Source organism: Mahella australiensis 50-1 BON, assembly GCF_000213255.1.
GTDB lineage: Bacteria > Bacillota > Clostridia > Mahellales > Mahellaceae > Mahella > Mahella australiensis.
In genome coordinates, this window is sequence record NC_015520.1 from 978,020 (window position 1) to 1,035,690 (window position 57,671).

The 57,671-nt window shown below is 43.8% G+C and carries 62 protein-coding genes (2 of these 62 running past the window's edge); 55 read left to right on the top strand and 7 right to left on the bottom strand.

Annotated features, from left to right (window positions below):
* The 27 genes from MAHAU_RS04685 to MAHAU_RS04810 form a co-directional block, all read left to right on the top strand.
* On the top strand, positions 1-35 hold the end of the coding sequence (locus MAHAU_RS04685; protein WP_013780568.1) for an AAA family ATPase. 1,300 nt of this gene lie to the left of the window's left edge; 35 of the gene's 1,335 nt are visible here — the last part of the coding sequence; its start codon lies off the left edge, out of view; its stop codon occupies positions 33-35.
* Positions 36-102: 67 nt separating this feature from the next.
* Positions 103-1,047 (top strand): dipicolinate synthase subunit DpsA, encoded by a 945-nt coding sequence (dpsA, locus tag MAHAU_RS04690; protein ID WP_013780569.1) that lies wholly within the window; start codon positions 103-105, stop codon positions 1,045-1,047.
* Complete coding sequence (locus tag MAHAU_RS04695) at positions 989-1,579, top strand: dipicolinate synthase subunit B (RefSeq protein ID WP_013780570.1); 591 nt, start codon at positions 989-991, stop codon at positions 1,577-1,579. Before dpsA ends, MAHAU_RS04695 begins: the two co-directional genes overlap by 59 nt.
* Positions 1,580-1,686: 107 nt before the next feature.
* Complete coding sequence (locus tag MAHAU_RS04700; protein WP_013780571.1) at positions 1,687-2,394, top strand: ClpP family protease; 708 nt, start codon at positions 1,687-1,689, stop codon at positions 2,392-2,394.
* On the top strand, positions 2,391-2,609 hold the full coding sequence (locus MAHAU_RS04705; RefSeq protein ID WP_041643856.1) for a YlzJ-like family protein: 219 nt from the start codon (positions 2,391-2,393) through the stop codon (positions 2,607-2,609). The genes MAHAU_RS04700 and MAHAU_RS04705 overlap by 4 nt, the downstream gene beginning before the upstream one ends.
* A gap of 91 nt (positions 2,610-2,700) precedes the next feature.
* Complete coding sequence (locus MAHAU_RS04710) at positions 2,701-4,881, top strand: FtsK/SpoIIIE family DNA translocase (protein ID WP_013780573.1); 2,181 nt, start codon at positions 2,701-2,703, stop codon at positions 4,879-4,881.
* A gap of 8 nt (positions 4,882-4,889) precedes the next feature.
* Positions 4,890-6,212 carry a 30S ribosomal protein S12 methylthiotransferase RimO gene (rimO, locus tag MAHAU_RS04715; protein ID WP_013780574.1) on the top strand — a complete coding sequence of 441 codons (1,323 nt, stop codon included), beginning with the start codon at positions 4,890-4,892 and terminating at the stop codon, positions 6,210-6,212.
* Complete coding sequence (gene pgsA, locus MAHAU_RS04720) at positions 6,209-6,742, top strand: CDP-diacylglycerol--glycerol-3-phosphate 3-phosphatidyltransferase (protein ID WP_013780575.1); 534 nt, start codon at positions 6,209-6,211, stop codon at positions 6,740-6,742. Before rimO ends, pgsA begins: the two co-directional genes overlap by 4 nt.
* Before the next feature lie 101 nt (positions 6,743-6,843).
* Complete coding sequence (locus MAHAU_RS04725) at positions 6,844-7,602, top strand: DeoR/GlpR family DNA-binding transcription regulator (protein ID WP_013780576.1); 759 nt, start codon at positions 6,844-6,846, stop codon at positions 7,600-7,602.
* A gap of 664 nt (positions 7,603-8,266) precedes the next feature.
* Positions 8,267-9,040, top strand: coding sequence for a 5'/3'-nucleotidase SurE (gene surE / locus MAHAU_RS04730; protein ID WP_013780577.1), 774 nt, complete (start codon positions 8,267-8,269; stop codon positions 9,038-9,040).
* A gap of 24 nt (positions 9,041-9,064) precedes the next feature.
* Positions 9,065-9,937: a MurR/RpiR family transcriptional regulator gene (locus tag MAHAU_RS04735; protein WP_013780578.1), complete on the top strand. Its 873-nt coding sequence runs from the start codon at positions 9,065-9,067 to the stop codon at positions 9,935-9,937.
* Positions 9,930-10,535 (top strand): histidine phosphatase family protein, encoded by a 606-nt coding sequence (locus MAHAU_RS04740; protein ID WP_013780579.1) that lies wholly within the window; start codon positions 9,930-9,932, stop codon positions 10,533-10,535. The genes MAHAU_RS04735 and MAHAU_RS04740 overlap by 8 nt, the downstream gene beginning before the upstream one ends.
* A complete protein-coding gene (locus MAHAU_RS04745; protein WP_049783341.1) occupies positions 10,495-11,757 on the top strand; it encodes a BaiN/RdsA family NAD(P)/FAD-dependent oxidoreductase in 1,263 nt (420 codons plus the stop codon). Before MAHAU_RS04740 ends, MAHAU_RS04745 begins: the two co-directional genes overlap by 41 nt.
* Before the next feature lie 16 nt (positions 11,758-11,773).
* Complete coding sequence (locus MAHAU_RS04750) at positions 11,774-12,241, top strand: hypothetical protein (protein ID WP_041643858.1); 468 nt, start codon at positions 11,774-11,776, stop codon at positions 12,239-12,241.
* A 94-nt stretch (positions 12,242-12,335) separates the two neighbouring features.
* Positions 12,336-15,674, top strand: coding sequence for a ribonucleotide reductase N-terminal alpha domain-containing protein (locus tag MAHAU_RS04755; protein WP_013780582.1), 3,339 nt, complete (start codon positions 12,336-12,338; stop codon positions 15,672-15,674).
* Between the two features lie 106 nt (positions 15,675-15,780).
* The gene (locus tag MAHAU_RS15345; protein WP_013780583.1) at positions 15,781-15,939 is read left to right on the top strand and encodes an aspartyl-phosphate phosphatase Spo0E family protein; all 159 of its coding nucleotides are present in this window, start codon (positions 15,781-15,783) and stop codon (positions 15,937-15,939) included.
* A 106-nt stretch (positions 15,940-16,045) separates the two neighbouring features.
* Positions 16,046-16,798 (top strand): YebC/PmpR family DNA-binding transcriptional regulator, encoded by a 753-nt coding sequence (locus MAHAU_RS04760; RefSeq protein WP_013780584.1) that lies wholly within the window; start codon positions 16,046-16,048, stop codon positions 16,796-16,798.
* Between the two features lie 62 nt (positions 16,799-16,860).
* Positions 16,861-17,436, top strand: coding sequence for a hypothetical protein (locus MAHAU_RS04765; RefSeq protein WP_013780585.1), 576 nt, complete (start codon positions 16,861-16,863; stop codon positions 17,434-17,436).
* 59 nt (positions 17,437-17,495) lie between these two features.
* Positions 17,496-18,638: a D-alanyl-D-alanine carboxypeptidase family protein gene (locus tag MAHAU_RS04770; protein WP_013780586.1), complete on the top strand. Its 1,143-nt coding sequence runs from the start codon at positions 17,496-17,498 to the stop codon at positions 18,636-18,638.
* A complete protein-coding gene (locus MAHAU_RS04775; RefSeq protein ID WP_013780587.1) occupies positions 18,617-19,351 on the top strand; it encodes a pseudouridine synthase in 735 nt (244 codons plus the stop codon). The genes MAHAU_RS04770 and MAHAU_RS04775 overlap by 22 nt, the downstream gene beginning before the upstream one ends.
* Before the next feature lie 69 nt (positions 19,352-19,420).
* Entirely contained in the window at positions 19,421-20,254 is an 834-nt protein-coding gene (gene speE / locus MAHAU_RS04780) for a polyamine aminopropyltransferase (protein WP_013780588.1), read from the top strand.
* A gap of 7 nt (positions 20,255-20,261) precedes the next feature.
* On the top strand, positions 20,262-21,122 hold the full coding sequence (gene speB, locus MAHAU_RS04785) for an agmatinase (protein WP_013780589.1): 861 nt from the start codon (positions 20,262-20,264) through the stop codon (positions 21,120-21,122).
* 11 nt (positions 21,123-21,133) lie between these two features.
* On the top strand, positions 21,134-22,684 hold the full coding sequence (locus tag MAHAU_RS04790; RefSeq protein WP_013780590.1) for an acyl-CoA carboxylase subunit beta: 1,551 nt from the start codon (positions 21,134-21,136) through the stop codon (positions 22,682-22,684).
* Positions 22,685-22,701: 17 nt separating this feature from the next.
* Complete coding sequence (locus MAHAU_RS14950) at positions 22,702-23,070, top strand: OadG family protein (RefSeq protein WP_013780591.1); 369 nt, start codon at positions 22,702-22,704, stop codon at positions 23,068-23,070.
* Positions 23,071-23,091: 21 nt separating this feature from the next.
* Positions 23,092-23,493 carry a biotin/lipoyl-containing protein gene (locus tag MAHAU_RS04800; protein ID WP_013780592.1) on the top strand — a complete coding sequence of 134 codons (402 nt, stop codon included), beginning with the start codon at positions 23,092-23,094 and terminating at the stop codon, positions 23,491-23,493.
* A gap of 15 nt (positions 23,494-23,508) precedes the next feature.
* Complete coding sequence (locus MAHAU_RS04805) at positions 23,509-24,639, top strand: sodium ion-translocating decarboxylase subunit beta (RefSeq protein ID WP_013780593.1); 1,131 nt, start codon at positions 23,509-23,511, stop codon at positions 24,637-24,639.
* 16 nt (positions 24,640-24,655) lie between these two features.
* Positions 24,656-26,053, top strand: coding sequence for an oxaloacetate decarboxylase subunit alpha (locus MAHAU_RS04810; protein ID WP_013780594.1), 1,398 nt, complete (start codon positions 24,656-24,658; stop codon positions 26,051-26,053).
* A 69-nt stretch (positions 26,054-26,122) separates the two neighbouring features.
* On the opposite strand, the gene MAHAU_RS04815 is transcribed toward MAHAU_RS04810, so the two are convergent.
* From MAHAU_RS04815 to MAHAU_RS04830, 4 genes are all read right to left on the bottom strand, one after another.
* Entirely contained in the window at positions 26,123-26,353 is a 231-nt protein-coding gene (locus tag MAHAU_RS04815) for an HPr family phosphocarrier protein (protein WP_013780595.1), read from the bottom strand.
* A gap of 126 nt (positions 26,354-26,479) precedes the next feature.
* Positions 26,480-28,288 carry an ABC transporter ATP-binding protein gene (locus tag MAHAU_RS04820; protein WP_013780596.1) on the bottom strand — a complete coding sequence of 603 codons (1,809 nt, stop codon included), beginning with the start codon at positions 28,286-28,288 and terminating at the stop codon, positions 26,480-26,482.
* Positions 28,281-30,017: an ABC transporter ATP-binding protein gene (locus MAHAU_RS04825; RefSeq protein WP_013780597.1), complete on the bottom strand. Its 1,737-nt coding sequence runs from the start codon at positions 30,015-30,017 to the stop codon at positions 28,281-28,283. The genes MAHAU_RS04820 and MAHAU_RS04825 overlap by 8 nt, the downstream gene beginning before the upstream one ends.
* 36 nt (positions 30,018-30,053) lie before the next feature.
* Positions 30,054-30,506, bottom strand: coding sequence for a MarR family winged helix-turn-helix transcriptional regulator (locus MAHAU_RS04830; RefSeq protein ID WP_013780598.1), 453 nt, complete (start codon positions 30,504-30,506; stop codon positions 30,054-30,056).
* Positions 30,507-30,831: 325 nt separating this feature from the next.
* On the opposite strand from MAHAU_RS04830, the gene MAHAU_RS04835 reads away from it, so the two are divergent.
* Genes MAHAU_RS04835 through MAHAU_RS04850 form a run of 4 tightly spaced genes read left to right on the top strand, consistent with a single transcriptional unit; the run spans position 30,832 to position 34,136 of the window.
* Positions 30,832-31,854 carry an acyl-CoA dehydratase activase-related protein gene (locus MAHAU_RS04835; RefSeq protein ID WP_013780599.1) on the top strand — a complete coding sequence of 341 codons (1,023 nt, stop codon included), beginning with the start codon at positions 30,832-30,834 and terminating at the stop codon, positions 31,852-31,854.
* The gene (locus MAHAU_RS04840) at positions 31,808-32,932 is read left to right on the top strand and encodes a hypothetical protein (protein ID WP_013780600.1); all 1,125 of its coding nucleotides are present in this window, start codon (positions 31,808-31,810) and stop codon (positions 32,930-32,932) included. The genes MAHAU_RS04835 and MAHAU_RS04840 overlap by 47 nt, the downstream gene beginning before the upstream one ends.
* Positions 32,910-33,905, top strand: a complete 996-nt coding sequence (locus MAHAU_RS04845) for an acyl-CoA dehydratase activase (protein ID WP_013780601.1) — start codon at positions 32,910-32,912, stop codon at positions 33,903-33,905. Before MAHAU_RS04840 ends, MAHAU_RS04845 begins: the two co-directional genes overlap by 23 nt.
* 45 nt (positions 33,906-33,950) lie before the next feature.
* The gene (locus tag MAHAU_RS04850) at positions 33,951-34,136 is read left to right on the top strand and encodes a hypothetical protein (RefSeq protein ID WP_013780602.1); all 186 of its coding nucleotides are present in this window, start codon (positions 33,951-33,953) and stop codon (positions 34,134-34,136) included.
* 23 nt (positions 34,137-34,159) lie between these two features.
* Here MAHAU_RS04850 and MAHAU_RS04855 read toward each other — a convergent pair whose 3' ends face one another.
* Positions 34,160-35,110 (bottom strand): hypothetical protein, encoded by a 951-nt coding sequence (locus tag MAHAU_RS04855; protein ID WP_013780603.1) that lies wholly within the window; start codon positions 35,108-35,110, stop codon positions 34,160-34,162.
* A 114-nt stretch (positions 35,111-35,224) separates the two neighbouring features.
* Between MAHAU_RS04855 and MAHAU_RS04860 the strand changes: the two genes are divergently transcribed.
* The 18 genes from MAHAU_RS04860 (at position 35,225) to MAHAU_RS15715 (ending at position 52,155) form a co-directional block, all read left to right on the top strand.
* Complete coding sequence (locus MAHAU_RS04860; RefSeq protein ID WP_013780604.1) at positions 35,225-36,991, top strand: Rqc2 family fibronectin-binding protein; 1,767 nt, start codon at positions 35,225-35,227, stop codon at positions 36,989-36,991.
* 137 nt (positions 36,992-37,128) lie between these two features.
* A complete protein-coding gene (locus MAHAU_RS04865) occupies positions 37,129-38,010 on the top strand; it encodes a YicC/YloC family endoribonuclease (protein WP_013780605.1) in 882 nt (293 codons plus the stop codon).
* 15 nt (positions 38,011-38,025) lie between these two features.
* Positions 38,026-38,310, top strand: a complete 285-nt coding sequence (gene remA / locus MAHAU_RS04870; protein ID WP_013780606.1) for an extracellular matrix/biofilm regulator RemA — start codon at positions 38,026-38,028, stop codon at positions 38,308-38,310.
* Between the two features lie 6 nt (positions 38,311-38,316).
* A complete protein-coding gene (gene gmk, locus MAHAU_RS04875; RefSeq protein WP_013780607.1) occupies positions 38,317-38,931 on the top strand; it encodes a guanylate kinase in 615 nt (204 codons plus the stop codon).
* Positions 38,928-39,125 (top strand): DNA-directed RNA polymerase subunit omega, encoded by a 198-nt coding sequence (gene rpoZ, locus MAHAU_RS04880; RefSeq protein WP_013780608.1) that lies wholly within the window; start codon positions 38,928-38,930, stop codon positions 39,123-39,125. The genes gmk and rpoZ overlap by 4 nt, the downstream gene beginning before the upstream one ends.
* Positions 39,109-40,320 (top strand): bifunctional phosphopantothenoylcysteine decarboxylase/phosphopantothenate--cysteine ligase CoaBC, encoded by a 1,212-nt coding sequence (gene coaBC, locus MAHAU_RS04885; protein ID WP_013780609.1) that lies wholly within the window; start codon positions 39,109-39,111, stop codon positions 40,318-40,320. Before rpoZ ends, coaBC begins: the two co-directional genes overlap by 17 nt.
* Positions 40,317-42,524 carry a primosomal protein N' gene (gene priA / locus MAHAU_RS04890; RefSeq protein WP_013780610.1) on the top strand — a complete coding sequence of 736 codons (2,208 nt, stop codon included), beginning with the start codon at positions 40,317-40,319 and terminating at the stop codon, positions 42,522-42,524. Before coaBC ends, priA begins: the two co-directional genes overlap by 4 nt.
* Before the next feature lie 16 nt (positions 42,525-42,540).
* Entirely contained in the window at positions 42,541-43,038 is a 498-nt protein-coding gene (def, locus tag MAHAU_RS04895; RefSeq protein WP_013780611.1) for a peptide deformylase, read from the top strand.
* Complete coding sequence (fmt, locus tag MAHAU_RS04900) at positions 43,035-43,967, top strand: methionyl-tRNA formyltransferase (protein WP_013780612.1); 933 nt, start codon at positions 43,035-43,037, stop codon at positions 43,965-43,967. The genes def and fmt overlap by 4 nt, the downstream gene beginning before the upstream one ends.
* 11 nt (positions 43,968-43,978) lie before the next feature.
* A complete protein-coding gene (locus MAHAU_RS04905; protein WP_013780613.1) occupies positions 43,979-44,671 on the top strand; it encodes a zinc metallopeptidase in 693 nt (230 codons plus the stop codon).
* Positions 44,672-44,677: 6 nt separating this feature from the next.
* Positions 44,678-46,021, top strand: coding sequence for a 16S rRNA (cytosine(967)-C(5))-methyltransferase RsmB (rsmB, locus tag MAHAU_RS04910; RefSeq protein WP_013780614.1), 1,344 nt, complete (start codon positions 44,678-44,680; stop codon positions 46,019-46,021).
* 4 nt (positions 46,022-46,025) lie between these two features.
* Positions 46,026-47,060 carry a dual-specificity RNA methyltransferase RlmN gene (gene rlmN, locus MAHAU_RS04915; protein ID WP_013780615.1) on the top strand — a complete coding sequence of 345 codons (1,035 nt, stop codon included), beginning with the start codon at positions 46,026-46,028 and terminating at the stop codon, positions 47,058-47,060.
* Positions 47,061-47,072: 12 nt separating this feature from the next.
* Positions 47,073-47,831: a Stp1/IreP family PP2C-type Ser/Thr phosphatase gene (locus MAHAU_RS04920; RefSeq protein WP_013780616.1), complete on the top strand. Its 759-nt coding sequence runs from the start codon at positions 47,073-47,075 to the stop codon at positions 47,829-47,831.
* A complete protein-coding gene (pknB, locus tag MAHAU_RS04925) occupies positions 47,819-49,759 on the top strand; it encodes a Stk1 family PASTA domain-containing Ser/Thr kinase (RefSeq protein ID WP_013780617.1) in 1,941 nt (646 codons plus the stop codon). The genes MAHAU_RS04920 and pknB overlap by 13 nt, the downstream gene beginning before the upstream one ends.
* Entirely contained in the window at positions 49,756-50,640 is an 885-nt protein-coding gene (rsgA, locus tag MAHAU_RS04930) for a ribosome small subunit-dependent GTPase A (protein WP_013780618.1), read from the top strand. Before pknB ends, rsgA begins: the two co-directional genes overlap by 4 nt.
* Positions 50,634-51,302 carry a ribulose-phosphate 3-epimerase gene (gene rpe / locus MAHAU_RS04935; RefSeq protein ID WP_013780619.1) on the top strand — a complete coding sequence of 223 codons (669 nt, stop codon included), beginning with the start codon at positions 50,634-50,636 and terminating at the stop codon, positions 51,300-51,302. The genes rsgA and rpe overlap by 7 nt, the downstream gene beginning before the upstream one ends.
* A complete protein-coding gene (locus MAHAU_RS04940) occupies positions 51,299-51,928 on the top strand; it encodes a thiamine diphosphokinase (protein ID WP_013780620.1) in 630 nt (209 codons plus the stop codon). Before rpe ends, MAHAU_RS04940 begins: the two co-directional genes overlap by 4 nt.
* 68 nt (positions 51,929-51,996) lie before the next feature.
* A complete protein-coding gene (locus MAHAU_RS15715; protein WP_013780621.1) occupies positions 51,997-52,155 on the top strand; it encodes a hypothetical protein in 159 nt (52 codons plus the stop codon).
* A 120-nt stretch (positions 52,156-52,275) separates the two neighbouring features.
* Here MAHAU_RS15715 and rpmB read toward each other — a convergent pair whose 3' ends face one another.
* The gene (gene rpmB / locus MAHAU_RS04945) at positions 52,276-52,467 is read right to left on the bottom strand and encodes a 50S ribosomal protein L28 (protein WP_013780622.1); all 192 of its coding nucleotides are present in this window, start codon (positions 52,465-52,467) and stop codon (positions 52,276-52,278) included.
* 120 nt (positions 52,468-52,587) lie between these two features.
* On the opposite strand from rpmB, the gene MAHAU_RS04950 reads away from it, so the two are divergent.
* The 6 genes from MAHAU_RS04950 (at position 52,588) to MAHAU_RS04975 (ending at position 57,092) form a co-directional block, all read left to right on the top strand.
* Entirely contained in the window at positions 52,588-52,932 is a 345-nt protein-coding gene (locus MAHAU_RS04950; RefSeq protein WP_013780623.1) for an Asp23/Gls24 family envelope stress response protein, read from the top strand.
* On the top strand, positions 52,932-55,004 hold the full coding sequence (gene recG / locus MAHAU_RS04955) for an ATP-dependent DNA helicase RecG (protein WP_041643862.1): 2,073 nt from the start codon (positions 52,932-52,934) through the stop codon (positions 55,002-55,004). Before MAHAU_RS04950 ends, recG begins: the two co-directional genes overlap by 1 nt.
* Positions 55,005-55,085: 81 nt before the next feature.
* A complete protein-coding gene (locus MAHAU_RS04960) occupies positions 55,086-55,316 on the top strand; it encodes an alpha/beta-type small acid-soluble spore protein (protein ID WP_013780625.1) in 231 nt (76 codons plus the stop codon).
* A 269-nt stretch (positions 55,317-55,585) separates the two neighbouring features.
* A complete protein-coding gene (rsmD, locus tag MAHAU_RS04965) occupies positions 55,586-56,143 on the top strand; it encodes a 16S rRNA (guanine(966)-N(2))-methyltransferase RsmD (protein ID WP_013780626.1) in 558 nt (185 codons plus the stop codon).
* A complete protein-coding gene (gene coaD, locus MAHAU_RS04970) occupies positions 56,140-56,628 on the top strand; it encodes a pantetheine-phosphate adenylyltransferase (RefSeq protein ID WP_013780627.1) in 489 nt (162 codons plus the stop codon). Before rsmD ends, coaD begins: the two co-directional genes overlap by 4 nt.
* Before the next feature lie 5 nt (positions 56,629-56,633).
* Positions 56,634-57,092, top strand: a complete 459-nt coding sequence (locus MAHAU_RS04975) for an ATPase (RefSeq protein WP_013780628.1) — start codon at positions 56,634-56,636, stop codon at positions 57,090-57,092.
* Here MAHAU_RS04975 and ylbJ read toward each other — a convergent pair.
* Positions 57,087-57,671, bottom strand: the 3' portion of a protein-coding gene (gene ylbJ, locus MAHAU_RS04980) for a sporulation integral membrane protein YlbJ (RefSeq protein ID WP_013780629.1). It continues 576 nt past the right edge of the window; the window shows 585 of its 1,161 coding nt (coding positions 577-1,161); the start codon falls outside the window, past its right edge — the gene reads right to left on this strand; it ends in the stop codon at positions 57,087-57,089. The genes MAHAU_RS04975 and ylbJ overlap by 6 nt on opposite strands.

Here is a 57,671-nt window from a genome sequence, read left to right on the forward strand (position 1 = left end):
CGCATATCGGGATACGCACGTCTTCTGAAAGCTGACGTTCACCATTACACCTCTTTATTCATAATATGTAATTAGATCTTAAGGATCGGGAGGTGTAATAATATGAATAAGGTAATATCGGTCATAGGTGGCGATGACCGGCAGGTAGCGCTGCTCGATATCATAAATAAAAATGGTTTCGAGGTCCGTGTATACGGTTTTGATAAATTGTTGACCCTTCCATCAGAAGTGAAATCATATGATCGATTAGCGCCCGATCTATTTGATGTTGAGCTTATATTTATGCCTATACCGTGCAGTACTGATGGTGTTCATCTAAATGCTAGATACGGCGGTGAAGATATATATATAGCAGATATATTAAAACATATCAAGCCGGGAACGTTGGTCATAATGGGCAAAGCCGATATTAATATGATTAACGCGGCCATGTATGGCGGCTTTCATATAGCTGATATAATGACACGCGAGGATTTCGCTGTCTTGAATTCCATTCCTTCTGCTGAGGGAGCCTTACAGATAGCGATGGAGAATACCAGTATAACCATATGGAATAGCCGCTGCCTGGTTTTGGGTTTCGGCCGTTTGGGCAGTGTATTAACTAAACTCTTGATAGCGATAGGCGCTAAAGTGACGGCTACGGCCAGAAAGCCGGAGGATTTAGCGTGGATCAGTGCTTATGGCGCTGTTCCGATTCATACCTCTAAAATCGATAATGTTTTACATGAACAGGACATGATATTCAACACTATACCATCTGTGATATTGAAAGACGAGCAATTAGCCAAGATTAAAAATTCATGCCTTATTATAGATCTGGCATCATATCCGGGTGGCGTGGATTTTGCTGCAGCTAAGGAATATGGCGTAAAAACCATGTTTTGCCCAGGGCTGCCGGGTAAGGTAGCTCCCTTGACATCGGCACAGTTTATATGGGATACGGCAATGTCCATATGCAAGGAAAACGGTATTGAGGAGGCGAAATGCGATGAGCTTGACGGGCAAGAGGATAGGCATGGGCATGACGGGTTCATTTTGCACATTTGACAAGGTGCTTCCTCAAATACAGAAAATGGTCGATGTTGGCGCTGATGTGATACCTATTCTATCAAATGTCGTATCTACTGCTGATACAAGGTTTATGACCAGACAACAGTTGTTTGACGCACTGATAAATATAACTGGAAAACAGCCCTTGACGGCTATAACCGACGTAGAACCAATAGGGCCGAAAAAATTGCTGGATGTTATGGTAGTAGCTCCATGTACGGGTAACAGCTTGGCTAAATTGGCCAATGGAATAACCGATACGCCTGTGCTCATGGCAGTTAAATCTCATTTGCGAAACCAGAGACCGGTTGTGATAGCCATATCCTCTAATGATATATTGGGGAACAATGCCAGAAACCTCGGTGCTGTGCTTATAATGAAAAATGTATTTTTGGTGCCATTTCGACAAGACGATCCAGTTAAAAAACAAAATTCTGTCGTAGCCGATATGGACCTCATAATACCAGCAATAGAAGCAGCGCTGGAAAACAGACAATTGGAGCCGCTTATGCTGGCACCGGTCATATAACTCAAAAAGCCCTTTGGATGGTATCATTCAAAGGGCTTTTCGTATAATCCGCATTGTATAAAGGTATACTGATAAAAAGCCTAGCATTTAAGGAGAAAAATACTTGTATGAGTAATAATATAATTAAACAGGAAACGCCGCCACAACCACCCGAATCCATAGATAACAAGTCGGTTGCAGATATGGGCAATAACGGATTAACGGCCACGAGGGACAGCAATATACATTGCTTGACCATTATAGGACAGATCGAGGGACATATAGTTTTACCACCTCAAAATAAGACTACAAAATATGAGCATGTAATACCGCAATTGGTGGCTGTAGAAGAGAGCAGGGAAGTAGAGGGATTATTAGTCGTGCTTAACACCGTGGGTGGAGACGTAGAAGCTGGTCTGGCATTGGCGGAGATGATAGCCACATTGTCTAAACCGACGGTATCATTGGTGTTGGGCGGCGGTCACAGCATAGGCGTTCCTCTGGCGGTAAGCACTGATTACTCATTCATAGTACCGTCAGCCACAATGACCATACACCCCATTCGCATGTCCGGCATGATAATAGGGGTGCCTCAAACCTACGAATACTTTAATAAAATGCAGGACAGGATACTGCAGTTTATATGCGATCATTCTCACATAACAATAGATAAATTGAAGGAATACATGCTTAAAACAGGTGAATTGGCCAACGATATAGGAACGGTCCTGATAGGTGAAGAGGCTACTAGATGCGGCCTAATCGATGAAATAGGAGGGGTATCCAAGGCTATAATAAAGCTTAAACAATTGATAGATGAAAGGAAGCAGGCATGATGCTTTACACTATTATTCCTTTGGAAATAGTGTTCAAGGGTACAGAGGAAGGCGCGAAGATTAAAGAAAGGGAAATCATAAATTATAATGGCGTAGTTATGGAGGCCATACGCCAAAGCGACGGCAGGTACAGGATAGAGAGACTGTTGAGCACCGATCCGATGCTATATCTTGATGAGCATTTCCAGCCGGGCAGCATTATAACGCTCGTATAAAAACAGCAAAAATATAAACTCATACTGGAAATATAAACTGTGCGATGATATAATTAACCAGTAACAAGAATAATAGGTATGGTGGTTTATATTGGCGCAGAAGAAATATACTAAACGGAAAAATACTATAGATAATCGAAACCGCGAATGGATAGGCATAGGCATATTGGCCGTTGCGGCCTTTACCTTTGTAAGCGTATACACGCAAGCTGCGGGCATTATAGGTTCGCAATGGCGGGATCTGTGGTTTGCTGTCATAGGCATAGCGGCTTTCCTTTTGCCAGTAGCTATAGCTGTAATAGGAGTATTATTTCTCATGGATATGGGCAAGAGGGTGAACTATGCCCGCCTGTCCATGTTTACGTCTTTATGCGCCATGATATTAGGTCTGATACAGATTTGGTTTTTGCCCCAAAATACAGCCATAGATGCCTCGTTTTCCACGTATATCAGCAACGGAATAAGCAACGGTTTGATGGCAAAGGGTACAGGCTTTATAGGTTCGATCATCGCTTTTGTTTTAATACGTTTATTTGGTATAGCCGGTAGCTATATAGTAGCAATAGCTGCTGTAATTTTATTGCTTATGGCTTTAACGGGTTGGTCTGTCAGTGCGACGATAGCACATGTGGTTGGTAAATTAGCCGGTTTAAAAAAAACGGTCGTTCGAGAAGAACAACAAAGCGCTGAAGAGTCTGCGACTGTAAAAAATCGCAAAGCAGAAAATGCGCAAATAATGCCGCAAAATATACCTCCCGAGCAATCGGATATAAAAATCGTTGCCTTTCAGCAGAAAGAAGAGATAGGGATAGGTCATCCGAGCAAAATCACACCTAACACGGCCTATAGTTTTCCTTCTTTGGAGCTTCTGTCGGCTGCTAAGGGGCAACGTCAGACCAAGAGCAAGGACGATGTATTGAGCAGTGCCAAGATGCTGGAAGACACATTGGCCAGTTTCGGTATCAGCGCAAAAGTGTTGCAGGTCAGCGTGGGGCCGGCTATAACGCGATATGAGATTCAACCCGGTCCGGGCGTAAAGGTAAGCCGTATAATACACCTGGCTGATGATATAGCCTTGAACCTCGCAGCTCCTGAGGTACGAATAGAAGCGCCTATACCCGGTAAAGCGGCGCTGGGCATAGAGGTACCCAATGAAAATATATCGCCTGTATTGTTGCGCGAGGTATTGGAATCCAAAGAATTTATAAATCACCCTTCTAAGCTGGCGTTCGGCCTGGGCAAGGATATAGCGGGCAGAAACGTAATAGGCGATTTGTCCTCAATGCCACACCTTTTGATAGCAGGCGCTACAGGTTCAGGCAAAAGCGTGTGTATAAATGCGATTATAACCAGTATATTGTATAAAGCATCGCCCGAAGAGGTCAAGATGCTTATGATAGACCCAAAGGTAGTGGAATTAAGCCTGTACAATGGTATACCTCATCTGCTTATACCTGTGGTTACTGACCCTAAAAAAGCCGCCGGCGCATTGAACTGGGCTGTGCAGGAAATGACATCCCGGTATAAATTGTTTGCTGATAAGAGCACGAGAGATATATTCAGATATAATGAAATGGTTGCGCCCAAAGAGGCGCTGCCTCAAATCGTCGTCATAATCGACGAACTGTCCGATCTGATGATGGTGGCCCCAGGCGAGGTTGAGGATGCCATATGCCGATTGGCGCAGATGGCGAGAGCGGCCGGCATACATCTCGTTATAGCCACTCAACGGCCTTCTGTGGATGTTATAACCGGTGTCATAAAGGCCAATATACCTTCGCGTATAGCCTTTGCCGTTTCATCGCAGGTGGATTCGCGCACTATATTAGACGGTGCAGGGGCGGAGAAACTGCTCGGTAAAGGCGATATGCTCTACTACCCAATTGGAGCGGCCAAGCCAATGCGTGTACAAGGAGCGTATGTGTCGGAAAAAGAGGCAGAACGCGTCGTCGATGCCATAAAGGATAAACAGCAGGCCGATTATGACATGGCGATAATGGAGGAGATAAGCTCCTCATCTCAAAATGATCATGGTGATAACGCGGCCTATGAGGATGAATTGTTTAATACAGCATTGGAGATGGTGGTACAATATCAACAGGCATCGGTTTCTTTCCTGCAAAAGCGCCTGCGCATAGGTTATGTGAGGGCAGCGCGCCTGATCGATGAGATGGAGGCGAGGGGCTATATAGGTCCATACGACGGGTCAAAGCCTCGTCAGGTATTGATAACCGAAGAACAGATAAACGACATGAACAAAACGGGAGGTTGAGAATAAATTTGCCTTATAACATAGGAATGATATCTTTAGGATGCCCTAAGAATCTCGTTGATAGCGAGACCATGCTGGCAGAACTTGCCGATAAAGGGTATGTGATTACCAATGATCCTAAAGAGGCAGACGTTATAATAATAAATACATGTTCATTTATAGAATCAGCCAAACAGGAGTCAATAAATACGATATTAGAAATGGCCCGCTATAAGGAAATAGGGCGTTGCAAAGGGCTCATAGCTGTGGGATGCCTTTCCCAACAGTACAAAGAGCAATTGCTAGATGAGATACCCGAATTGAACGCGGTAATCGGTACAGGCGATTACCATAGCATAGGCCTTGTGGTAGATAAAATATTAAACGGCGGCAAGGTAGCTTATTTTGAAGGTGGCGACGTGAGCGTGGAGGGCATCGAAAAGCGCATATTGAGTACTCCTCCGTATATGGCTTATGTTAAGATAGCAGAAGGTTGTGACAACGGATGCAGCTATTGTATAATACCATTCTTGCGCGGACCTTATAGGAGTCGCCCTATGGAGAATATAATAGAAGAATGCAAGGAACTGGTCGATCGCGGTGTGAAAGAGATAATATTGATAGCTCAGGATACGTCCGTATACGGCAGGGATATATATGGTAAACCGCGCTTAGCCGAATTACTGCACGAATTGGATAATATAAATAACATAGAATGGATAAGGGTATTATACTGTTATCCCGATTATGTAAATGATGAATTGATAGAAGCTATTGTGCAAAGCCGGCATGTGTGCCATTATATAGATATACCTATACAGCATATAAACGATAAGATATTAGCGAAAATGGGACGCCGTAGTCGTTCGAACGACATAAAAGGCGTTATAGAAAGGCTCAGAAAATGTATACCGGGTATAGCCATACGTACTTCACTTATAGTAGGGTTCCCAGGAGAAACCGATAGGGATTTTCAAATGCTAAGAGATTTCGTTGAGCAATATAGACTGGACAATGTAGGCGTGTTCACCTATTCCCAGGAGGAAGGCACTATAGCTGCCGCTATGCCAGAACAGGTTGCCGAAGATGTTAAACAGGAACGTTACAAAAGCATTATGAGGGTTCAGCGAAAGATAGTATTAGAGAAAAATAAGGAGCGTATAGGGTTTAGCTATAAAGTGCTGGTGGAAGGGTGCAATAACGGGGTTTATGTGGGGAGAGGCTATATGTATGCCCCCGAAATAGATGGATTGATATATTTTACTTCCGATAAGCCGCTTGATGCAGGTCAAATGGTCTATGTGAAGATAAAAGGGGTAAAGGATTATGATTTGACGGGGGAAGCAATATGAATCTGGCCAATAAGGTAACCTTAGCTAGAATCGTGCTAATACCGGTGTTTATCATATTCTTGATATTGCCCATCAAATACGGCAATTATATATCAGCCGTAATATTTACAATAGCCGCGCTAACCGATGTTCTGGATGGCTATATAGCGCGTAGTATGAAAGAAACATCGGCGCTAGGCAAAGTTCTTGACCCATTGGCTGATAAATTGCTGGTTACAGCGGCCTTGCTCGTATTAGTCGAGCAAGGCATAATATCATCTATTCCCGTTATAATAATACTGAGCCGTGAGTTTCTTATAACAGGTTTTAGAAGTATAGCCGCTGCCAATGGTAAAATAATAGCAGCTAGCTCATGGGGCAAAGTTAAGACAGTGGTGCAGGATATTGCCATAATAATGCTTATATGGGGAGATTATCTTTTTGGTATATATATAGCTTCGTTGGCTATGTGGGTGTTCTGGTCTGCTGTCGCCCTAACTATTATTTCAGGTATAGATTATATTTATAAAAACAAGGGAATGTTCATTTGATAAATGTAAATTTGCTGTTGCATTTATTGTTGTTATGTTATATTATGTTGCTATGATTTTACGGTAAACGGAAAGCGTTTTAAAATAGGAGGAATAGAGCATTGTTAGCGCAAGAAAGGCAGCAGAGGATTACGGAACTTCTCCAGAAGAATGGCTTTGTAAAAGTTTCGGATTTAAGCCGTCAATTTAATGTTTCGATGGAAACCATACGCCGCGATATGGACGCGCTGGAGTCACAAGGAATATTAAAGAAAACCCATGGCGGTGCTATGCTGGATGATGGAGTTAAGTCGGTACCGCCCATTTCGCAGCGTTTAACTATAAATGCTCAAAAAAAAGAAGAAATCGCGCATTTAGCCGTATCGCTAATAAACGAAGATGATTCAGTAATATTTGATAGTGGAACCACTACTATGGCTATAGCTCGAGCTATAACCAATATTAGCATAAAAGTTATAACAAACGATATACATGTAGCCGATGAATTGGCAGCTAAAGATAAAATCGACCTTATGGTAACAGGCGGTACGCTGCTTAAAGGTAGCTATTCTCTGGTCGGCCCTGAATGCACGTCGGCATTCCAACGCATCAATGCCGATAAACTCTTATTAGCGGCAAGCGGCGTAGATATTTTGTCTGGCCTGACAGTATCCAATGCTCTGGAAGCTGAGGCAAAAAGACACATGATAGCGTCGACTAAAGAGATTATATTAGTGGCAGATAGCAGTAAATTCGGTAAGCGCTCGCTCATATCTTATGCGCCGCTTTCAGCTGTAAATATAATAATAACGAACAGCGATATACCACATGATGTGGAAGACGCTATAACAGAAATGGGAATACGATTGTATAAGACATAGTTCCTGATTTCTTGGCGGTAACTAAATAGCATGTCTATTTAAAACATCCGGTTTCTACAGACGTTTCAAGATCTTTGCTTCCAATCTGCGTTGATGCGCTAATTTTTTAATTAAAGAAGCGTGGCATTCATATGCCTTATAACCTATCTTCAATTCGTTTCGTTTAGCGCACAGTGAAACATTCTAAGACCTGCTTCTGGCTTTAGGTCATTTGCTTACGCGGCTGGTCGGACGCCCATGCCCGATCTACGCTTGCTTTACGCTGTGCTCATTAAGCATGCCTACGCAATATTTCAAGGCGTTTTCCAGCTTTATATCACCTATTTGAGTCGCATATTACGAATTGTAGTGTCGGACCTGTAATTCGTAACATAACAAATTCAGCGCATGCAATGATATAAAGCCTAAGCCCGCTACAGGCTTGACATATATACCTCGCTACGGCTGTGAAGCTGGACCACTACGCAATCAAAGATTGCTGTGGTCCTACGCTTCAAAAGCCCGCTCAGCATATATGTCAAGCCTTATGCCACGTAGTGATTGCGTACTTACAATTTGTTTCAGTCACATATTACGAATTACAGGTGTCAGACAATAGTGTTTGCATGAGATAAGTGGATATAATATAATAAGCATATGAGATAGATGATGGAGGTAATTATATTTGAATATATTGGTCAGTAATGATGATGGTATACATGCCAGCGGTCTTCACGCATTAGCTGCTTCACTGGCCGATATAGGGCATGTTACAGTTGCCGCACCAGACAGGGAACGCAGTGCTGCAGGCCACGCTATAACCATGCGTGATCCTTTGCGAGCAGTGCAAGTATCGTTTGATATAGCTGGCGTACGAGCCTATGCCATAGAAGGTACGCCAGCCGACTGTATCAAGCTCGGCATAGATGTACTTATGGATGATAAACCCGATGTAGTATTCTCAGGCATAAACCGTGGCGCTAATCTTGGTACTGATGTAATCTATTCCGGTACTGTATCGGCGGCTATAGAAGGTGCTATATTCAATATACCGGCAGTGGCTATGTCGGTTACATCATATGAATATCTGGACTATAGTGCGGCGGCGGTGTTGGCAGCTGATATATGTCGTACGCTTATAGAACACGATATGCCTTCTAACATATTATTAAATGTTAATATACCGCCTATGCCTATAGACAAGATAAAAGGCATTCATATAACCCATATGGGCGTTAAGCGTTATAAAAATAATTATGAACAGCGTTATGATCCCAGAGGTAGGCCATATTATTGGCTTACCGGGGAGCTTATCGAAGAAGCAAACGATGAGACCAGCGATATAATAGCCGTAGAACAGGGATATGTTTCTATAACGCCTATACACTATGATCTGACAAAATATGATATGATCAAGGAATTAAAGCGATGGCAAATAGGCGAATGGCCATTAAAATAAAAGTATATAATGGGAGAGTATATAATGAGCGACAACGACGATTTACTTGTACGGATAAAAGAACATTATCAATCAATGAGTAAGGGGCAAAAGCTTATAGCTGAATACATAATGGCTCATTATGAAAAAGCTGCCTTTATGACAGCTTCGCGCATAGGAGAGCAGGTGGGGGTCAGCGAATCCACGGTGGTGAGGTTTGCTGATCTATTGGGTTATGATGGTTACCCAGCGTTGCAGAAAGCGTTGAGAGAGCTTATACGCAATAAATTGACCACTGTGCAGCGTATAGAGATGTCGGCGGATTTCAATGATCCCAATGTATTATTCAAAACGGTTTTAAAGTCTGATATAAATAATATACGCTCTACTATAGAAGATATAGATGAGGATACATTTAATTCCGTTATAGACAACATATTTGCCGCTAATACAATATATATTCTAGGAATGCGCAGTTCGGCTCCTCTTGCACAATTTCTGGGATATTACCTAAGCTTTATACTGCCCAATGTACGCGTCGTTACCTCAGGAGTCAGCGACGTATTCGAGCAGATGATTTGGATATCGGATAAAGATTTGCTTATAGGTATAAGCTTTCCACGTTACTCCAGCCGCACGGTAGAGGCTGTTCAATTTGCCAAAGAAAGAAAGGCTAAAGTGGTGGCTATGACCGACAGCCACCTTTCTCCGTTGACAAAGTGGGCCGATTATACATTATTGGCTCGCAGCGATATGGCCTCGTTTGTGGATTCACTGGTAGCACCGCTTAGCCTCATAAATGCGCTCATAGTGGCCGTAGGGCAGCGCAAGCGCGGCGATGTATCGATGTATTTTGGCGAGTTGGAGAAGATATGGAGTCAATACCACGTGTATGTGGGTAAGGAGAAGGATGAGTAGGTGGTATATGGTAAGGCACGGCCAAACGCTGTGGAATTTAGAAGGCAAAACCCAGGGCCAATGCGACATACCGTTGAGCGATAAAGGGAGGCAACAAGCGTGTGCTGTAGCCAAAGCGTTTGAGGGATACGACGTATCCAATATATTTTGCAGTGACCTCGAGCGGGCCCGTGAGACGGCAGAAATAATAGGGGAGAAAATAGATGCGCCTATCGATTTCTTGCCGGAGCTTCGCGAAATGAATCTGGGTTGCTGGCAAGGGCTGACATCGCAGATGCTTAGTGCTCGTTATCCTCAGGATTATAATCTTTGGCGTACTGATCCGAGCAGAGTCATTATAAGCGGCGGCGAATCTTTAGAGTCATTCAGGCGACGTATACGTTATTGTATTGAGATTATAATTTCCAATGAATGTGGAAAAGATATAATCGTAGTAAGTCATGGATTGACGTTAAAGGTACTGACATTGGAATTGCTCGGCATGGATATAAGACATTTTAATTCTATAAGGATGGATAACGCCAGCGTAACCGCTGTAGAGCTTAGAGAGAAGGGAAATGTACTTGTATGGCTTAACGATACCTGTCATTTGCGCTAGCTATGATGTGGTAGTGGTCGGAGGAGGCGCTGCCGGCATGATGGCTGCGGGGACCGCTGCCAGCCGCGGTAAGCGCGTTTTGTTGATTGAACGCAATGAAAAGCCGGGCAAGAAAATATATATAACCGGTAAAGGCCGGTGCAACGTTACAAATGCATCGGATTTAAACGCTTATATGAGGAACATACCTACTAACCCAAGATTTTTATATTCGGCTTTGAGCCGATTTTTTAACAATGATTTGATAGCTCTGCTGGACGATATGGGTGTACCTACTAAAATAGAACGCGGCAATAGGGTCTTTCCGGCATCAGATAAGTCCAGCGATATCATAAAGGGATTATACAGATATGTGGAACAAAACGGCGCGGATGTATGGTTTAATACACGTGTCAAGGATATAATGGCGGAGAATAACGCTGTAAAAGGGGTTGAACTTTATGATGGCAGGTTGGTTGAGGCAACTAGCGTAATCCTGGCCACAGGTGGTCTGTCATATCCTACTACAGGTTCTACGGGTGATGGTTATACTATGGCTGAACGATTGGGCCACACCATCAAGCCGCTTATGCCATCACTGGTACCTCTGGATATAGTCGAGGATTGGGTGAAAAGCCTGCAAGGATTATCCTTAAAAAATGTTAAACTATCTGCTTATGCTGGCGGCAAACGATTTTTTGAAGAACAGGGAGAGATGCTGTTCACGCATTTCGGTATCTCTGGCCCGCTTGTCTTGACACTAAGCCGATACATGCTCGACCACAATGTAACTGATATAGAGATCGTACTAGATTTAAAGCCGGCTTTGACGCTACAACAACTGGATGAACGCATAAGAAGGGATTTTTCAAAGTATAATAATAAGCAATTTAAGAATTCCTTAGGTGATCTTTTGCCCCAAAAACTGATACCTGTTATAGTGGAACTATCCCATATAGAACAAGATAAACCCGTTAATCAGATCACCAAAGAAGAAAGGCGTAACTTGGTGGAAATGTTAAAGGAGTTGAAAATGCACGTATTAGGTCTACGTTCATTCAAAGAGGCTGTTATAACGCACGGAGGCGTGGATGTTAGAGAGATAGACCCTAAGACTATGGAATCAAAGCTGGTAAAAGGGTTATATTTTGCCGGAGAGATCATCGATGTGGACGCTTTGACGGGAGGATATAATCTTCAAATAGCTTTTTCTACCGGTTACCTAGCCGGTGCCAGTTGCTGAAAGGATGTTCGAGCAGTTGTATAAGAGAATAATCAATAATATGGAGAAGTTTGAAAGAAAGCTTAGCGTTGCGCTTATGACGACGCTTATATTAATGGTAGTGTCACAGGCATTTTTATTTTTCTATTCAGACCACATGCCTTTGAACAGAGCGGCAAGATTAGAAGGTCAATCGTTGCATAGCAACAATATAGCATGGCAGCAACAAGCGCACTTGGTGCTTCACATAGAGGCACAAAGTCCATACTCCGGCGGTGTCTATGCTATGATAAATGGAGAGAGACGAGTGCTGCTGCGTAGTGAGGATACTTTGGTAGTTGTATATGACGGGGACATATTGGAGATAGACGGCAGCGATTATCAAGGAACGGTTGTGCTTACCATAAAGGATGCCGATAGGATAATAGAGCAGCCGGAGATCGGACAGAAGCTTGTAGTAACCGGTCGTATAGAAAAATGGGGCAAAATCGAATTTAAAAAATAGTTATTGAAATGGAGAGCATAGTGTTATACAATATATTGTATGAAGAATATGACCGAGCTTCTATATATAGATATAACGAACAGGGGGTTATGACTTGAAACTTACTGATAATGCAATTAAAGTACTTGAAAAACGTTATTTGGCAAAAGACGAGCAAGGAAACATCATTGAAACGCCGGAGCAAATGTTTAGGCGAGTGGCCCATCATGTGGCTCAAGCCGATTCCATATATGATCCCAAAGTTGACGTGTCCAAAACCGAACAAGAATTCTACGATATTATGACCGAGCTGGAATTTTTACCGAATTCTCCTACGCTTATGAATGCGGGCAGGCCATTGGGACAGCTTTCGGCGTGCTTTGTCCTGCCCATAGAAGATTCTATGGAGGGTATCTTTGATTCTGTAAAAAATGCGGCGCTCATTCATAAAAGCGGCGGGGGAACTGGCTTTAGCTTCTCGCGCTTGCGCCCGAAGGGGGCTACCGTGCGCTCTACCGGTGGTGTGGCCAGCGGCCCGGTCAGTTTCATGAAGGTATTCAATGCGGCCACCGAAGCGGTAAAGCAAGGCGGCACCCGTCGAGGCGCAAACATGGGCATACTTCGCGTGGATCATCCCGATATACTGGAGTTTATACAGTGTAAGAAGGATAACAGCGACATAACCAATTTCAATATAAGTGTTGGCATAACCGAAAAATTTATGGAAGCGGTAGAGAAGGATGAAGAATACGATCTCATAGACCCTCATACGGGCAAGATAACGCGGCGTCTCAGAGCCAGACAAGTATTTGATCTTATCGTCGATATGGCTTGGCATAATGGGGAACCGGGCATAGTATTTCTTGACCGCATCAATAAGGATAATGTGGTGCCGGCTCTTGGAGAGATAGAAAGCACCAACCCGTGCATTACTGGAGATACGTGGGTACTTACTGAGAACGGACCTGAACAAGTAGTTAATATATTGGGCAAGCAAATATCCCTTGCATTGAATGGAGATTTTTATTCCTCATCAGAAATAGGATTCTTTAAAACGGGCAGTAAATCCACTATAAGTATACGTACCGATAAAGGATATAAAATAGAAGTTACGCCTGACCATAAAATACGTGTTGCTGTTTCAATTACTAGGGATAATATTCAAGAAGAGTGGAAACCGGCCGGAGAATTAAAGCCAGGCGACCATATTGTTTTATCCGATAATCGCGGTCTTGTGTGGGAAGGCCGGGGGAGTTTTGAAGACGGATATTTACTGGGTCTCCTTTTGGGAGACGGCACCCTGAAGAACGATGGCGGCATCATCTCGGTATGGGGAGATGACTATGGGGCTGATTCTATTATTAAAGCCGCGGAAGAAGCTGCTTTTACGCTGCCCCATAGAGCAGACTTCAATGGATTCAAGAGTATGATCGATGTGAGGAAAGAACATCGAATGCAGATGTCGGCTCTACGGGATCTAGCAGCCGTATATAAAATATTTTCGGGCGATAAGAGAATTACCGAGGAATTGGAGAAGACAAGCTATGATTTTCACCGCGGATTTTTAAGGGGTATTTTCGATGCCGATGGTACCGTAACAGGGAATCAAGAGAAAGGTGTATCTGTTGGCCTTTGGCAAAACGATATTGAGGGATTGAGGATTATTCAACGAATGTTGCTTCGATTGGGTATAGTTTCGACACTGCATATCGATCGTAAAGCGGAAGGAATAAAGCAAATGCCTGATGGTAAAAGGGGAACTAAAGAGTATCATATTCGATCGGGCCACGAATTAGTTATTACCTCCAGCAATTTAGCTATTTTCTTTGAGAAAGTAGGATTCAGCGATGCGAAAAAGCATGATCTGTTGAAACAACGTCTTGCAGAATACAAGAGAGCGATAAACAGAGAAAGGTTCATTGCAACGGTTGATGAAATTGTTCAAGCAGGGGAGAAGGGCGTATATGATGTTCAGATTCCGGGAGTGAACGCTTTTGATGCCAATGGCATATGCGTGCATAATTGTGGTGAGCAGCCCTTGCTTCCATATGAAAGCTGCAACCTCGGTTCGATAAACCTTCTTTCGGTAGTACAGCCCGTAGACGGCGACAAATGGGAGATAAATTACGCTAAATTGGCCAGAATAGTGGATACTGCAGTGCATTTTCTGGATAATGTTATAGATGTGAATCTTTATCCTCTGCCTGAGATAGAAAAAATGACCAAGAGAATGCGAAAGATAGGATTAGGGGTCATGGGCTGGGCCGATATGCTATTTAGGCTGGGCATACCCTATAATTCAGATGAGGCTATAGAACTCGGCACTAAGCTCATGAAATTTATATGCGACAGAGCAAGGCAGCAGTCGGCCGAATTGGCTGAGCAGCGCGGTGCGTTTCCTGCGTATGAGCAGAGCATATGGAAGGATAAGGGGTTGAAGGTGCGCAACGCCACTGTCACCACCATAGCACCTACCGGCAGTATAAGCATTATAGCTGGGGTTTCTAGCGGGATAGAGCCGTTGTTTGCCATATCGTTTGTGCGTAATGTGATGGATAATACCCAGTTGCCGGAAGTACATCCTATATTTGAGGAAGTTGCTAAGCAAAGAGGGTTTTACAGTGCTGAGTTAATGCGTCAAATAGCGCATCAGGGCAGCATACAACATATGGACGGTATACCCGATGATGTAAAAAGAGTATTTGTTACAGCTCACGATATATCGCCGGAATATCATGTCCGCATGCAGGCTGCATTTCAACGCTATACCGATAATGCGGTATCTAAAACCGTGAATTTTCCGAACAGCGCTACTCAAGAGGATGTACGCCAGGTATATATCCTTGCCTATAAGCTGGGATGCAAGGGTGTTACCATATACCGCGATGGCAGCAGGGAGACACAGGTGCTGAATATAGGCGATAAAGATAAGGTTGGTGCTGACGTTATGATTCAGCCCGAGCCGACCATTATACCGAGGCCTAGACCGGAAATTACCCGGGGAATAACTGAGAAGGTGCGAATAGGATGCGGCAATCTCTATATAACGGTGAACTATGATGATCAAGGCATATGTGAGGTATTCACAAATCTCGGTAAAGCAGGAGGATGCCCGTCTCAGTCTGAAGCCACCAGCAGGCTGGTATCGCTGGCACTGCGTTCAGGGATCGACGTGAAGGCGCTGGTGGATCAGCTAAAAGGTATACGCTGTCATACTACCATACGTCAAAGGGGACTGAAGGTATTATCCTGTCCTGATGCCATAGCCCGTACTATCGAAAAGGTCATGAAAATACAGTCAGATGAGCAGCAGAATCACTTTGGCATAGCTGATGATATAGACGAACAAAATGATAAGGAAGGCCGAGCAGTGTGCCCGGAATGTGGTGGAGAGTTGGAGCATGAGAGCGGATGCGTGATGTGTCCGAGCTGCGGCTATTCTAAATGTGGCTGATGCATATAAAAATTTATTTATATTATTGAAAATGATTGGAATCAGTGATAGTATATTGCAGTACGTATTGAAAAAATTATTTTATAAAAGGTGAGTCTATAGAAAGATGAAGGAGTTAAAGGAACAAATATCTATGTTGACGCAAGAGCTCAATGAGCTCATAGTACGCGAGAACTATGAGATGCAAGCGTTCTCTGTATTAGAGCGCAGCAAAGAGTTGGATGAACTTGTGGTAAGGTATCAGAGGCAATTGTTTTATAAGTAGTTTGATAGCAATATGAACGGAATAAGTGACGGGGGTATGTTGCTAAAAGCCCCTCCTTATGTTATATTGTATAGGAAGTTTATAGATAACATATGGAGGGATTATAATGTCGGGCCATTCGAAATGGGCTAATATAAAACGTAAAAAAGAAGCTACCGATGCTCAACGCGGTAAGATATTTACCAAGATTGGCAGGGAATTGGCTATAGCAGTAAGGCACGGGGGAGATAATCCGGAAGCTAATTCCACTTTGAGAGATGCTATAGCCAAGGCAAAGGCCAATAATATGCCAAATGATACGATAGAGCGCATTATCAAAAAGGCCGCTGGTGCATTGGATTCGGTAAATTATGAAGAGCTGGTTTATGAAGGATATGGACCAGGAGGAGTTGCCATAATAGTGGAAGCTACAAGCGACAATCGCAATCGTACCAGCAGCGATATACGGCACCTTTTTGACAAAAGCGGTGGCAGCTTGGGTGAAACCGGGTGCGTCATGTGGATGTTCGATAGAAAAGGCGTATTAGTCGTGGACCGGGATGCTGTAGATATAGATGAGGATGATATGCTGATGATAGCGCTGGAGGCCGGAGCAGAGGACCTTATAACACAGGATGATGCTTATGAGATACGCACTGCTCCGGAAGATTTCGCATCGGTTAGAGATACCCTTGAAAAACAAGGTATCCCATTTATATCTGCTCAATTGGAGCTAATACCTAAGGTTACCGTATCGCCTGATGTAGAAGCAGCTCGAAAGGTATTGAATCTTATAGATAAATTGGACGATCATGATGACGTTCAAAACGTATATCATAATATGGAAATACCGCCTGAGTTAGAAGAGTTAGAGGAATAATATAGAAAATTTCGTCAATAATACTATCCAAAGGCTATTAATAGCGGAGGGTAGTATTTATTATGCGAAAAAGATATATTATAGGTTTAACAGTGAGCGTTGTTGCATTGGCAGTCGGCTTCATGGTAGGGTATTATATAATGCGTAGCCCATCGTATGGACGCGTTGTGCCTCAGCCGCTAATGCCGGTCGAAGCTGAAGAGGACGATAAGTCGGCTGATGCAGAGCGATATCTATCAGATCGAGCTGCTACGGTAAAGCAGGATGCTGTTCTGCAAACTGTGACGGTATATATGTCGTGCGGTCACGAGGCCGTTGGCGAAGGTCCCGTATTGTCTGACATAGTAGGATTAAATGAGAAACAGCTGACGGAAAAATATCCTCAATGGCGAGTAGATGAATTTAAGCCGGATAAAGTGGTCTTGATAAGGGAAATAGGTGGTTACTGCCCAAATCATTTCGTTATAAGAGAAGATAATGGCATGGTGGCAGTGTATGATACCGCCGGCAAGCTGTTGCGCGATACCGGAATACCATTAGACATATTGCCCGGTATAGTCCAAGACCAGATCAAAGAAGGCATAGTTGTCAATAGTCAAGAGGAAGTAAATGCTATACTAGAAAATCTGGATAGTTAGAGTGATGCTGTTCATACTATTCTTGTATTTATAATTACAAGGATGGAGGACGGTATTGCATGAAACGTGCAGTGATTTTTTTACTAATTTTTTGTGTTTTTATGTCACCTTGCTTGATGATATCTAAAGCATTGGCTGTTGAAGATCCACCTCAAATATCGGCATCAGTCGCTGCGGTCATGGAGGTTGAGACAGGTAGGGTGCTGTATGGCAAAGATGCCGATAAGCGCTGTCCCATGGCCAGCACCACAAAAATAATGACGGCAATAACCGCCATAGAATGCGGTGATCTCTCGGATATAGTAGAAGTAAGCGATAATGCCAGTGGCGTGGAAGGTTCATCGATATGGCTGGAGGTAGGAGAAAGATTGACACTGGAAGATCTACTTTATGGTCTTATGCTTAGATCAGGCAACGATGCCGCAGTAGCCATAGCCGAGCATATAGGTGGTTCTGTCGAAAAATTTGTAGATATGATGAATAATAAAGCTAAGGAGATAGGAGCACGAAATACGCATTTTGTCAACCCGCATGGACTGCCGGATGAGGACCATTACACCACTGCGTATGATCTGGCGCTAATAACGGCCTATGCTATGAAGAACCCCGTATTTAAGCAGATCGTATCCACAAAATACAGAAAGATACCGTGGGAAGGCCACGAATGGGATAGAGCTATGCAGAATAAGAATAAGCTTTTATGGAAATATGAAGGTGCTAATGGAGTGAAAACAGGATATACCAAAGAAGCAGGACGCTGTTTGGTAGCCGCGGCTTACAGAAATGGGATGCAATTGGTAGCGGTGGTGTTAAACGATGGCCCTATGTGGGAGGACTCCATGGCCCTGCTTGATTACGGATTCGATAATTTCAGCATGTATGAGGTGCTTCCTAAGGATAAGACGATAATCGATGTACCTGTACTAAGAGGTAAAGAGAATAGGGTGGCATTGAAAACTGCTCGGCCTGTGGTGATTCCAGTCACCGATGAAGAAAGAAACAGATTGCGGGTTGAGTTCCATTATCCCTCTGCAATAGAAGCGCCCATAGCGGCCGGAAAGGATTATGGTACAGTAGAGGTTTTATTAGATGGGCAAACTATTGCCACTGCTAAGCTCATAGCGGTTCAAGATGTAGAGGATAAAAACTATTTCAGAGAATTGAGGGGTCTTATAGAAAGATGGCTAACTCCGGCGATTTGATTAGGTTGCATAAATATATGGCACAATGCGGCGTCGCCTCGCGCCGAAAGAGCGAGGAACTTATAAAATCCGGCGCGGTATCGGTCAATGGCCATGTCGTGAAAGATATGGGTATTTTGATTGATCCTCAAAAGGACGAAGTCAGGGTATATGGTCGCATCATAAGGCTTAAAAGTGATATGATATATATAGCCGTTAATAAGCCCAGAGGCTATGTCAGCACTGTCAAAGATCAATTTGGGCGACCTACCGTTCTTGATCTCGTGCCTGTTGCAGATGAATATCGATTATATCCCGTGGGACGTCTGGATTATGACACTACGGGATTAATTTTATTGACCAATGATGGAGATTTGACTTACAGGCTGACGCATCCGAAACATGAGATAGAAAAGATATATGTAGCCGGATTGCGTGGCATACCTGATAACCAAGATATCTTCCGATTTGAACATGGGCTCGTATTGGAAGGCAGGCTTACGGCGCCTGCTGGTTTTGAATTGATAAAGGCCGATCAAAGGCTAAGCGTGGTTAAAATAACGCTGCGCGAGGGCAGAAATCGCCAGATACGTAAAATGTGCGATATGATAGGCCATCCTGTGATATGGCTGAGGCGCGAAGCCATTGGCGAAGTAGAATTGTGTGGTCTGCAACCAGGGCAGTGGCGCTATCTTACTCCAAAAGAGATAGAATATTTAAAATATTTACGATAAAGGTCTTTATTTATTCTTTATATTTTGATATAATGGCAAGGAAAAAGGTCGAAAAAAGGATGATAAAATATGGAATTATGGTTTACAGAAAAACAAACGCCTGAGTTGGGTATAACCTGCAAGGTTAAAGATGTATTGCATACAGAAAAGAGCCAGTATCAGCAGATAGCGGTGCTGGATACATATCAATTCGGCAGATTGCTGGCTTTAGATGGTATTATACAGACCACTATATGCGATGAGTTCGTATATCACGAGATGATAGCGCACGTGCCTTTATTTACGCATCCGAACCCTAAAAGAGTATTGGTTATAGGAGGGGGCGACGGTGGGGCTATAAGGGAAGTGCTCAAACATAAAAGCGTGGAGGCCGCTTATTTGGCCGAAATAGATGGAAGGGTCGTTGAGGTAAGCAAACAGTATCTCCCGGAGATAAGTTGTGCATTGGATGATCCTAGATGCCATGTGGAAATTGGTGACGGTATAAAATTCGTTCAAGAACATAAAGGCGAATTCGATGTCATCATAGTCGACTCTACTGACCCTATAGGACCGGCTGTAGGTTTGTTCCATCAAGAATTCTATAGAAGCTTGTATGATGCGCTGAGCGATAATGGCCTATTTGTGGCGCAGACAGAATCGCCTTTTTATAATGCCGGACTGATATCGGACATATACCGTTCGATATCAGAAGTATTTCCGATAACGCGCCTATATCTGGCCCATGTGCCTACGTATCCCGGCGGCATGTGGAGCTTTACCATAGGTTCAAAGAGCTATGATCCTATAGACGTACGAATAGACGTAAAAGGGATGGATATGTGCTACTATACGCCCGAATTGCACAAAGCGGCTTTTGTGCTGCCGGAGTTTGTAAAAAATATTATAAAAGGTGGATTATGAGGCGGATATGTTAAATCAGACAAAATGGGGCAATAGGTTTTTAGGCAGCATTGAAGATTATGATGGTGCCGATATCGTCATGGTCGGCGCACCCATGGATTATACCGTAAGTTACAGGCCGGGCACGCGTTTCGGCCCACAGAGCATAAGAGAGGTTTCGTATTCCATAGAGGAGTACAGCCCTTATTTGGACAGGAGTTTGGATAGCATAAAGTTCTTTGATTATGGAGATCTAGAACTGCCTTTCGGTAGTGCTGAACAAAGCCTCGATATAATAGGGTGTGCTGCGTCTGATATATTAAATGATAATAAAAAGCCGCTGTTTATAGGTGGCGAACACCTTATAAGCGTTCCCATTGTGCGCAGTGTTTACGAGAAATACAGTAGCGATATATATTTGGTGCATTTCGATGCCCATGCCGATTTAAGGGATGAATTTTTTGGTCAAAAGAATTCCCATGCCTCGGCCATACGCAGAATAATAGACTTTTTACCGCCTGAGCATGTATACCAATTCGGCATACGCTCGGGCATCAAAGAGGAATTTGATTATGCCAAGCAGTATATGCATATGTTCAAATTCGAAGTGCTGGAGCCGCTTAAACGGTGCCTGCACGATTTAAAAGGCCATCCGGTTTATATAACCCTTGATATAGATGTTGTAGATCCGGCATATGCCAACGGTACTGGCACACCGGAACCGGCGGGGTGCACATCAGGTGAGATCCTAGAAGCCATTCATATTATGCAAGGTTTGGATATCGTAGGTTTTGACCTGGTAGAGGTGTCACCCGATTATGATTTATCCAATAGGACAGCTATTTTAGCTGCTAAAATAATACGCGAGGCCTTATTGGCTTTGTTTTAAGGAGGAGTAGCATGAGCAACGAGGACAAATTGCAAGAACTAGAGAGTAAAAAGCTCAAACTAAAGGAAGGCGGTGGTCAAGCCCGCATAGATAAGCAACATGCCAGCGGCAAGTTGACTGCCCGTGAGCGCATCGATCTGCTGCTGGACCAAGGCAGCTTTATAGAGATAGATGCCTTTGTGCAGCACCGCAGTGTGGAATTTGGCATGGACAAAACCGAAGCGCCGGCTGACGGCGTGGTGACCGGTTATGGTACGGTGGATGGCCGCCCTATCTATGTATTTGCACAAGACTTCACCGTAGTAGGTGGATCGCTGGGTGAGATGCATGCCATGAAGATAGCCAAAGTACTGGACATGGCCATGAAGAACGGCGTACCTGTCATAGGTATAAACGATTCGGGCGGTGCCAGGATACAAGAGGGCGTAGATGCCTTAAAAGGTTACGGTGATATCTTCTTCAGGAACACCATGGCATCGGGCGTTATACCGCAGATAGCAGTTATAATGGGTCCTTGTGCCGGCGGCGCTGTATATTCGCCCGCACTTATGGATTTTGTATTCATGGTCGATAAGACCAGTCAGATGTTTATCACCGGTCCTCAGGTGGTACAGGCTGTGACAGGCGAGGCAGTGACTGCCGAACAATTGGGCGGTGCCATGACGCATAACAGCATCAGCGGGGTGGCGCATTTCATGTACAGCGATGAGAAAAGCTGCATAGAAGGTATTCGAAAGCTGTTGAGCTTCTTGCCTTCAAATAATTTAGAAGATGTGCCATGGCAGGAATGCGATGATGACCTTAACCGTTTGGCGCCTGATTTGAACTACATAGTGCCGGATAACCCAAATAAGCCCTATGATGTCAAGGATATAATAACAGCAGTTATAGACAACGGCGATTTCTTCGAGGTACAACCCTATTACGCGCAGAATGTGGTGGTAGGATTTGCCCGTATGAATGGCAAGACGGTGGGTATAGTGGCCAATCAGCCCAAAGTCATGGCAGGATCGCTGGATATAAACGCTTCCGATAAAGCCGCGCGATTTGTGCGCTTTTGTGATGCTTTCAACATACCCCTCATCACATTCACCGATGTGCCCGGATATTTGCCTGGAGTAGGGCAGGAGCACGGTGGCGTCATAAGGCATGGTGCCAAGCTGCTTTATGCCTATTCAGAGGCTACGGTACCCAAGATAAACGTTATATTGAGGAAGGCATACGGCGGGGCTTATATAGCCATGAGCAGCCGACATCTGGGCGCCGATATGGTGTTCGCGTGGCCTACGGCAGAGATAGCGGTCATGGGTCCGGATGGAGCAGCCAATATAATATTCCGCAAGGATATAGAGGCGTCGGATAACCCCATGGAAACCAGAGAACAGAAGATCGAGGAATACAGGAGCCAGTTCGCCAACCCATATAGGGCAGCGGCCCGAGGTTATGTAGATGATATAATAGTTCCCGAGGAAACCAGGCCGCGTCTTGTAGCCGCTCTGGAGATGCTGGCCGGTAAACGCGAGGAGCGACCGGCTAAAAAGCATGGGAATTTCCCGGTATAACGGGGGGGTGAACGAATTTGTGGGAAGATATACTTATAGCCATACTAGGTATAGTAGTAGTCTTTGCTATATTGATATTGCTTCAATACATCATAGAGGCAATACATGCATTTGCAGGTAAGGATGATAAGAAACAACAAAAAGAAACGATTGTGGTAGCATCCGTGCAACATGATGCCGAGGGTGTCATGCAAGAGGATACCGTACAAAAGGTCAAAGTTGAAGATGATGAAGAAGAGCTGGTGGCTGTTATAGCGGCTGCCGTAGCGGCTAGCCTTAATGTATCAGCTTATGACCTCAATATAAAATCGATAAGACGTGTGCCACCTTATACACCAGTTTGGAATAAAATGGGTCGGCAACAACAACTGATGAATAGATTATAGAAAAAATGGAGGACGATAATTATGCGCAAATTTATGATAAATGTAAATGGCAAGTCATATGAGGTAGAAGTCGAGGAGATAAGAGAAGGTACAACTGTTAAACCTGCAGCGGCTCCTGCTTCGCCCGCTGCACCCAAGGCAGAGGCACCAGCTCAGGCAGCTCCTAAAGCGGAAGAGCCAAAGGCTAAACCGATAGCAGCACCGGCAGGTGCCACTACCGTATCGGCTCCCATGCCTGGAACCATATTGGATGTGAAGGTAAAAGAGGGAGACGAGGTTAAGAAGGGCGATGTGCTTATTATACTGGAAGCCATGAAGATGGAAAATGAGATTATGGCGCCGCAAGACGGCAAAGTGGTAAGCGTTGCTGTCAGCAAAGGAGCATCGGTAAATTCGAATGATCCCATGATCGTGTTGCAATAAGGTAGGGAAAGTGACATGGGAGATATATTTACAAACCTTCTTCAACAGACGGGTATACTGCAACTGACATGGCAGCAGGGGCTGATGATGGCCATAGCAGGCGTGCTCCTATACCTCGCCATAGAGAAAAAATACGAGCCTCTGTTATTGCTGCCTATATCGTTTGGCATGCTGCTGGCCAATCTGCCGGCGGCCGGGCTCATGAATCCACCCGGCGGCGGCCATATAGGCGGCCTGTTGTGGTATCTTTACCAAGGCGTCGAGCTCGATATATATCCGCCGCTTATATTCCTCGGCGTGGGGGCTATGACTGACTTCGGGCCACTAATAGCCAACCCTAAAAGCATATTACTTGGGGCGGCGGCTCAATTCGGCGTGTTCTTAACGTTTATAGTGGCTTTGCTTATGGGGTTTACGGCACCGCAATCAGCAGCTACCAGTATTATAGGCGGTGCGGATGGGCCTACGGCTATATACTTGGCATCCAAGCTGGCACCTGAACTTTTAGGGGCTATAGCAATAGCGGCATATTCGTATATGGCGCTGGTACCCATAATACAGCCGCCTATTATGAAGGCGCTTACTACAAAGAAAGAACGCAGCGTGGTCATGGAGCAATTGAGGCCGGTGACCAAGGCCGAGCGTATATTATTCCCTATAGTTGTTACTATAGTCGGTTCACTTTTGCTGCCGTCCGCCGCACCTCTTCTGGGCATGCTCATGTTGGGCAATCTGTTCAGGGAGTCGTTAGTGGTGGATCGTTTGAGCAAGACTGCCCAGAATGAGCTCAACAATATAGTAGTTATATTCTTGGGCGTGACGGTAGGGGCTACGGCTAGCGCCGATAAATTCCTGACGCCACAGACGCTGTTTATCATAGCACTAGGGCTGGTGGCGTTTGCGGTCAGCACAGCCGGCGGTGTGCTGCTCGGTAAGATTATGTATAAATTGAGCGGTGGTAAGGTTAATCCGCTCATAGGCTCTGCCGGCGTATCAGCGGTGCCTATGGCAGCGCGCGTTACACAGGTAGTGGGCCAGCAGGAGAATCCCGGCAACTTCCTGCTCATGCACGCTATGGGACCCAATGTGGCGGGCGTTATAGGCACGGCGGTGGCTGCCGGTGTGTTTTTAGCGATATTCGGATAGAGAAAGGTGATATTTTATGGCTAAAGTAGGTATAACAGAAACGGTTTTAAGGGATGCCCATCAGTCGCTCATAGCCACGCGCATGAGCACTGATGAAATGCTTCCCATAATAGATGTAATAGATCAGGTGGGGTATCATTCGATAGAAATGTGGGGCGGCGCTACTTTCGATTCGGCTCTGCGCTTTTTGCACGAGGACCCATGGGAGCGCCTGCGCAAGATACGCAAAAGGGCTAAAAATACCAAGCTTCAAATGCTGCTGCGTGGTCAGAATTTATTGGGCTATAAGCATTATCCCGACGATGTGGTGACCGAGTTCGTAAAGCGTTCGGTTGGAAACGGTATGGATATAATACGCATATTCGACGCCCTAAACGATGTGCGCAATCTTGAAACGGCCGTTCGTGCTACTAAGGATGCGGGAGGCCATGCGCAAGGCACCATAGTGTACACTATTAGTCCGGTTCATACGTTAGATGCATATGTGGATATAGCTAAGCAACTTGTGGAACTGGGCGTTGATTCTATATGCATAAAGGATATGGCGGGTTTGTTGACACCTTATGCGACATACGATCTGGTCAAACGCTTAAAAGAGGTGGTGGATCTTCCTATACAAGTCCATACGCATTATACCAGCGGTTTGGCATCTATGAGCTACCTCAAGGCTATAGAGGCCGGGGCTGATGTGGTTGATACAGCTATATCGCCATTTTCCCTGGGTACATCGCAGCCGCCCACAGAGACGCTGGTGGCGGCGCTTAAAGATACCCCCTATGATACAGGTCTGGACTTAGATGTGTTAAATAAGATAGCTGAATACTTCAGGCCCATAAAAGAAAAATATATGGCTATGGGCACATTGGATCCAAAAGTGTTGAGCGTAGATGTAAATGCGCTCATATACCAGGTACCGGGCGGTATGTTGTCCAATCTCGTATCACAGCTCAAACAACAAAATCAGCTCGATAAATACGATGAGGTGCTTAAGGAAGTGCCACGCGTCAGAGCTGATCTCGGCTACCCGCCGCTGGTGACACCGATGAGCCAGATGGTAGGCACACAGGCTGTGCTCAACGTTATAACCGGTGAGCGCTATAAGATGATACCTAATGAAGTAAAAGCCTATGTGCGCGGCGAATACGGGCGACCGCCTGTGCCTATATCGGAGGAAATAAAGAAGAAGATAATAGGCGATGAACCTGTTATAGATTGCCGGCCGGCGGATTTATTAGAACCGCAGTTGGATAAATTCCGCAATGAGATTAAGGAATATATGGAGCAGGAGGAGGATGTATTGAGTTATGCCTCATTCCCGCAAGTAGCCATGGATTTCTTCAAATACCGCAGAGCGCAGAAGTATAAAATAGATAGTACATTGCTCGATGAGGAAAATGAAGTCCATCCAGTATAAAGCAGCGCTATGATAAAAAGGAATAGCCGCATGATATCATGCGGCTATTCCTTTTTGGTATGTAGTGGATTATTCCACTATGAATTCCTTCAGCTCGTTCAAAAGATCTTCACAGTCATCGCTGTATATTTCCATTACTATTGGTTTATTCAAATCTAAGCTGAATATGCCCAGTATAGATTTGGCGTCCACCACATGTCTGCCTGAACGCAAATCGATCTCATACGGATATTTGCTCACTATACCTACAAATTTCTTAACATTCTCAGCCATCTGCAGCCTTATATTTACTGTCTTCATCGCAAAGTCCCCCTTCGTATTTGTTATTTACAATTATAGGGTATCATAATATTGAGATATGTTCAATATACATTATGTATAAAAGCCCGTCTATAAAATTGTGCTATTTTGCCTCAGTAAATTTTATCAAATAGCATTAGTCAGGTTTCGTATATTGGTAAACTGGCTCATATAAAGATTATGATAGAATCCCCTCTGCTTCAATAGGTGAGCATGGTTGCCGCGTTCGATTATTTGCCCATCATTTATTACTAGTATTACATCCGCTTTGCGTATGGTGCTGAGCCTATGGGCGATTACAAAGCTGGTACGGCCCTCCATCAGTTTGAGCATAGCCTCCTGTATATGCTGCTCGGTACGCGTATCTACATTGCTCGTAGCTTCATCTAATATCAATATCGCAGGATCAGCCAGGATAGCCCTGGCGATGGCCAACAACTGGCGTTGACCCTGGCTTAGGTCACCGCCGTCTTCTGATAATACAGTATCGTAACCATCCGGAAGGCTTAATATAAATTGTTCTGCATTGGCTAATCGGGCAGCAGCCTTGACCTCATCATCTGAAGCATCCAAACGGCCGTACCGTATATTATCCATTATAGATTCTGAGAAGAGATAAGTATCCTGTAATACTATCCCAAGGGACGAGCGTAGGCTGCTTCTGGTGATCTGTTTTATATCATATCCATCTATGAATATATTTCCGCTATCTATATCATAGAAACGCATAAGCAAATTGACTATAGTGGTTTTGCCTGCACCGGTAGGGCCGACCAGCGCTATAGTTTGGCCTGAATAAGCATGGAAGCTTATATTCTTAAGTATTGGTTCGCCAGGTTTATATGAAAATGATACATTTTGGAATTCTACATCGCCTTTAACATCTGTAAGCTCTATAGCATCTAAATTATCAGCCGGGTCTGTCATTTCATCCATTATTTCAAACAACCTTTCAGCGCCCGCTATAGCTGATTGGATTGTATTTATCTGGTTGGCCAGCTCGTTTAACGGGCGTGTAAATTGTCGGGTGTAGTTTATAAATACAGCTATTGTACCAACTGTTATTATATGCTGTACAGCCAGCCATCCGCCGACCCCGGCTACGATGGCAAATCCCATATTGTTTAATACATTCATTAAAGGTCCTATTATGCCGGAATAGATCTGCGCCTTAATGCCGATATTCTTTAATTCCGCATTAGTATTTTCAAATCGCTCTATTTCTTCAGTTTCGCGGACGAACGCTTTAACTACCTTTTGTCCTGATATATTTTCCTCAATAAAACCATCAAGGGTACCTAAGGCTTTCTGTTGTTCTGAAAAATATCGTCTGGTGTGTTTTGTTATTATGCTTGTGGTAATAAACATTATAGGTACCGTTACCATACTTACTAAGGTCAGCAGAGGGCTTAGCCATAGCATCAGGCTTATTGTTCCCAGCAACGTGATAATACTGGAAAATATTTGTGTCAGGCTGGTGCTCAATGCATTGTTTATAAGGTCTATGTCATTGGTAAGCCTGCTGATTACGTCACCGTGAGGTTTTGTGTCAAAAAAGCCGACGGGCAATACTTGAAGCTTATCAAATGCATCTTTTCTTAAATTGCGCACGGTAGTTTGCGATATATTTATCATGGTATAGCTTTGAAGCCATGTAAATAAGGATGTAAGAGCATAAACAACTGCCATAACCAATAAAAGATGAAATAAACCAGTGAGATCATGCGGCGTGATATAGTCATCGATTGCCTTACCTATAAGGTATGGCCCTACCAACGTTAATGCTGACGTTGCAGCTACTAATATCAATACAGTAAACAGTCTGATTTTATGTTCTGATAAATAGTGCCATAGCCTTTTCAATGTATTTTTTGTATCTCTCGGTTTTACTACTGTATAAACTCTATTATGATGTCCTCTTCCCGGTTCAGGCATCTATAAGGGCCCCCTCTCCTAATTGTGAATTATATATATCTTGATAAATAGAACTATATTTTAATAGCTCATAATGTGTACCCTGAGCTGCTATGCGACCATCGCTGAGTATGAGTATCTTGTCAGCATCCATCACCGAGCTTATGCGTTGAGCTATGATAAATGTAGTACACTCTTTTATGAATTGTTTTAATCCTTGTTGTATACGCTGTTCAGTAACCATGTCCACGGCGCTGGTGCTGTCATCCAATATAAGGATGCGGGGTTTCTTTATTATCGCTCGGGCTATAGCAATCCTCTGCTTTTGTCCACCGGACAGGTTGACGCCACGTTGGCCGAGCTGTGTTTCATAGCCGTCAGGGAAACTCGTTATAAAGTCATGAGCCTGGGCTATTTTAGCTGCCTCTATTATCTCTTCATCTGTTGCATTTTTTTTGCCCCAGCGTATATTATCCTTTATACTTCCTGAGAATAATATGGTATCCTGTGGCACTATGCCTATGCTGCTTCTTAAAGTAGCCAGATCTACTGAGCGCACATCTCTATTATCTACCTTTATGCTGCCATCGGTAACATCGTAAAATCGTGGTATTAGGCTTACCAGTGTAGATTTACCAGCACCAGTTGCACCTAGGATGGCTATGGTTTGGCCAGATTGCACATGAAAATTTATTCCTTTAAGCACCAGGTGCTCTTTGTTTTCGCTATATCCGAACAATACGTTCTCGAAAGACACATGTCCTGAGGATATTGGTGTGAATTCTGCGTCGGGATTATTTCGAATATCTACAGGTGTGTCCAGCACCTCATTTACACGCTGGATTGAAGCGGATGCGCGCGTGATGAACAGCAGCATATTTCCGATCATCATAAGAGAAAACAATATTTGAGTTATGTAATTTATATAGGCCATTACCTGTCCCACTTCCATATCTCCAGCGGTTACATTTATCCCGCCCAGCCACAATACTGCTACTATACTTAAATTCATTATAAGCATTACTATGGGCATCATTATTATGATGAGACCGAAAGCCCTTAATGATATCTGCATGAGATCATCGTTTGCGGTTGCAAAGCGATTCTTTTCATGTTCGGCTCTCACAAAAGCTTTGATAACACGTACTCCTGAAAGATTCTCCCTTATAACGGCATTGACTCTGTCCAGTTTCTGTTGCATCATAGAAAATAACGGTGTACTCTTTTTCATCGTCCTATACAGGACCAAGATTAGTAATGGTATGGATACTACTAATATAAGAGATAATTTAGCATTTAAGGATATAGCCATGATTATACCACCTATAAACAATAAGGGTGCGCGGATCATCATCCTCAAAGACATTAATACCATCATTTGGAGCTGGGTTATATCATTTGTAAGGCGTGTTATGAGCGATGATGTCTTAAATCTGTCTATGTTAGAAAATGAAAAAGATTGGATTTTTTTGAATACCGCAGAGCGAAGATCCGCTCCGAAATGTTGGCTGGATATGCTGGACGCCACCGTACAGCCCATACCTCCGACCATGCCTATTAGGGCTATGCATAGCATTAATCCTCCTGTCCTTATTATATAGGAAAGATTGCCTTTAGCTACGCCGTTATCCACTATACTGGCCAGCAGAGTTGGTTGCAGAAGATCACATGTGACTTCTATAAACATAAGAATTGGGGCTAGTAATGTCGATTTCCAATATGGCTTCAAGTATGATAATAACTTTCTCATTTATACTCCTCCAACAAATCATTTGACGTCTAACTATTATAAGCGCATACCGCTGCCGTTTACCTTGCATAAATTATCGCGTATTTGTATAAAGAAGCGTCTTAATAAGATCCTTTCTTCCATTGTAAAGCCATCAAAGCATTCATTTTCCAGTTGTTGAAATACATTTTCTACTTCTGCTCGTGCATTTCTGCCTTTATCAGTGAGATATACGCGCGAAAGGCGCATATCCTTGCTGTCAGGTCGACGTTCTAAGAAACCGGCATTTTCCATCCTTTTAAGCATTACTGTAACAGTTGGTGGTTTTAGGTTTAGAGCCTTTCCGATTTCTTTTTGAGTAAGCCCATCGTGTTCCCACAACATAAACAACACGGGCGGTTGTCCCTGATAGAGGCCTATCTTTGCTAAAAGGTCATGCAGTCTTATAAAATGATAACGTATTATTTGGTGTAATAGGAAATGCAACGAGCTTTCATCTGGAGAACCCAATATAACTCCTCCTTTATTATTTAGACGTCTAATTAATATTATAACAAAATATTTTTGTTGTCAATTGATTTTTTGTGACTCTTCGATTCGTAATATGGCAAATTCATCGTATGTGCTGATTCGTGTCGATGCTTGTAGAAATAATTTTATTCAATATGCAATATGTATAAAAGCCACTCCATAAAATTGTGCTATTTTGCTCCAATAAACTTGAATTTTGTAGATTATGGTACTATAATTATCTTGTATAATTTATAATTAGGATATAAATTTTGCGGATATTGTTTATAATATTCCTATGTTTATATTTTTGGAGGACAAGCTTATGAAGATTGGTATAGCTAAAGGGCTGCTGTATTATATATATTATTCATTGTGGCGAACATTCTTTGAGAAGTTAGGTTGCGAAGTTATTGTTTCTGATGATACTAATAAAACCATATTGGATCGCGGTATCAAGGATTTTGCCGATGATGCTTGCCTGCCTTTAAAGCTATTTCGAGGTCATATTCTAGAGTTAGCAAGTAAATCAGACGCCATATTCGTACCGCGGCTGGTTAGTGTGGCCAGGCACGAATACATCTGCCCTAAATTCTGCGGCTTGCCGGAAATGATAAAAAACTCCATAGCGCACCTACCGCCGATAATAGATGAGACCTTGAATATGCATAAAAACGGTAGTGAGGAGGAGATGCGCAGATTTTTTATGTCTGTAGGGCATCATATCACGAGCGATAAATCCGCTATAAGCGAAGCCTATTCTGAAGCTGTGAAGGCACAGAGGAATTACGATGCGTTGCTCAGGTCGGGCTTTCTCCCGGTAGATCTATTAGGCGATAGACGAGATAAAGCATTTCGCGAAATAAAAAGCGCACGCGATTATAGCCAGGCTATAGGTATAATAGGGCATCCCTATGTTATATATGATAATTACTTGAGCATGGGCCTAATCGATAAAGTGAGGCAGGCTGGCTATGGTGTTATAACGCCGGAAAATGTGGCGGATGATGTCATAGATGAAGAGGCCGATAAACTACCCAAACGCATGTTTTACACGTTTGGTAAGGCTATTTACGCATCAGCTATGCACATGATTCGTTCTAAAAGCGTAAGGGGCGTCGTATATATGTCGGCTTTCGGATGCGGTGTCGATGCATTTATAACTGAGCTCGTGCAACGCCGAGGCAGGCGTTTGGACAATGTACCTATTATGATATTGAACATAGATGAACATACCGGCCAAGCCGGCGTGGATACGCGCATAGAGGCTTTCTTAGATATGATAAAATGGAGGGATCAACATGAAGGTGACGTTCCCGCATATAGGCAATACCTACATAGGGGTTAAGGCTGTATTCGACGCGTTGGGTGTAGAAGTAGTAGTTCCGCCTTTATGCACCAGTCGTACATTGGAACTTGGTACTAGGTACGCGCCGGAGATGGCATGTTTGCCTTTAAAAGTAACGCTAGGCAATTATATTGAGAGCATAGAGCGGGGAGCGGATACAATAGCTATCACAGGCAGTTGTGGACCATGCCGTTTTGGTTATTATGGGGTGGTTCAGCAGGAGATACTGAATGATTTGGGCTATGATGCCGAGATATTAATACTAGATCCGCCTCAGGATGGTGATTTTAAGCCATTATTCGGCAAACTAGCTAAACTGGGGGGTTCTAATGCTACAGTGGGAAAGGCTATAAAGGCCGGCTATTTAGGATTTAAGATTATAAAAGAAGCCGATGAATTGGATAGAATGATACTGAAAGTTCGCCCGAGAGAGATAGATAAAGGTCAAACCGATGCTATATGGGCGAGGTATCATGCTGATGTGGTAAAAGCCTTCGGTCCGTATGAAATATTGAAGGTGATACGTCGAGCAAAGGATGAGATCAGAGCGATTAAGGTTGATAAAACCTTTCAACCGGTTAAAATCGGGTTAGTAGGGGAAATATATACGCTTATAGAACCGTTTGTCAATCTCAATGTCGAGCAAAAACTGGGTAATTTAGGCGTAGAAGTAAACCGCTCGATGGATATAAGCGGCTGGGTAATAGATAATGTATTTCTGGGCTTGCTGGGCTTGAGCAGCGAGAAGAGGGTCAGAAAGGCGGCTAAGCCTTATTTGGATCTATGTGTCGGCGGGCATGGCAGGGAATGTATAGGCAATACGATTCTTTACAGCCGTAAGGGGTACGATGGAGTTATACAGCTCATGCCTTTCGGTTGTATGCCGGAAATAGTGGCCGAAACCATATTGCCGCAGGTCAGCAAAGATGAAAATATACCAGTGATGACGCTCATACTTGATGAAATGACTGGCGAAGCGGGTTACCAGACCCGCTTGGAAGCTTTTGTAGACCTTCTGAAACGTAAAAGGGAAAAAGAAAGGGCGGAAAAACATTATGGATTATTACTTGGGCGTTGACATAGGATCGGTAAGCAGCGATTTCGTACTTATCGATGAAGAGCATAATGTTATAAGCAAATTGTATTTGAAGACGCAAGGCCAACCTATAAAAGCTATAAAGGACGGATTGAGTCTGCTGCAGGACGAAATGCCTGATGAGGCCGATATAACTGGCGTAGGTTCTACAGGCAGCGGGCGTGATTTAGCTGGCGTGATGGTGGGCGCTGATATAGTTAAAAATGAAATAACCGCTCATGCGGTGGCAACCTTAGAAAAAGTCCCCGATGTTTCCACTATATTGGAAATAGGAGGGCAGGATTCTAAGATTATTATCATACGCGATGGCATAGTGACGGATTTTGCCATGAATACCGTATGCGCGGCTGGTACCGGTTCGTTTTTGGACAGGCAAGCTGCCCGTCTTGGTGTGCCAATAGAACAGTTTGGCGAGATGGCGCTGAGGTCTACTACTAAAGTGCGTATAGCCGGTCGGTGCGCTGTGTTCGCTGAGTCGGATATGATACACAAGCAGCAGATGGGCTATGAGCCTGAGGATATAATAAATGGCTTATGCGAGGCGTTGGTCAGAAATTATTTGAATAATGTGGGCAAAGGTAAGGAGATACTACCTAGAGTCGTTTTTCAAGGTGGAGTGGCCGCTAATATAGGTATAAAACGCGCATTTGAAGAGGCTTTAAAATGCGATGTATATGTACCTGAACACCATGAGGTCATGGGAGCCATCGGGGCCGCCATACTTGCTCAGGAAGAAGTCGAACGTAAAGGATATACTGATTTTCGAGGATTTGATCTAGTTGATATGGATTTTAAAACCAAAAGCTTTGATTGTGATGGTTGCGCCAACCAATGTGAGGTAGTACAGATTATGGCCGATAAACAGGTGGTGGCCAGATGGGGTGATAGGTGCGGCAAATGGCACAACGCTTTGTTGAAGAGGCAACGCAGGGATAAAGATAAGGCTATGGCATAAACTGAATTGAAGAGGTAAATACTAATAAAAAAGGAGGCGCTGTTTATGGAGTCCCCCAGTATTCAGCAGAGAAGGTACGTAGCCTCGATATGCGAAGAGTATCGCTCCATCAATTCGGCTATGACTGATGTTGTTAATCAGGATGAGGTAAGTTGCAGCAATTGTGTGCATTGGCATGATGGGAGCTGTAAGATATTCGACAAAGAATTGGCTGGTACCGATCAGACATAGAAGGTGCGGGATAATCCTGCACCTTATTTGTCGAGATTAAGTGTAAGTAGCAATTCTTCCTTATTTTTCTCTAGCCGCTTTATGTCGCTTTCAATTTTTTCCTTATTTCGTTTCAGTTGTGAGATTACAGATTGAATCTTGCCGGAAATATTGCTAATGTATTCCTGATTGTTGCGGATCATCGACCGCACGTTGAGATCGGTGAATATGTTATCTAACCAATAATCAACAGCTCTTGTTGTGCGGCTGATTGTAGTGAATCCTGCTGATAGATTCAGATTTACGTCGGCCAGTTCCTTTCGCAAATCTTGCAATTGAGAATCGAGCCTATTTAACAATGATTGTGCTTGATCGATATTATTATATTTTGCCATATGGCTGAATATACCATTATCTGTCCAAACATCGTATGTAGCCCATTTTTCGGCGCTTCTAAGGCTTTGGAGGGCTTCCTGAGCCGTTGCGGCTGCTCTTGAGGCAGCCCTGATAGCCTCATCAGTTTCCACAAGCTGCTTGGCGAGAGCATTGATCTGCTTATCTAAATCATTATATAATTTGAACGAATCGCTATCAGCATTATCAATAAGCCATTTCTTGCGTTTTTCCAGTTCAGCCTCATACGTCCTTTGCTGATTTTTCAAAGATTCTATCCGCTTGGCCAACTCATCGCGTTCCGCTTTAAGCTGATTGACATTATCTAAGGCTTTGTCGTATTCGTTTTTAGCCTGAAGCTGCTCCTGCATCTCTTTTGTAAGTTTGCCTTCATATTTGCCGATAAGGCGCAGTAGAGCTGCAGAAAACGACTCATCGGTCAAACGCTCTATATCCCGCGATTCCTGTTCATACTTCTCTTTGAGCTGCACCACATTATCTTCGGCTTCGCCTATTTGTCGTTCCAACCTTTCTAAGCGGTTTTTTAATGTAGGCAGTGCTCTGATAGCATAGCGTATGTCGCTTAAATTTTGACTGTCCATGAATTCTCCTCCTTCACTAGGAGAATTATACTATATCGCTTTATCTGATACAAGGTATAAATACTATGTTATAATAAAATATAAAGAACATAGATAATAGGAGAAAATTTTGATATGGCTTTAGATGCAATAGCTGTGCGGTGTGTAGTAGATGAATTGAATAGCCGTATTCTAGATTGCCGCATAGATAAAATATATCAACCCGAAAGGGATGAAATAGTACTTCATGCCAAAGGCAAGGCTGGAGGAGGTACACTCCTGATCTCGGCCAATGCTGCCAATGCCCGGGTTAATTTAACCGAGCGCTCTATGGTAAACCCTATGAATGCCCCTATGTTTTGTATGGTATTGCGCAAGCATTTGCAGGGGGGACGTATAGTTTCGGTGGACCAGCCCGATACCGAGCGCATTATAGAAATAGGGGTTGAGAGTTATGATGAGCTGGGTGACAAGACTTCAAAGCGGCTGACGATAGAGATTATGGGACGCCACAGCAATATAATACTGATCAACAAAGATGGCGTTATCATAGACAGCATAAAGCATATAACTCATGAGATGAGCCGCGTGCGCCAGGTATTGCCAGGGCTGCTTTATGCCTACCCTCCGAAACAGGATAAGATCGATCCATTTTCAATCAGTAAGAGTGGGATGGCCTCGCAATTGGCTGGCCAACCTGCGTCGATGAGTTTGGAACAAGCCCTATCTAGCATCATAAATGGGATATCGCGTTCTACTGCAACTGAAATTGCGGCCATCGCTGGTATAAACGGCGATCTGAAGCTGGAACAGATTACCTTAGAAGTCCTCGATGTTTTATGGGATGCATTTGAGCACTTTAGGAGCGATGTGGTCGACAAAAGATGGCAGCCTGCTATAATATATGACGAGCAAGGCAATCCTGTAGATTTTTTCCCACTGCCCGTACACCGTCGTGTAAACGGTCAAGTAGTTTATATGCAGTCCATAAGCCAGGTACTGGAGCGATACTATGCTCAGAAGGATGCCATAGACCATATAAAACAGAAATCATCGGACTTGCGTAAGCTGCTCAATACTCATTTGGAAAGGGCAAAAAGGAAACTGGAGATACAACAGCGAGAGTTGGCACAGACTAAAGATATGGATCGCTATAAGCTGTACGGTCAGCTCATAACATCCAATCTGTATCAGTTACAACCCGGACAGAGTGAGGCGAAACTAGTCAATTTCTATAGTCAAACAATGGATGAATTGACCATCTCATTGGATCCGTCACTTACGCCGGCTGAAAATGCACAGCGCTATTTTAAGCTGTATAATAAGGCCAAGAATGCAGCAGCTGCTTTAATACCCCAGATAGAACAGACTAGGGACGAAATAGAATATCTGGAAAGCCAATTGGATAATCTTGAGCGATGCACTGAAGAAACCGATATAGATGAGATACGCCAAGAGTTATCGGAGCAGGGTTATATAAAGCACAGACGCAAAAATAGCGATAAAAGTAAGGCAAAGCCATCGCAGCCCCATCACTTTGTATCATCGACGGGCATGGACATATATGTTGGCAAGAACAACGTTCAAAATGATATGTTGACATTGAGATGGGCCGCTAAGAGCGATTACTGGCTTCATGTCAAAGATTTGCCTGGCTCACATGTTATAATAAGGAGCCAGGGTAAACTGCCGGATCAGCAAACACTGCTTGAAGCGGCTATGTTGGCGGCGCATTACAGCAAAGGCCGCGATTCCAGCAATGTTGCTGTGGATTATACCCAATGCAAATACGTAAATAAGCCGGCTGGTGCCAGACCCGGCAAGGTGATATATACAAATTATAAAACGATTTATGTGACTCCGGATACTGATTTGTTAAAAAAGCTAAATCGGATTGTGTGATGGTCATATTTGAATAAAAAACCTTAAAAAATGGTTTAATTATCGATTAGCATATGTTATAATGATGTAGCGAGCTTTAACGCGGTAATGCTTTATAAAGCGTCGGTTTTCAATTTGGAAGGTGTGGGATTTCTATTATGATAAAAAGTATGACCGGATATGGCAGAGGCCAATGCAGCGCTGGTGAATGGGACGTATCCGCTGAGATAAAGGCAGTGAATCATCGCTATACCGACATAAATATAAGGGCATCCAGGCAGCTTATGTTTATGGAAAACGATATTAAAAAGCTCATACAGAAAAGGGTGAGCAGAGGCAAAATCGATGTATCGATATCGTGCGAAAGGCGTGGTGAAGCCAATATAACAGCCGGATTCGATGAAGCTGCATTTAAGGCATATATAGAGTTATCCAGGAGATTGGCCGATGATTATAAGTTGTATAGCGGATTAAATGTGGCAGATATATTAGGTTTGCCTGGTGTATTGAATACAGGACGGGATGGCATGGCTGATGATTCTGCACTGTCCGAGGCCGTTTTCCAGTGCGTGGACAAGGCGTTAGAAGAGCTTATAACCATGCGTAGCAATGAAGGGCGAAACCTATATGCTAATATATACGAATGCTTAGAAGGATTGCGTGCTATCGTAGGCAGTATAAAATCGAAAGCCGATGGGGTCGTGGATGCGTACAAGGATAAACTGACTGCTCGGATACAGGAAATGATAGATGATACGCTGTTGGATATGGATCGGCTTATGCTTGAAATAGCGATTTATGCTGATAAAAGCGATATAAGCGAAGAGATAACCAGGCTATACAGCCATATAGATCAATTCAGCCGGGCCATAAACGATGATATACCGGTGGGCAGAAAACTCGACTTCATAACGCAGGAAATATATAGGGAATTTAATACCATTGCTTCCAAAGCAACTGATGTGGATATAATAAATAGTGTTATAGAGGCAAAGGCTATCACCGAAAAGATAAGGGAGCAGATACAGAATATTGAATGATTTGGAGGCATTTTTGTGAATATACGGTTGATAAATATAGGTTTTGGCAATATAGTATCAGCCAATAGACTTGTAGCTATAGTTAGTCCGGAATCAGCTCCTATAAAGCGCATAGTACAGGATGCGAGGGATAGAGGCATGCTTATAGATGCGACCTATGGCCGAAGAACCAGAGCGGTCATAATAACCGATAGCGATCATGTTATATTATCGGCTATTCTGCCTGAGACGGTGGCTCATAGGCTGAATGTTCAGGAAGGCATAAAATACGAAGAAGATTATAATGAAGAGGATGAGTAAAGGAAGATGCAACAGGGGCTGCTTATCGTTATTTCCGGTCCATCTGGGGCTGGAAAAGGAACCATATGCCGTGCTTTACGCAGATTTAATCATAATGTAGAGCTATCCATATCGGCTACCACAAGAGCGCCTAGGCGCGGTGAGAGAGAGGGCGTGAATTACTTTTTTAAGACAGTCGATGAATTCAAGCGAATGATAGAAGACGGTGAGTTTTTAGAATACGCTGAAGTATATGGCAATTATTATGGAACGCCCAAATCGTATGTGCGCGAGCGTTTGATGGAAGGCAAGGACGTAATACTGGAGATAGATATACAGGGTGCGCTCAGCATAAAAGAAAAATTCGACGATGCCGTATTCATATTCATATTACCGCCGTCTATGGAAGAGTTAAAACGGCGCATAGTAAAAAGGGGCACTGAGAGCGAGGAAGAGCTGTTAAAGCGTTTTAACAGCTCTTATAAAGAGCTTAATTTTATAAACCGATATAACTACGTTGTTATAAACGATGTAGTAGAAGCGGCTGCTCGGAAAATCGACGCGATAATAACCGCTGAAAAATGCAGGGTAGAGCGCAATAAGGACCTTTACATAAATTATTTGGAGGGATTAGAAAAATGATTTATCCACCTCTTAAGGATCTGTTGAGCAGGGTTGATAGCAAATATGCATTGGTAGTAATGGTAGCAAAAAGGGCCAGACAATTGGCGGAGGGAGAACCTAGTCTGGTATCCAATATTCCGTCCAACAATCCTGTTACCATAGCTGCATGCGAGATAGCCCAGGGTAAGATCACATATGAACGGATTAAATAATAAAACGGTCGTTCTAGGGGTAACCGGTGGTATAGCTGCTTATAAGGCTGTGGATATAGTCAGCCGCTTAAAAAAAGCCGGCGTTGACGTTTATGTTATAATGACGCGACATGCGGCGCAATTTGTCACCCCATTGACATTTCAGTCCATATCGGAGCATCCGGTGGCGGTGGATATGTTTCAGCCGTTTATGGCCGATGAGATAGAGCATATAGCACTGGCTAAGAGGGCCAACTTATTCCTCATAGCGCCGGCTACTGCTAATATAATAGGCAAAATAGCCAATGGTATAGCCGATGATATGCTGTCCACTACCGTTATGGCCACGCAGGCCAAAGTTGTGTTGGCCCCTGCTATGAATACCAATATGTACTTGAATCCTATAGTCCAACATAATATAAGCATTCTCAAAGACAAAGGCTATGAGGTGATAGAACCCGAGAGCGGGCGTTTGGCATGCGGTGATTACGGTACGGGACGACTATCATCTCCGGAGATCATAGTTCAGGCTGTCATGAGGATGCTAAACATCAAGAACGACCTTGACGGCAAAACTATTATGGTTACGGCAGGACCTACGCGCGAAGCCATAGACCCTGTAAGGTATATAAGCAATCATTCCAGCGGCAAAATGGGGTATGCAATAGCTCGGGCAGCATTGGATAGAGGGGCAAAGGTTTTGCTCATATCGGGACCGGTAGCCCTTACGCCACCGGTAGGGGCAGAGATTATACCTGTGATATCGACTCAGGATATGTATGAGGCGGCGGTGAGCCGCTTTGAAGAGGTAGATGCTGTAATAGGTGCTGCAGCGCCTGCGGATTACAAGCCGGCTGAAGTGAGTCCTGTCAAAATAAAAAAGACAGAAGATGCCATGACGATAACTCTTATCAGGACTCCTGATATAATAAAAACGCTGGGACGAACTAAAACCAGGCAGAAGGTGGTAGGTTTTGCGGCTGAGACTCAAGATGTCGAGCAGTACGCGCGCCAGAAGCTGGTAGATAAGAGTATGGATATGATAGTGGCCAACGACGTAAGCGCCAATGGAGTAGGTTTTGGCAGTGACTATAATGCCGTCAAGATAATACGTCATGACGGCAATTTGAAAGAAGTGCCCAGAATGCCAAAAGAGCAGGTGGCTCATATTATACTGGATGAATTAGCGAGCCTTTTTGAGGACAGTGTCCTATGAAACCGCGTTTTGCCAGTGTGGCGCTGAATGTGCCGGCAGGCAGCGATACGTATTCATATAAAATAGTCGATGATATAAGCGACGATATGCTGATAGGCCGTCGTGCCGTAGTAATGCTAGGTAACCGTCTTATGGAAGGTTATATCGTCGATATAACCGATCATGCTGACATAGAAGAAGATAAAATAAAGCCTGTAGAGGCGCTGTTGGATAAAGAGCCTATTTTCACTAAGGCTATGTTGGAGTTGGCGTTTTGGATGAAAGAGCAATATCTGTGCCCGTTAGGGGCGGCATTGGCATGCATGCTCCCTCCAGGCGTCAAAGCCAGGATCCAAAAAATGATAGTACTGCTAAACGAGGCCGATGTTATCGATAATACCAAATCCTTAATTATCAACGCATTAAGGGATAATAAAGGACGCATGGCTTTGAATGCTTTGAAAAAAGTCGTGCCCGTAAAAAATATAAGCAGCGTGTTGGCTGAATTAGAGCGGGATGGCGTAATAGCATATGAGTATACTGTAAAAGAGAGCGTGCGCATAAAAGATAGCTATAATGAGGCTGCAGTGTCCGGCTCTATCAGCACAGTCCGGCCGGTACAACAACAGCTTCAAGCCATAACGGCTATAAATAAAGCCGTGGACGAAGGAGAAGGTGCTTTTTTGCTGCATGGCGTGACAGGCAGCGGCAAGACAGAGGTATATCTGCAAGCTATACAACATGCCATGGATATAGGCAAGGATGCGATAGTGCTGGTACCAGAGATATCGCTTACACCACAGATGGTAGCGCTTTTTACGGCAAGATTCGGTTCCAGCGTAGCGGTATGGCACAGTCGCCTCTCCATGGGCGAGAAATACGCGCAGTGGTGGCGTATAAAAAACGGACAAGCACAGGTGGTAGTAGGTGCGCGCTCGGCAGTATTCGCACCTGTCCAACGGTTAGGACTCATAGTGCTCGATGAGGAGCAGGAGAGTAGTTATAAATCCGATATGACGCCTAAATATGATGCCAGGGAAGTGGCCAAGCGGCGCTGCGATATAGAAGCAGGCGTACTAGTGCTTGGCAGCGCTACGCCGTCTCTGGAAACATATTATGCTGCCGGCAAGGGCGATATGCGTTTGCTGGTTATGCCTGACAGGATAAATGGTAAGCCGTTACCTCATGTAGATATAGTGGATATGCGCCAGGAAATAGCATACGGCAATAAGAGTATTTTCAGCAGAAAACTGCTCAAGGCCGTGGCATACAATTTGAAAGCCGGCCAGCAGAGTATACTATTCATGAACAGGCGAGGATTTTCTACATTTGTATCATGCCGAAACTGTGGGCTTGTGATGAAATGCCCCCACTGCGATATATCGCTTGTATATCACTCGGATAAGGGGCAACTACAATGCCATTACTGTGGTTATAAGATAGCGGTACCTAAAGTATGTCCCAAATGCAAGAGTCCTTATATACGATACTTCGGAGCCGGTACACAGCGAATAGAGCATGATGTAAAACAGATTTTCCCACATGCGCGCGTTGTGCGCATGGATACCGATACTGTCACTAAGAAGAATGCTCATAGAGATATATTGCGCTTGGTATGGCGCCATGAGGTGGATATATTGGTAGGCACGCAAATGATAGCCAAAGGGTTGGACTTTCCAGAAGTGACGCTGGTGGGCGTGGTGGCTGCAGATACGGCGCTTAACATACCGGATTTTCGCAGCGCTGAGGATACATTTCAATTGGTTACACAAGTTGCAGGTAGGGCTGGTAGGGCAGCGAAACCGGGTATGGTTATAGTACAAACATATCAACCCGAACATTATAGCCTGCAGGCTGCTGTAAAGCATGATTATGAGAGCTTTTACCGCCAAGAGATCGAGATAAGGGAAAGGCTTAAATATCCACCATTTTCCAATATAGTGAAAATATCTTTATCGGGTAAGCATCTGCCCGATATCATAAAAGCCGCCGAGGACATGGCTGGCGAGCTGCATTGCTATCTGAATAATATGTGCTATAATAATGATGTGGAGATATTAGGCCCATCGCCAGCTCCTATGGAAAAAATAAAGGATGAGTATCGTTGGCAGATAATATTAAAGGTAGATGTTCATATAATGGATGATATCAAATATGATATAAAGCGCATGGTGGACAGATATTCATGTGCCAGCATGGATATAAATCCGTATAGTATGCTGTGAGGAGGTGCATTATAAAATGGCATTAAGAGAGATACGAAAGTTTAAGGATCCGATACTGCGTAAAAAAGCGCGGCCGGTCGTAAAAATAGATAAGAGGCTGTTGACGCTGTTGGATGATATGGTCGAGACCATGAAAAAAGCTGAGGGCGTAGGCCTGGCTGCCCCACAAGTGGGCATATTAAAGCGCGTTGTGGTTATAGCCGATATGGATGAGGATAAGATAATCGAGCTTATAAATCCTGAGATCATCGCGCAATCAGGCGAACAGGTGGGTCCTGAAGGATGTCTCAGCTTCCCCGGTATGAGCGGTACCGTAAAAAGGCCGGAGCAGGTTACTGTGCGTGCAATGGACAGAAAAGGTGAGATCCGTGAAGTAACGGGTACGGGAATTATAGCCAGGGCATTTTGCCACGAGATAGACCATTTGGATGGCATAGTCTTTCTGGATAAAGTTATACCTGAGCCGGAATCTGATCAGGAATCGGATGAACAGCAGGAGGAAACGGCGCTGTGAAGATAGTATTTATGGGTACGCCTGAGTTTGCGGTAGCGTCGTTGGAGGCTATCCTGGAACAAGGGCATGAAGTGGTATGCGTTGTGACGCAACCTGATAAACCAAAAGGGAGGGGAGGTCGTTTGGCCTCCCCTCCCGTCAAAGAGGTGGCTGTGCAACGGGGCATACAAGTTTATCAACCGCCGCGTATCAGAGAAACGAATTTTGTAGAACGGTTGAGGAACATCAAACCAGATATTATCGTTGTTACGGCCTTTGGTCAAATACTGCCTAAATCAGTGCTGGATATCCCACCTAAAGGCTGCATAAATGTCCATGCATCGCTGCTGCCCAAATACAGAGGCGCTGCACCGATACAGTTTGCTATAATAAACGGCGAGAGCCAAACCGGCATAACCACAATGTATATGGATGAGGGCATGGATACGGGTGATATGATATTGCAGCGAGCTATAGATATACACCCCGATGAAACAGCAGGCCAGCTTCATGATAGATTGGCGGTATTGAGCAAAGATGTTCTAAAGGATACACTGGTGCTTATAGAGCAAGGCCGAGCACCGCGTATAAAGCAAAACGATAACGAGGCCACCTATTGCAGCAAGCTTACAAAAGAAATGGGCCACATAAACTGGAATGCGGATGTTAAAACCGTATATAACCTCATACGAGGCGTTACACCATGGCCTGGGGCATATGCGTTCTATGAAGATACCATGATCAAGATATGGCATGCCCGCATTGTATCGGATTATAAGGATGCGTTGCCTGGCCAAATAGTTGATATACATCGAGAATATGGTATAATAATAAAGTGCGAAAATGGATGCGTGGCTGTAGATGAGGTACAGCAACAGAATAAAAAACGCATGAATATTGAAGAATATTTAAGAGGACATAAGATAGAAATAGGAACGATGTTAAGATAGGGGGAGTTTATATGCCATATTTGTATGGATTTGATACAGGGTTTTTGCTATTTTTTATACCGGCTATGATATTGGCGATGTATGCTCAGTTTAAGGTGCAAAATACATTTGCCAAATATCTTAAGGTACCTAACAGGAAGGGATATACCGGTGTTGAAGTAGCGCGTTATATATTGGATGCCAACGGTTTGAACGATGTGCGCATAGAACGCATACCAGGGGCTTTAACCGATCACTATGATCCATCAAAGCGTGTGTTGCGTTTATCAGAGCCGGTTTATTCTCAGCCGTCTATAGCATCTATAAGCGTTGCCGCGCATGAGAGCGGTCATGCCGTACAGCATCAGCATGGCTATTTTCCACTTATAGCGCGCAATGCGTTGGTGCCGATAGTGAATTTCAGCGCGCAGTTTACATGGATACTCATTATATTAGGCCTTATAATGAGTTCGGGGAGTTTGATAAATGCGGGTATAATATTATTTTCCGCAGCGGTATTGTTCCAGATAATAACGCTGCCCGTGGAATTTAATGCCAGCCATAGAGCGTTAGCGATGTTGAGCCAGAGCGGCATTATAAGCGATGATGAGCGGCCAAAGGCTCGAGCGGTACTAAGTGCAGCCGCTTTGACATATGTAGCTGCAGCCGCGGTATCTATAGCTCAACTATTAAGGCTGCTCCTTATAAGAGGCGACAGAGACTGATATTGCATGGTAGATAAAGCAAGAAACGCAGCGCTAAAGCTGTTGCGCGATATAGATATTAAGAAGGCTTATATAAATTTAGAGATTAAACCAGCGCTGAAAGATAATAGCCTTTCAACGCTGGACAGAGCTTTTATAACCGACATGGTATATGGTGTTACGCGCTACCGCCTGACTCTGGATTGGCTTATAAAGCGCTATTCCAGAGGAGGTAAAGCATCGCCTTGGATTAGAAATATATTGCGCATGGGCATGTATCAGATACTGTATATGGACAGAGTTCCTGACTTTGCCGCATGCGACAGCAGCGTGGAATTGGCAAAAAAATACGCTGGCCAAAGAGAAGCCGGATATGTTAACGCCGTATTGAGACGCCTTATACAAGAAAAAGACCATCTTGTTTCTCTTTTTCCTCAGGATACTGTTTCTAGAATAGCGCTTAAATATTCCTTTCCCGAATGGATGGTACGGTTATGGCTTAATACTATGAGTGAAACGTCGGTGGAGGAGCTTTGTGCAGCACAAAATATCAGGCCGTCTTTGACTATAAGGGCTAATGAGCTCAAGATATCGCAGGATGACTTGATAAAGCTGCTGGAACAGCGTAGTATAATGTATAGCTGCGGGGTATACCTGCCCGAAGCGCTTAATATAGAACAAAATGTCGACGTAGAAAGCCTGCCGGGTTATGACGACGGGCTTTTTGCTGTTCAGGATGAGGCGTCTATGATGGTAGCTCATGTGGTGGATCCAAGACCAGGGCAAATCATAATCGATGCCTGCAGCGCGCCTGGCGGTAAAGCTGTCCATATGGCGCAATTTATGAAAGACCAAGGACGCATACTGTCAGTCGACGTGTATCCTCATAGGATAGAGCTTATAAAGGCACAGTGCGCTAGGCTTGGTGTAAATTGTGTAGAACCTGTATGCTATGACAGCACCATATATAATGAGGATTGGTATGGCGTGGCCGATGCGGTGCTGATAGATGCTCCATGCTCAGCATTGGGCATTATACGGCATAAGCCGGACATAAAATGGAGAAGGATTGAAAAAGATATAGGAGAGCTTTTGCAAATACAAAGGCAAATATTGGATACATGTAGCCTTTATGTTAAGCCACGAGGCGCGCTCATATACAGCACATGTACCATAAATCCCGATGAAAATCAAAATATGGTAAACAGCTTTTTGAACGATCACAGCGACTTTATATTGGATGACGTCTATCAAAAATTGCCACATGCGTTGAGCGCTTCTCGTGATAGCAGGGATAAATGGGTGCAATTTTATCCGAATGAGGATAAAATAGATGGCTTTTTCGTGGCCAGAATGCTTAAAGTGAGGTAAAGGTATGGAGCAACCAATAGCTCTTAAGGACATGAGCATGGATGACATGAGTAAGCTGGTTCAACAGCTCGGACAGCCGGCATACCGCGCCCAGCAAATATTTAGCTGGGTTTATAAAGGTGTGGATGACATAGATGAGATGAGCGATTTGCCAGCGGATTTCCGCAAGAGGCTGAAGGAACGTTGCTATACCGACTCATGCCGCATATATAAGCGCCAGCAGTCTGAGGATGGCAGCGCTATAAAATATTTGTTTTTATTAAAAGATGGTAATATAATAGAAAGCGTATTGATGCTATATGAGTACGGCAACAGTGTATGCGTGTCCAGCCAGGTAGGCTGTCGCATGGGATGCGCATTTTGTGCCTCTACTATAAAAGGTATAAAAAGGAACCTTACCAAAGGTGAGATGGTTGATCAGATACTGCGTATACAGCAGGATGTCGGCCGGAAGATTTCGCATGTGGTGCTAATGGGCAGCGGCGAGCCATTGGATAACTATGAGCAAAGCATAGCTTTTATGCGTTTGCTGCACGAGCCTAAAGGGCTTAATATAAGCTATAGGAATATGACGTTGTCCACGTGCGGCTTGGTGCCGCGCATATATGACCTGGCAAAAGAAGGTATGCCTATTACGTTAGCGGTATCATTGCATGCTCCTAACGACGATATACGCAGGCAGCTTATACCTATGTCCAAGGTTTATTCGATAGATGATATAATAAAAGCTTGCAATTATTATATTGAAAAAACCGGCAGGAGGGTTACGTTTGAGTATATAATGCTTAAAGATATAAATGACAGAGTGGAGCATGCGTACATGCTGGCCGATGTACTTAAGGGCATGATATGCCATGTCAATCTTATACCGTTTAACAATGTGGAAGGCTGTGAATTTCAACCGTCTTCACAGAAGCAAATAGAACATTTTTATGGTATACTGAATAAAAAAGGTATACCTGTGAGCATACGAAGGCGTTTGGGTACCGATATAGATGCGGCATGCGGACAATTGCGCCGCCGCTTTGTCGATGAGTGATGGAGGAATGATATGGGGATTGCAGCTTTAAGCGATAGGGGCAAGATGCGCAGCCATAATGAAGATTATTATTTCATACCCGATGGCAAAAGGTTATGCGATAATGTGTTATTGGTCGCTGACGGTATGGGCGGGCACAATGCGGGCGACGTGGCGAGTTATATAGCTGTTAATGCTATGGTGGACTATATAAAACAGCATAAAACGGATCGTGTTCATCTAGCTGATTTAATGGCGAATGCCATGCAATACGCTAACAGACGGCTGGTCGAATTATCTGAGCAGTATGAGCAATACGAGGGCATGGGCACCACAATGACGGCAGCATGGATAACCGATAAAAGGATCTATATAACGCATATCGGCGACAGCAGGGCTTATTTGATAAATGAAAGCTGTATCAGGCAGCTTACTGAAGATCATTCACTGGTACAAGAGATGGTCAATCAGGGAACTATTACCAAAGACCAGGCGGTTAATCATCCGCAGCGCAATGTGATAACCAGGGCGTTGGGCAGCGAGGATGATATAGAAATAGACCGCGTGGAAATTCCCTATAATGCCGGAGACATATTATTGCTGTGCACTGATGGTCTCACATGTCAATTGAGCGATCAGGAGATATGGGAGATATGCGCTGCTGATAATGAATTGAGCTGTAAGGCCGATGCTATGGTTAGGCTTGCTAATGATAGAGGAGGTTTAGACAATATTACCGTTATCCTCTTTCAACAATCTGGAATAGGAGAAAAAGAGGGATGGATGCATTAATCGGTAAAATATTGGGTGGGCGCTATGAAATAGTGGAGAAGATAGGCGAAGGTGGCATGGCGGTGGTGTATAGAGCACACTGTCATCTGCTTAGCCGCGATGTGGCGGTGAAAATCCTAAGGCCGGAGTATGCCAACAATGAGGAATTCATAAGGCGTTTTAGAAAAGAGGCACAGGCTGCTGCTTCGCTTTCTCATCATAATATAGTCAATATATACGATATAGGCAATGATAATAACCTAAGATATATAGTTATGGAATATATAGACGGCCCTACACTTAAGGATATTATAAAACGAGACGCTCCTTTAGCATATGAGAGGGCTGTAAACATAGCCATACAGATATGCGCGGCATTGGATCATGCCCATAAGCACGGGATAATACACAGGGATATAAAACCTCAGAATATAATGCTTACCGCTGATGGTGTGGTCAAGGTAGCCGATTTCGGCATCGCTAAAGCCGTGGCTGATGTTTCTACTACCTTGTACGACACCGATACCATGGGATCGGTGCATTATCTATCGCCGGAGCAGGCTCGTGGCGGGTATGTCGATGCCAAGTCGGATATATATTCGCTGGGTGTGGTACTCTATGAGATGGTGACGGGCCAGGTGCCGTTCACAGGTGATACCGCTGTAGCGGTAGCGCTTAAGCATTTACATGATGATATAAGATCGGTTAGAGAGCTTAATCCAGATGTACCGCCGGCGTTGGATCAAGTTATAACAAAAGCTTTGCAAAAGGACAGGGATCAACGCTACGACAGTGCTATGGAGATGATGGTGGATTTGCGGCGTGTACTGCGCGAGCCATATGGTACCTTCGTTAGCATTAGCGACTCCATGGTCGATGAACCTACGCGAGTAGTGCCTGCTATACATGAGCGCGATCATGATAAACCACAGCCTTCTGCTGAAGAACGTCCCGCTAAGAAAGTGTGGAAGGTTGTTATCATAGCGGTTGCTATTATTGCCATTATGGCGGCCGGCGCAGCGACGGCTATGAGGATATATAACGATTATTTTGCCGTACCTGATGTAAATGTGCCATCTATAGTGCGTCAGGAAGAAAATGCTGCTAGACAGCAATTAGAATCTCTTGGATTAGTTATGAATGTTGTTGATCGCCAGTATAATGATGAAGTGCCGGAGGGATATATAATTTCACAAGACCCCCAGCCAAATACAACGGTAAAAAAGGGGGCTTCGGTAAATGTTATTGTAAGTCAGGGAACTAAGAATATAGAGGTGCCATCTATAGTAAACAAAACCGAAACCGAAGCGAAATTAATATTAGAAGAAGCAGGGTTAGAGCCGGGTGAAGTAAGGCATAGCTACAGCGATGAATACCCTGCCGGGTATGTTATGGACCAGAATCCAAAAGCAGGTATACACGTAACTGGAGACAATATAAAGGTGGATTACGTTGTGAGCGATGGCCCAGAGACAACCACTATAACGCTGCCGGATTTTGAGGGACAGCTTTTGGATGATGCTCAAAAAGTGCTGGAATCATACGGCCTTAAAATCGGGCGTATCGTCAGGGAAGACAGCTCATATGACAAAGATGTTATATTAAGGCAAAAGCCGGAACCACAAACTCAAGTGACCGAAGGCAGTACGGTAGACTTCTGGGTGAGCAGTGGGAAGCCGAAGATATACTCGCCCAAGCAGATAACAATACCTCTGCCTCAGGACTGGCTGGACCCAGAAGACCCGGAAAAGCCTGCTGAACAACTTACTATAAAGGTGCTTAAAAAGGAAGGCGATGTAACAGAGGTTGTCTATCAAGGGGTTCATAAGCCTTCCGAAAAGGAAATAAAAATAAATGTGGAGGGTAAGAGCAAAGCTGTAGTGGAGGTATATATATTCGATCAACTTTATAAAAGCATAGAAATAGATTTTACCAAGGAGGCTTCATGATCCTAGAAGGTATTATAATCAAGGGTGTGGGCGGTTTATATAAAGTAGCAGCGACTGGTAATATATACGACTGTAAAGCGCGAGGCAAGTTTAGGAAACTCCATATAATACCTATGGTAGGGGATAGAGTGCGTATAAGAGTTTTGGATGATGGTACAGGGATAATAGATGAAATAATGCCGAGACGCAATGCACTGACCAGGCCTCCGGTGGCCAATGTCGATCAGATGATCGCGGTGATAGCTGTTGCGCAACCGGAGCCAAATCTATTGCAATTGGATAAGCTTATATTGGCTGCCGAAAAACAGCAATTGGATATTGTAATATGTATAAATAAAATAGATTTAGATGATGGGATGGTTCAATGTAAGGCTATCAGTAAGGCCTATGAGATGGCGGGCTATAACGTTGTTTATACCAGCGTAGCCGAACCCTTGTGTGGCATAGAGGATGTGAAACGCTTTTTGCGTGGCAGGATAACGGTTATAGCAGGTCAATCGGGTGTAGGTAAATCAAGCATTATAAATGCTATATGCGGTCAAAATCGTATGGCAGTAGGAGAAATAAGCGCTAAAGCTGGATTGGGCAAACATACTACGCGGCATGTTGAGCTGCTAGCCGTGGACGGCGGTATGATAGCCGATACGCCAGGATTTAGCGCATTCGAACTTCGATTGACAAAGTATGAAGTGGCGGCCTTCTATAGAGAATTTTCATTATATGCTGCAGAATGTTATTTCAGCGATTGCCTGCACTTAAAAGAGCCTAATTGCGCTGTGAGACAGGCTGTAGAACAAGGATTGATAGATAGAGGCAGATATGAACGCTATGTCTATATTCAGGATGAACTAGAGCAAGAGAAAGGATTTGTACGATGGTAAAACTAATTCCATCTATACTTTCGGCGGATTTCTTCGATCTGGGCCACGCAATTAATGAGTTGCAAAAAGGTGGCGCCGACGGTATACATGTAGACGTAATGGATGGCCATTTTGTGCCTAATATAAGTATGGGCCCTATGATGGTGAAGTCGATAAAATCTCATATAAATATGTTCATGGACGTTCACCTCATGATAGATAACCCCGATGAATATATAGATGCATTTTCTAAAGCAGGGGCCGACTCCATAACGGTACATGCGGAGGTGCTGCGCCATCCGCTCAGAACCATAGATATTATAAAAAGAAACGGTTTAAAAGCAGCTATAGCATTGAATCCAGCCACCCCATTGTCGGTGCTGGACTATATTATGGATGCAGCGGACATGATATTATTGATGACAGTTAATCCAGGTTTTGGAGGCCAGCAATTTATACCATCCATGTTGGATAAAATAGCTGATTTAAAGAGAATAAAGGATAATCGTGGATTTAACTTCGATATACAGATAGACGGCGGCATAACGATGGATAATGTGCATGCTGTGATGGCTGCCGGAGCCAATGTTATAGTTACTGGGTCGGCTATATTAAATCAACCTGATATAGCCGAAGCTGCTGCTGACTTCAAATATAACATGCTGCGCGGTGCTATGGCATGAAAGGCATTGTTATATGCAATGGGATAGTAGAAGATTATAATACTATAAAATGTGTCGGTGCGGATCTCATAGTATGTGCGGATGGTGGCGCCGATCATGCCTATAAGGCAGGAGTCGTGCCTCACTGCATAATAGGCGATCTGGATTCGATAAGCGACGAGGCAAGGACTTGTTTTGAATCAAAAGGAGTGGAGTTTTCAAAACACCCCAGAGATAAAGATGAAACCGATACCCATTTGGCCATAAACTATTGCATTGCACATGGGTGCGACGATATAACACTTTATGCTGCGTTGGGCGGGCGGTTTGATCATGCCTTTGCAAACGTTTCACTGCTTGCCATGCTTAAACAGAGAGGCATATCGTCTTGTATAGTAGATGGAGACAGCGTTTTATACGTGAGCGACGATGTATTGAAAATAAGCGGTAAGCAGGGCGATTTGCTTTCTTTGCTCCCTCTAGGCGACGGGGTTACCATTTTATTTACCGATGGACTTTATTATGCCATAAAGGATAGAAAATTTCCTTTCGGGTATCCATTCGGTGTGAGCAATGTTTTTACTGATTCAAAGGCATCGGTCAGGCTGAGCGGGGGCTGGTTGCTGGCCGTGCATACGGTGTTATAAAATTGTGTCACTTTTCGGTAAGCTGCATAATATGAAATATGGAAAATTTTTTGAGAGGAGAGTTATCGGTGAGATGGAACTCTCTTAACACAAAACGTGTCATCGGTATAGCATTGATGGTTGGAGGCATTGTTATAATAGGCATCATAGTGCCGACAGAAGTATGGTTGTTCATATTAGGCGGTTTACTTATATGGTATGGTTATGTTACAGCTAAATCCATATAGCGGAGGTGTAGGCTGTTATGAAGATCTATGTGTTTAAAGCGCCGAGGGGGTTACGGGGTTTGCTGAAAACGATATTTGGCATAAAATAAATAAACGGGAAGAAATCATCTTCCCGTTTATTTATATGGCGCGCTGTACCTTTCCTGAACGGAGGCAGCGCGTGCATACATATGCTCGCTTAGGGGCGCCGTTTACAACTATACGCACCCTTCTCAAATTGGGCTCCCAGCGCCTGTTGCTGCGCCTATGCGAATGACTTATAGCATTACCGTAAGCAACGCTCTTATGGCATATCGCGCATTCCTTTGACATATCCATACCCTCCCTCTATACAAAAACATTCTTATTGTATCATTATTTTGGCCATTTGACAATAGTATATTTAAAGAGTACAATATTATGGAAATCTATTATATAGGGGAGGAAAGGGTAATGGATATAGTGAATGAATTGGGAAAAATAAGAATAGCTGATGAGGTTATAGCGCGAATAGCAGGTATAAGCGCTAGTCAATGTAACGGTATAGTAGGAATGGCATCCAAACGGGCGACAGATGGTATAGTAGAGCTGTTAGGTATGGAGAACGTAACCAAGGGTATACGTGTAAATAACAAGGAAGATCAATTGACTATAGATCTTTATGTTGTAATAAAATTCGGCATGTCTATAGAACAGACCGCTCAAGCGGTGATGGATAAAGTAAGGCATGATATGAAAGAACTGACAGGTCTAGAACCTACTACAGTTAATGTAATAGTGGAGGGAATAGAGTTTTGATGGATATTGCTCCGGATATGCCGGTCCAATATATTAAAGGAGTGGGTCCCAGGCGTGCTCGACTATTGAATAAGCTGGATATTTATACGCTGGCGGATGTTATATACCATTTTCCGCGCGACTACGAAGATCGCACTGAAATAATGCCTATAAGCCGCTGGCAAAGCGGGCAAGTAGTGAATATCGTGTGCAAGATAGCAGGGCCGCCACGCCGCGTCAAACCAAGGGCGAGGCTTATCATAAGCAAGATACCCATTCAAGATGGCACATCCTCCGCGTATGCGGTATGGTATAATCAAAAATTCATCGAGGATAGATTTGTGCCAGGCAAATGGTATTTTATGCGTGGTAAAGTCAATATAGGATATGGAGAGATACAACTGCTAAACCCTCAGTGGGAGGAGATCTCTTCTCCCGATGAAAGGGGCAACGAAGGGCTTGTGCCTATATATCCGTCTACGGCTGATATGTCGCAGAAGATTCTGAGAAATATAGTTAAAAATGTTCTGGAACTCGTAAAGGGTCAATGGGAAGAATACCTTCCTATAGAATTGAGAAAAAGATACGATCTTGCCGAAATAAACTTTGCTATAAACAATATACATTTTCCGGTAAATGCTCGGTCGCTGAATATAGCGCGTAGAAGGTTGGCTTTCGATGAGCTTTTCTGTATGCAATTGGGCTTTTACAGTATAAAGGGAAAAAACGATGTGCAAAAGGTAGGTGCGCCATTTAGAATACATGATATAGGACTGGAAGCCTTCATAAGAAGGCTTCCTTTTGCATTAACCGGTGCTCAGCAACGCGTGCTGGATGAGATATTGGCTGATATGTCGAATACCAGGCCTATGAATAGGTTGGTACAGGGCGATGTTGGCTGCGGCAAAACCATCTTAGCCGTGCTGGCCTTATATGTGGCGGCGTCTAACTGCTATCAAGGTGCTATGATGGCACCGACCGAGGTGCTGGCCCAACAGCATTTTCAGACACTGCAGAAATTTTTTGACGGATACGATATAAGTATCGCATTATTAAGCGGCAATATGGGGGAGAATAAGAAAAATGAAGTGTTGGAAGCTATAAAGGATGGACGTATAGATGTAGTGGTAGGTACTCATGCCGTTATACAGGATAATGTAGAATTTCATCGTCTTGGTCTGGTTATAACCGATGAGCAACATCGGTTTGGGGTCAGGCAGAGGGCCGTGCTGGAAAAAAAAGGTGGTAATCCGCATGTGCTGGTGATGTCGGCCACACCCATACCGCGCAGCATGGCGCTTATTTTTTATGGTGACCTCGATGTGTCTATAGTAGATGAGATGCCACCCGGACGACAGCAGGTGGAAACCTTCTTTATACCGCCTTCTATGCGCGATAGACTCTATAGTTTTATAAATCAGGAGATAAGTAATGGCCACCAGGCATATATTATATGTCCATTGGTGGAACAGTCGGATGCTATCGACGCTCTGTCGGCACAAGAACTATACGATCAATTAAAAGAGAAAGGCATTTTTGGAGATAGTATTGGCCTGATACATGGACAAATGTCTGCAAATGATAAAAATGAAGTCATGGAGGCTTTTAAAAACGGCCAAATAAGTGTTTTAATCGGTACAACAGTAATAGAAGTAGGGGTAGATGTGCCGAATGCCACCGTTATGGTGGTAGAAAATGCCGAGCGTTTTGGATTGGCACAACTTCATCAGTTGCGCGGCAGGGTAGGCCGTGGTCAACATAAATCATATTGTTTTTTAATCTCAAATGCTGGTAATTCCGATGCGGGACGTCGCTTGAAAATAATGACTAAACTTCATGACGGCTTCAAGATAGCTGAGCAAGATATGCAGATACGCGGACCGGGACAGCTTTTAGGATTACAGCAGCATGGCATATCTGAGCTAAAATTGGCCGATATATTCAGCGATATAGCGTTGCTCAAACAAAGCAAAGAGGCGGTACAGATGCTAGCTGATGGGATTATGATTCTGGATCAGCGCAGCAAGCTCCTGTTGGAACAGCGTATAAAGCGCCAATTTTTAAATAATATCGACGAAATAACATTCAATTAATGTTGACATAAATTACTAGAGTAAAACTTAAGGACTTTGGATAAATTAATAGCACAACAAAAACAGGAGGTGAAGAAACGTATGGCACAAGGACAGTATAATGACAGCAATCAGAAGGTTGTTCCTCAAGCTAAACAAGCTTTGGAGCAATTCAAGTATGAAGTGGCAAACGAACTGGGGATTCAGACTCCTGCAGATGGTTATTGGGGAACCTTAACGTCTAGGGACTGTGGTGCAGTAGGTGGCCACATGGTTAAAAAAATGATACAGCAAGCCGAGCAGACCCTTATGAATAAAGGCGGTAAGCTGTAATAACGGTTTATTACTGTTGAAAACAAACCGGAGCGGCTATATCTATGCCGCTCTTTTTTTACATAAAAAAATTGGTGACATGATCATGTCACCAATATCGGGAGAGGAGAAATTGAAGGAAGAGCTCTATGGGGAATCCGTGTTAAACGATCCTCCATGCTTAACACGATAATATTATTGACGTTAAAACTGGTGTTTATACATAAATTTTCAAATACGGTGTTATTTCTTGAGGATATATGTTAAAATAAGAACATAGGTGATGTATTATGAGAATAACCGGAGGAATGGCTAAAGGTCATAAACTGAGCGGGCCCAAAAGTGCAGGGGTAAGGCCTACGGCCGACATAGTAAAAGAGGCGCTCTTTAATATTTTAGCGCCATATATAGATGAAACCGTATTTTTAGATTTATTTGCCGGGACCGGCAGCGTTGGCTTGGAGGCTATGAGCCGCGGTGCCCGCGAGGTTTATTTCGTAGATAATAAAAGGCAGTGTGTACAACTGATAAAAAGCAATGTTTCTTTATTGAGGATGTCCGATAAGGCTAAAATAATATTGGCTGATGCTATCGCTGCTGTAGATTTATTAAGTCGCAAGCAAGTTCGTTTTGACATAATATTTATGGATCCGCCGTATGAAATGGGATATATATCTAAAGTACTCAAAGCCATTGTGTCGGCTGATATATTAAATAGGAGCGGCATACTGGTAGTACAGCGCAGCAAAAGAGAGGCTTTAGGGCTTGCCGATGTCGGATGGAGCACCTATAAAGAAAGGGCGTATGGTGATACTATATTGGATTTTATAAGGAGAGAAGACAATTGAAGATATGTGTTTATCCGGGAAGTTTTGATCCTGTTACAAATGGGCATATAGATATAATACAAAGGGCAGCCCGTATGTTCGATAAGGTTATAGTAGCTGTAGTGGCTAATCCGAACAAACAGCCCGCTTTTACGTTGGAGGATAGAGCGGCATTTTTAAAAAGGGTTTTATCCGACATGGACAACGTTGAAGTGGATAGTTTTTCTGGCTTGCTCATCGACTACATGCATGTGAAAAAGGCGTCGGTTATAATAAGAGGTTTAAGGGCGGTATCGGATTTTGAGCATGAATTTCAAATGGCTTTGATGAACAAAAAGCTGGATGATAATATAGAAACCATATTTATGATGACTAGCGGTCAGTACTCGTATTTGAGTTCGAGCATGGTCAAAGAGGTAGCTGGCTTAGGCGGCTGTATAAAAGGGCTGGTGCCGGACGAGATACTTCCGGAAGTGGTACGTGCTCTTAGAAAGAAGGGAGAATAGTACAGATGGATGATGTAATGGCATTGCTGGAGCGGCTTGAGGATGAGCTCGAAAGTGGCAACAATCTACCGTTTACGTCAAAAACTATGATAAACAGAGAGCAATGTCTCGAGCTTATAAAGGAGATACGCATACGCCTTCCCGATGATTTCAAGCAGGCCCAAGTCGTTGTAGCTGAAAAGAACAGCATAATAGCCGATGCTCAAAGACAGGCTGAAGCTATTTTGCAGGATGCTGAAAGTCAATTTAAGCTTATGGTCGATCAACACGAGATAACCAAAAAAGCCTACGAGCAGGCCCGTGAGATAATAAGCAATGCTCAAAAGAACGCCAGAGAGATAAGGCTTGGGGCTAATGATTATGCCGATGAGGTGTTAGGTAGATTGGATGCTTACGTTTCCCGATTATTGGATGATATCCGAAAGGACCGCGCTGAATTAAAAAAGGGACACCACCAATCATAGCTTTATCACCTTTATGTGATTTATTAATGCTATTGCGATCGATATGGTTAATACCGCTATAACGCTGATTATAAAAAGCCTGCCGGAACGCACTGCGATCGCAAGCCACGACTGGGCATCAGAAAAGGCGGGCTGATATGCGGGGCGGATTATATTTGTAAATATCGAAGCGTACAATGCAGCGGTTATTGCCTGTATAATTTTGGCGAAAATATAAGGGGTGAGGCTCAGATCTGATATAGATGTGACAGCCGCCACCTGTGCATGCACTGACAGTCCTCCCCATGCTATTATGAATGATATCAGCGGCAATTTGTCCCATAATGGTAGCTGAAGCTGGCTGAGCATCCTTGATCCTATGGTCATTTCTATCAGCCCGGCTAAAAACGGTTTAGCCACAGCGGGATCGTCTATCACTGCAGCGGCTATATCCAATATACCGCTTAAGTCGAGTATATGTATAATCACTGAAAACAATACTATAAAGCCGCATATATTGAGCAGCGCAAGCACCGAGCTGCTTACGGCGCCACTTAGCATATGGCCTAACGGTTCTTTGTTTTGTATGTACGTATTATA

Excerpts from the sequence above, each read along its gene's own strand:
- MAHAU_RS04865 (WP_013780605.1), top strand. The coding sequence starts at position 37,129 with ATGATAAAAAGTATGACCGGATATGGCAGAGGCCAATGCAGCGCTGGT.
- gmk (WP_013780607.1), top strand. The coding sequence starts at position 38,317 with ATGCAACAGGGGCTGCTTATCGTTATTTCCGGTCCATCTGGGGCTGGA.
- pknB (WP_013780617.1), top strand. The coding sequence starts at position 47,819 with ATGGATGCATTAATCGGTAAAATATTGGGTGGGCGCTATGAAATAGTG.
- MAHAU_RS04835 (WP_013780599.1), top strand. The coding sequence starts at position 30,832 with ATGAAGATTGGTATAGCTAAAGGGCTGCTGTATTATATATATTATTCA.
- MAHAU_RS04975 (WP_013780628.1), top strand. The coding sequence starts at position 56,634 with ATGGATGATGTAATGGCATTGCTGGAGCGGCTTGAGGATGAGCTCGAA.
- MAHAU_RS04850 (WP_013780602.1), top strand. The coding sequence starts at position 33,951 with ATGGAGTCCCCCAGTATTCAGCAGAGAAGGTACGTAGCCTCGATATGC.
- MAHAU_RS04740 (WP_013780579.1), top strand. The coding sequence starts at position 9,930 with ATGAGTAGGTGGTATATGGTAAGGCACGGCCAAACGCTGTGGAATTTA.
- MAHAU_RS04855 (WP_013780603.1), bottom strand. The coding sequence starts at position 35,110 with ATGGACAGTCAAAATTTAAGCGACATACGCTATGCTATCAGAGCACTG.
- rsgA (WP_013780618.1), top strand. The coding sequence starts at position 49,756 with ATGATCCTAGAAGGTATTATAATCAAGGGTGTGGGCGGTTTATATAAA.
- rpoZ (WP_013780608.1), top strand. The coding sequence starts at position 38,928 with ATGATTTATCCACCTCTTAAGGATCTGTTGAGCAGGGTTGATAGCAAA.
- rlmN (WP_013780615.1), top strand. The coding sequence starts at position 46,026 with ATGGAGCAACCAATAGCTCTTAAGGACATGAGCATGGATGACATGAGT.
- MAHAU_RS04760 (WP_013780584.1), top strand. The coding sequence starts at position 16,046 with ATGTCGGGCCATTCGAAATGGGCTAATATAAAACGTAAAAAAGAAGCT.
- MAHAU_RS04860 (WP_013780604.1), top strand. The coding sequence starts at position 35,225 with ATGGCTTTAGATGCAATAGCTGTGCGGTGTGTAGTAGATGAATTGAAT.
- MAHAU_RS04700 (WP_013780571.1), top strand. The coding sequence starts at position 1,687 with ATGAGTAATAATATAATTAAACAGGAAACGCCGCCACAACCACCCGAA.
- MAHAU_RS04950 (WP_013780623.1), top strand. The coding sequence starts at position 52,588 with ATGGATATAGTGAATGAATTGGGAAAAATAAGAATAGCTGATGAGGTT.
- rsmD (WP_013780626.1), top strand. The coding sequence starts at position 55,586 with ATGAGAATAACCGGAGGAATGGCTAAAGGTCATAAACTGAGCGGGCCC.
- priA (WP_013780610.1), top strand. The coding sequence starts at position 40,317 with ATGAAACCGCGTTTTGCCAGTGTGGCGCTGAATGTGCCGGCAGGCAGC.
- MAHAU_RS04810 (WP_013780594.1), top strand. The coding sequence starts at position 24,656 with ATGGCTAAAGTAGGTATAACAGAAACGGTTTTAAGGGATGCCCATCAG.
- MAHAU_RS04840 (WP_013780600.1), top strand. The coding sequence starts at position 31,808 with ATGAAGGTGACGTTCCCGCATATAGGCAATACCTACATAGGGGTTAAG.
- MAHAU_RS04800 (WP_013780592.1), top strand. The coding sequence starts at position 23,092 with ATGCGCAAATTTATGATAAATGTAAATGGCAAGTCATATGAGGTAGAA.
- MAHAU_RS04960 (WP_013780625.1), top strand. The coding sequence starts at position 55,086 with ATGGCACAAGGACAGTATAATGACAGCAATCAGAAGGTTGTTCCTCAA.
- MAHAU_RS04735 (WP_013780578.1), top strand. The coding sequence starts at position 9,065 with ATGAGCGACAACGACGATTTACTTGTACGGATAAAAGAACATTATCAA.
- rsmB (WP_013780614.1), top strand. The coding sequence starts at position 44,678 with ATGGTAGATAAAGCAAGAAACGCAGCGCTAAAGCTGTTGCGCGATATA.
- pgsA (WP_013780575.1), top strand. The coding sequence starts at position 6,209 with ATGAATCTGGCCAATAAGGTAACCTTAGCTAGAATCGTGCTAATACCG.
- rpmB (WP_013780622.1), bottom strand. The coding sequence starts at position 52,467 with ATGTCAAAGGAATGCGCGATATGCCATAAGAGCGTTGCTTACGGTAAT.
- recG (WP_041643862.1), top strand. The coding sequence starts at position 52,932 with ATGGATATTGCTCCGGATATGCCGGTCCAATATATTAAAGGAGTGGGT.
- MAHAU_RS04695 (WP_013780570.1), top strand. The coding sequence starts at position 989 with ATGAGCTTGACGGGCAAGAGGATAGGCATGGGCATGACGGGTTCATTT.
- rpe (WP_013780619.1), top strand. The coding sequence starts at position 50,634 with ATGGTAAAACTAATTCCATCTATACTTTCGGCGGATTTCTTCGATCTG.
- MAHAU_RS04790 (WP_013780590.1), top strand. The coding sequence starts at position 21,134 with ATGAGCAACGAGGACAAATTGCAAGAACTAGAGAGTAAAAAGCTCAAA.
- speE (WP_013780588.1), top strand. The coding sequence starts at position 19,421 with ATGGAATTATGGTTTACAGAAAAACAAACGCCTGAGTTGGGTATAACC.
- MAHAU_RS04775 (WP_013780587.1), top strand. The coding sequence starts at position 18,617 with ATGGCTAACTCCGGCGATTTGATTAGGTTGCATAAATATATGGCACAA.
- MAHAU_RS04940 (WP_013780620.1), top strand. The coding sequence starts at position 51,299 with ATGAAAGGCATTGTTATATGCAATGGGATAGTAGAAGATTATAATACT.
- MAHAU_RS04770 (WP_013780586.1), top strand. The coding sequence starts at position 17,496 with ATGAAACGTGCAGTGATTTTTTTACTAATTTTTTGTGTTTTTATGTCA.
- MAHAU_RS04845 (WP_013780601.1), top strand. The coding sequence starts at position 32,910 with ATGGATTATTACTTGGGCGTTGACATAGGATCGGTAAGCAGCGATTTC.
- MAHAU_RS04905 (WP_013780613.1), top strand. The coding sequence starts at position 43,979 with ATGCCATATTTGTATGGATTTGATACAGGGTTTTTGCTATTTTTTATA.
- speB (WP_013780589.1), top strand. The coding sequence starts at position 20,262 with ATGTTAAATCAGACAAAATGGGGCAATAGGTTTTTAGGCAGCATTGAA.
- def (WP_013780611.1), top strand. The coding sequence starts at position 42,541 with ATGGCATTAAGAGAGATACGAAAGTTTAAGGATCCGATACTGCGTAAA.
- coaBC (WP_013780609.1), top strand. The coding sequence starts at position 39,109 with ATGAACGGATTAAATAATAAAACGGTCGTTCTAGGGGTAACCGGTGGT.
- MAHAU_RS15345 (WP_013780583.1), top strand. The coding sequence starts at position 15,781 with ATGAAGGAGTTAAAGGAACAAATATCTATGTTGACGCAAGAGCTCAAT.
- MAHAU_RS04745 (WP_049783341.1), top strand. The coding sequence starts at position 10,495 with ATGTACTTGTATGGCTTAACGATACCTGTCATTTGCGCTAGCTATGAT.
- dpsA (WP_013780569.1), top strand. The coding sequence starts at position 103 with ATGAATAAGGTAATATCGGTCATAGGTGGCGATGACCGGCAGGTAGCG.
- MAHAU_RS04805 (WP_013780593.1), top strand. The coding sequence starts at position 23,509 with ATGGGAGATATATTTACAAACCTTCTTCAACAGACGGGTATACTGCAA.
- MAHAU_RS04765 (WP_013780585.1), top strand. The coding sequence starts at position 16,861 with ATGCGAAAAAGATATATTATAGGTTTAACAGTGAGCGTTGTTGCATTG.
- MAHAU_RS04705 (WP_041643856.1), top strand. The coding sequence starts at position 2,391 with ATGATGCTTTACACTATTATTCCTTTGGAAATAGTGTTCAAGGGTACA.
- MAHAU_RS04820 (WP_013780596.1), bottom strand. The coding sequence starts at position 28,288 with ATGCCTGAACCGGGAAGAGGACATCATAATAGAGTTTATACAGTAGTA.
- MAHAU_RS04815 (WP_013780595.1), bottom strand. The coding sequence starts at position 26,353 with ATGAAGACAGTAAATATAAGGCTGCAGATGGCTGAGAATGTTAAGAAA.
- MAHAU_RS04920 (WP_013780616.1), top strand. The coding sequence starts at position 47,073 with ATGGGGATTGCAGCTTTAAGCGATAGGGGCAAGATGCGCAGCCATAAT.
- MAHAU_RS04825 (WP_013780597.1), bottom strand. The coding sequence starts at position 30,017 with ATGAGAAAGTTATTATCATACTTGAAGCCATATTGGAAATCGACATTA.